This is a genomic window from Ruegeria sp. BB1, assembly GCF_056539465.1.
Genome location: NZ_JBQFVB010000002.1, coordinates 288,358 through 346,028, shown reverse-complemented (window position 1 = coordinate 346,028; position 57,671 = coordinate 288,358). Strand labels below are relative to the sequence as shown.

The 57,671-nt window shown below is 55.5% G+C and carries 45 protein-coding genes (2 of these 45 only partly in view); 33 read left to right on the top strand and 12 right to left on the bottom strand.

The window, feature by feature from the left end; translation table 11 throughout:
- The 3 genes in view from ACR0AL_RS09260 to ACR0AL_RS09250 are tightly spaced (at most 29 nt apart) and all read left to right on the top strand, a layout consistent with a single transcriptional unit that may run on beyond the window.
- Positions 1-785, top strand: the 3' portion of a protein-coding gene (locus ACR0AL_RS09260; RefSeq protein WP_170350120.1) for a lipid II:glycine glycyltransferase FemX. The gene continues 307 nt to the left of window position 1, outside the view; 785 of the gene's 1,092 nt are visible here — the last part of the coding sequence; its start codon lies beyond the left edge, outside the window; it ends in the stop codon at positions 783-785.
- Between the two features lie 29 nt (positions 786-814).
- Positions 815-1,456, top strand: coding sequence for a GNAT family N-acetyltransferase (locus ACR0AL_RS09255; protein ID WP_480662751.1), 642 nt, complete (start codon positions 815-817; stop codon positions 1,454-1,456).
- Positions 1,453-2,613 carry a DegT/DnrJ/EryC1/StrS family aminotransferase gene (locus ACR0AL_RS09250; protein WP_480662749.1) on the top strand — a complete coding sequence of 387 codons (1,161 nt, stop codon included), beginning with the start codon at positions 1,453-1,455 and terminating at the stop codon, positions 2,611-2,613. Before ACR0AL_RS09255 ends, ACR0AL_RS09250 begins: the two co-directional genes overlap by 4 nt.
- A gap of 44 nt (positions 2,614-2,657) precedes the next feature.
- Here the strand turns inward: ACR0AL_RS09250 and ACR0AL_RS09245 are convergent, their stop codons facing one another.
- Positions 2,658-4,202, bottom strand: coding sequence for an oligosaccharide flippase family protein (locus ACR0AL_RS09245; RefSeq protein ID WP_170350117.1), 1,545 nt, complete (start codon positions 4,200-4,202; stop codon positions 2,658-2,660).
- Positions 4,203-4,558: 356 nt separating this feature from the next.
- Between ACR0AL_RS09245 and ACR0AL_RS09240 the strand changes: the two genes are divergently transcribed.
- The 3 genes from ACR0AL_RS09240 (at position 4,559) to ACR0AL_RS09230 (ending at position 8,260) form a co-directional block, all read left to right on the top strand.
- Positions 4,559-5,821 carry a nucleotide sugar dehydrogenase gene (locus ACR0AL_RS09240; RefSeq protein WP_480662747.1) on the top strand — a complete coding sequence of 421 codons (1,263 nt, stop codon included), beginning with the start codon at positions 4,559-4,561 and terminating at the stop codon, positions 5,819-5,821.
- The gene (locus ACR0AL_RS09235; protein ID WP_170350143.1) at positions 5,814-7,064 is read left to right on the top strand and encodes a glycosyltransferase family 4 protein; all 1,251 of its coding nucleotides are present in this window, start codon (positions 5,814-5,816) and stop codon (positions 7,062-7,064) included. The genes ACR0AL_RS09240 and ACR0AL_RS09235 overlap by 8 nt, the downstream gene beginning before the upstream one ends.
- A gap of 143 nt (positions 7,065-7,207) precedes the next feature.
- Positions 7,208-8,260, top strand: coding sequence for an acyltransferase family protein (locus tag ACR0AL_RS09230; RefSeq protein ID WP_170350115.1), 1,053 nt, complete (start codon positions 7,208-7,210; stop codon positions 8,258-8,260).
- A gap of 935 nt (positions 8,261-9,195) precedes the next feature.
- Here ACR0AL_RS09230 and ACR0AL_RS09225 read toward each other — a convergent pair.
- The 4 genes from ACR0AL_RS09225 to ACR0AL_RS09210 all read right to left on the bottom strand — a co-directional run bounded on the left by ACR0AL_RS09225 (position 9,196) and on the right by ACR0AL_RS09210 (position 14,714).
- On the bottom strand, positions 9,196-10,785 hold the full coding sequence (locus ACR0AL_RS09225) for a hypothetical protein (protein ID WP_480647480.1): 1,590 nt from the start codon (positions 10,783-10,785) through the stop codon (positions 9,196-9,198).
- Positions 10,786-10,797: 12 nt separating this feature from the next.
- Complete coding sequence (locus tag ACR0AL_RS09220; protein ID WP_368039997.1) at positions 10,798-11,427, bottom strand: polysaccharide biosynthesis/export family protein; 630 nt, start codon at positions 11,425-11,427, stop codon at positions 10,798-10,800.
- Positions 11,428-11,525: 98 nt separating this feature from the next.
- Positions 11,526-13,943, bottom strand: a complete 2,418-nt coding sequence (locus tag ACR0AL_RS09215) for a tetratricopeptide repeat protein (protein WP_170350113.1) — start codon at positions 13,941-13,943, stop codon at positions 11,526-11,528.
- 87 nt (positions 13,944-14,030) lie between these two features.
- Positions 14,031-14,714 carry a sugar transferase gene (locus ACR0AL_RS09210; RefSeq protein WP_170350112.1) on the bottom strand — a complete coding sequence of 228 codons (684 nt, stop codon included), beginning with the start codon at positions 14,712-14,714 and terminating at the stop codon, positions 14,031-14,033.
- Between the two features lie 746 nt (positions 14,715-15,460).
- Between ACR0AL_RS09210 and ACR0AL_RS09205 the strand changes: the two genes are divergently transcribed.
- From ACR0AL_RS09205 to ACR0AL_RS09160, 10 genes are all read left to right on the top strand, one after another.
- Positions 15,461-16,237 (top strand): ExeA family protein, encoded by a 777-nt coding sequence (locus ACR0AL_RS09205; RefSeq protein WP_254438758.1) that lies wholly within the window; start codon positions 15,461-15,463, stop codon positions 16,235-16,237.
- A 1-nt stretch (position 16,238) separates the two neighbouring features.
- The gene (locus tag ACR0AL_RS09200) at positions 16,239-17,780 is read left to right on the top strand and encodes a GumC family protein (RefSeq protein WP_170376757.1); all 1,542 of its coding nucleotides are present in this window, start codon (positions 16,239-16,241) and stop codon (positions 17,778-17,780) included.
- A gap of 31 nt (positions 17,781-17,811) precedes the next feature.
- The gene (locus ACR0AL_RS09195; protein WP_480662745.1) at positions 17,812-18,636 is read left to right on the top strand and encodes a CpsD/CapB family tyrosine-protein kinase; all 825 of its coding nucleotides are present in this window, start codon (positions 17,812-17,814) and stop codon (positions 18,634-18,636) included.
- Complete coding sequence (locus tag ACR0AL_RS09190; protein WP_170350108.1) at positions 18,617-19,501, top strand: glycosyltransferase family 2 protein; 885 nt, start codon at positions 18,617-18,619, stop codon at positions 19,499-19,501. The genes ACR0AL_RS09195 and ACR0AL_RS09190 overlap by 20 nt, the downstream gene beginning before the upstream one ends.
- Positions 19,502-19,910: 409 nt before the next feature.
- Positions 19,911-20,915 carry a UDP-glucuronic acid decarboxylase family protein gene (locus tag ACR0AL_RS09185; RefSeq protein WP_437440774.1) on the top strand — a complete coding sequence of 335 codons (1,005 nt, stop codon included), beginning with the start codon at positions 19,911-19,913 and terminating at the stop codon, positions 20,913-20,915.
- A 77-nt stretch (positions 20,916-20,992) separates the two neighbouring features.
- Complete coding sequence (locus tag ACR0AL_RS09180; RefSeq protein WP_480647477.1) at positions 20,993-22,405, top strand: hypothetical protein; 1,413 nt, start codon at positions 20,993-20,995, stop codon at positions 22,403-22,405.
- The gene (locus ACR0AL_RS09175; RefSeq protein WP_170350106.1) at positions 22,405-23,427 is read left to right on the top strand and encodes a glycosyltransferase family 2 protein; all 1,023 of its coding nucleotides are present in this window, start codon (positions 22,405-22,407) and stop codon (positions 23,425-23,427) included. Before ACR0AL_RS09180 ends, ACR0AL_RS09175 begins: the two co-directional genes overlap by 1 nt.
- Positions 23,411-24,343, top strand: a complete 933-nt coding sequence (locus ACR0AL_RS09170) for a sulfotransferase domain-containing protein (protein WP_170350105.1) — start codon at positions 23,411-23,413, stop codon at positions 24,341-24,343. The genes ACR0AL_RS09175 and ACR0AL_RS09170 overlap by 17 nt, the downstream gene beginning before the upstream one ends.
- A gap of 199 nt (positions 24,344-24,542) precedes the next feature.
- On the top strand, positions 24,543-25,886 hold the full coding sequence (locus ACR0AL_RS09165; RefSeq protein ID WP_170350104.1) for a glycosyltransferase family 87 protein: 1,344 nt from the start codon (positions 24,543-24,545) through the stop codon (positions 25,884-25,886).
- Complete coding sequence (locus tag ACR0AL_RS09160) at positions 25,883-28,000, top strand: glycosyltransferase family 39 protein (protein ID WP_170350103.1); 2,118 nt, start codon at positions 25,883-25,885, stop codon at positions 27,998-28,000. Before ACR0AL_RS09165 ends, ACR0AL_RS09160 begins: the two co-directional genes overlap by 4 nt.
- 24 nt (positions 28,001-28,024) lie before the next feature.
- Here ACR0AL_RS09160 and ACR0AL_RS09155 read toward each other — a convergent pair whose 3' ends face one another.
- Positions 28,025-29,992: a hypothetical protein gene (locus tag ACR0AL_RS09155; RefSeq protein ID WP_480662744.1), complete on the bottom strand. Its 1,968-nt coding sequence runs from the start codon at positions 29,990-29,992 to the stop codon at positions 28,025-28,027.
- A gap of 79 nt (positions 29,993-30,071) precedes the next feature.
- Positions 30,072-31,565: an NAD(P)/FAD-dependent oxidoreductase gene (locus ACR0AL_RS09150; RefSeq protein WP_480662742.1), complete on the bottom strand. Its 1,494-nt coding sequence runs from the start codon at positions 31,563-31,565 to the stop codon at positions 30,072-30,074.
- 686 nt (positions 31,566-32,251) lie between these two features.
- On the opposite strand from ACR0AL_RS09150, the gene rfbF reads away from it, so the two are divergent.
- From rfbF to ACR0AL_RS09125, 5 genes are read left to right on the top strand one after another with little or no spacing between them, the layout of a single operon-like run.
- Positions 32,252-33,025: a glucose-1-phosphate cytidylyltransferase gene (gene rfbF, locus ACR0AL_RS09145; protein WP_170350100.1), complete on the top strand. Its 774-nt coding sequence runs from the start codon at positions 32,252-32,254 to the stop codon at positions 33,023-33,025.
- Positions 33,022-34,092 carry an NAD-dependent epimerase/dehydratase family protein gene (locus ACR0AL_RS09140; RefSeq protein ID WP_480662740.1) on the top strand — a complete coding sequence of 357 codons (1,071 nt, stop codon included), beginning with the start codon at positions 33,022-33,024 and terminating at the stop codon, positions 34,090-34,092. Before rfbF ends, ACR0AL_RS09140 begins: the two co-directional genes overlap by 4 nt.
- Positions 34,089-35,321: a class I SAM-dependent methyltransferase gene (locus ACR0AL_RS09135; RefSeq protein WP_170350098.1), complete on the top strand. Its 1,233-nt coding sequence runs from the start codon at positions 34,089-34,091 to the stop codon at positions 35,319-35,321. The genes ACR0AL_RS09140 and ACR0AL_RS09135 overlap by 4 nt, the downstream gene beginning before the upstream one ends.
- The gene (locus ACR0AL_RS09130; protein ID WP_480662738.1) at positions 35,321-36,199 is read left to right on the top strand and encodes an NAD-dependent epimerase/dehydratase family protein; all 879 of its coding nucleotides are present in this window, start codon (positions 35,321-35,323) and stop codon (positions 36,197-36,199) included. The genes ACR0AL_RS09135 and ACR0AL_RS09130 overlap by 1 nt, the downstream gene beginning before the upstream one ends.
- Positions 36,200-36,231: 32 nt before the next feature.
- Positions 36,232-36,597: a GtrA family protein gene (locus ACR0AL_RS09125; RefSeq protein ID WP_170350096.1), complete on the top strand. Its 366-nt coding sequence runs from the start codon at positions 36,232-36,234 to the stop codon at positions 36,595-36,597.
- 713 nt (positions 36,598-37,310) lie between these two features.
- Here the strand turns inward: ACR0AL_RS09125 and ACR0AL_RS09120 are convergent.
- The gene (locus tag ACR0AL_RS09120) at positions 37,311-38,294 is read right to left on the bottom strand and encodes a glycosyltransferase (protein WP_170350095.1); all 984 of its coding nucleotides are present in this window, start codon (positions 38,292-38,294) and stop codon (positions 37,311-37,313) included.
- A 214-nt stretch (positions 38,295-38,508) separates the two neighbouring features.
- On the opposite strand from ACR0AL_RS09120, the gene ACR0AL_RS09115 reads away from it, so the two are divergent.
- Together ACR0AL_RS09115 and ACR0AL_RS09110 are read left to right on the top strand one after the other, a co-directional pair.
- The gene (locus ACR0AL_RS09115) at positions 38,509-38,688 is read left to right on the top strand and encodes a hypothetical protein (RefSeq protein ID WP_170350094.1); all 180 of its coding nucleotides are present in this window, start codon (positions 38,509-38,511) and stop codon (positions 38,686-38,688) included.
- Positions 38,689-38,993: 305 nt separating this feature from the next.
- A complete protein-coding gene (locus ACR0AL_RS09110) occupies positions 38,994-40,499 on the top strand; it encodes a PepSY-associated TM helix domain-containing protein (RefSeq protein WP_480662736.1) in 1,506 nt (501 codons plus the stop codon).
- Between the two features lie 2 nt (positions 40,500-40,501).
- On the opposite strand, the gene ACR0AL_RS09105 is transcribed toward ACR0AL_RS09110, so the two are convergent.
- Positions 40,502-41,935, bottom strand: a complete 1,434-nt coding sequence (locus ACR0AL_RS09105) for an oligosaccharide flippase family protein (RefSeq protein ID WP_480662734.1) — start codon at positions 41,933-41,935, stop codon at positions 40,502-40,504.
- 595 nt (positions 41,936-42,530) lie between these two features.
- Between ACR0AL_RS09105 and ACR0AL_RS09100 the strand changes: the two genes are divergently transcribed.
- The 6 genes from ACR0AL_RS09100 to ACR0AL_RS09075 all read left to right on the top strand — a co-directional run bounded on the left by ACR0AL_RS09100 (position 42,531) and on the right by ACR0AL_RS09075 (position 49,220).
- On the top strand, positions 42,531-43,448 hold the full coding sequence (locus tag ACR0AL_RS09100; RefSeq protein WP_170350091.1) for a glycosyltransferase family 2 protein: 918 nt from the start codon (positions 42,531-42,533) through the stop codon (positions 43,446-43,448).
- A 13-nt stretch (positions 43,449-43,461) separates the two neighbouring features.
- Entirely contained in the window at positions 43,462-44,424 is a 963-nt protein-coding gene (locus ACR0AL_RS09095) for a lysylphosphatidylglycerol synthase transmembrane domain-containing protein (RefSeq protein WP_170411977.1), read from the top strand.
- Positions 44,421-45,860 carry a protoporphyrinogen/coproporphyrinogen oxidase gene (locus tag ACR0AL_RS09090; RefSeq protein ID WP_170411980.1) on the top strand — a complete coding sequence of 480 codons (1,440 nt, stop codon included), beginning with the start codon at positions 44,421-44,423 and terminating at the stop codon, positions 45,858-45,860. Before ACR0AL_RS09095 ends, ACR0AL_RS09090 begins: the two co-directional genes overlap by 4 nt.
- Before the next feature lie 3 nt (positions 45,861-45,863).
- Positions 45,864-46,607: a polysaccharide deacetylase family protein gene (locus ACR0AL_RS09085; RefSeq protein ID WP_170411983.1), complete on the top strand. Its 744-nt coding sequence runs from the start codon at positions 45,864-45,866 to the stop codon at positions 46,605-46,607.
- Between the two features lie 93 nt (positions 46,608-46,700).
- On the top strand, positions 46,701-47,672 hold the full coding sequence (locus ACR0AL_RS09080) for an NAD-dependent epimerase/dehydratase family protein (RefSeq protein ID WP_480662731.1): 972 nt from the start codon (positions 46,701-46,703) through the stop codon (positions 47,670-47,672).
- An 18-nt stretch (positions 47,673-47,690) separates the two neighbouring features.
- Complete coding sequence (locus ACR0AL_RS09075) at positions 47,691-49,220, top strand: GMC oxidoreductase (protein ID WP_170350086.1); 1,530 nt, start codon at positions 47,691-47,693, stop codon at positions 49,218-49,220.
- Positions 49,221-49,228: 8 nt separating this feature from the next.
- Here the strand turns inward: ACR0AL_RS09075 and ACR0AL_RS09070 are convergent, their stop codons facing one another.
- Complete coding sequence (locus ACR0AL_RS09070; RefSeq protein ID WP_170350085.1) at positions 49,229-50,509, bottom strand: glycosyltransferase family 4 protein; 1,281 nt, start codon at positions 50,507-50,509, stop codon at positions 49,229-49,231.
- A 261-nt stretch (positions 50,510-50,770) separates the two neighbouring features.
- Here ACR0AL_RS09070 and ACR0AL_RS09065 point away from each other — a divergent pair, with 261 nt between their 5' ends.
- The gene (locus ACR0AL_RS09065) at positions 50,771-51,871 is read left to right on the top strand and encodes a glycosyltransferase family 4 protein (protein ID WP_480662729.1); all 1,101 of its coding nucleotides are present in this window, start codon (positions 50,771-50,773) and stop codon (positions 51,869-51,871) included.
- 7 nt (positions 51,872-51,878) lie between these two features.
- Here ACR0AL_RS09065 and ACR0AL_RS09060 read toward each other — a convergent pair whose 3' ends face one another.
- Positions 51,879-52,799 carry a glycosyltransferase family 2 protein gene (locus ACR0AL_RS09060; RefSeq protein ID WP_480662727.1) on the bottom strand — a complete coding sequence of 307 codons (921 nt, stop codon included), beginning with the start codon at positions 52,797-52,799 and terminating at the stop codon, positions 51,879-51,881.
- Positions 52,796-53,851: a Gfo/Idh/MocA family protein gene (locus ACR0AL_RS09055; protein WP_170359863.1), complete on the bottom strand. Its 1,056-nt coding sequence runs from the start codon at positions 53,849-53,851 to the stop codon at positions 52,796-52,798. The genes ACR0AL_RS09060 and ACR0AL_RS09055 overlap by 4 nt, the downstream gene beginning before the upstream one ends.
- Positions 53,852-54,009: 158 nt before the next feature.
- Between ACR0AL_RS09055 and ACR0AL_RS09050 the strand changes: the two genes are divergently transcribed.
- The 3 genes from ACR0AL_RS09050 to ACR0AL_RS09040 form a co-directional block, all read left to right on the top strand.
- Complete coding sequence (locus tag ACR0AL_RS09050; protein ID WP_480662725.1) at positions 54,010-55,095, top strand: NAD-dependent epimerase/dehydratase family protein; 1,086 nt, start codon at positions 54,010-54,012, stop codon at positions 55,093-55,095.
- 44 nt (positions 55,096-55,139) lie between these two features.
- Positions 55,140-56,315 (top strand): glycosyltransferase family 4 protein, encoded by a 1,176-nt coding sequence (locus tag ACR0AL_RS09045; RefSeq protein ID WP_480662723.1) that lies wholly within the window; start codon positions 55,140-55,142, stop codon positions 56,313-56,315.
- A 221-nt stretch (positions 56,316-56,536) separates the two neighbouring features.
- Positions 56,537-57,671: the 5' portion of a nucleotide sugar dehydrogenase gene (locus ACR0AL_RS09040; protein WP_170350079.1), read on the top strand. Its footprint extends 236 nt past the window's final position; 1,135 of the gene's 1,371 nt are visible here — the first part of the coding sequence; it begins with the start codon at positions 56,537-56,539; its stop codon lies off the right edge, out of view.

The following is a 57,671-nucleotide window of genomic DNA, read 5'->3' as shown; positions in this document are numbered from 1 at the left end:
CTCGTTTTGCAAAGGTCGATGCCATCAAGGTCACGCCATATTGGCTGGATGATGACGCCGATCAGCTGCATCAGAGATTTACGCAAGCCGGGTTGGAGATAACCGATCCAGCGCCCCATCGTGATACCGGGCTGATTGGCCTCGACCGTTCTTTGGATGAGTTGCGCAGCTCGTTTTCAAGAAGTGCGCGTCGAAATCTGCGCAATATCGAGGCAACGGATGTCGAAATCCGTCACATCACGTCGCCTGATCAGATCGCGGTTTTTTTTGATTGCCTAAACGCGCTGGTGATCAAGCCCAACAACCTGACCCCGGTCACACGCCCCGAATACGAAGCCGGATTTCAGAATGTATATAACGACCCCGAGGCCGGGGTTCTGTTCACCGCTTATCACCAGGACACATTCTTGGGCGGGTTTTTGTTATATCGCAGTCGGATTACGGCCTTTGCCCGGCGTTTTGTGGCGGACCCCGCCGCGGCCAGCCTGATTGGTAATCTGCGCATTGCTCCATTGCTTTGGCTCAGGGGGATGAAGTGGGCGATGGAGCAGGGATGCAAAAACTTGGATGTCGAAGGGTATCTGCCCGATATCGACCGCAGCCATCCTGATTTCAGCGTTCTTGAATATAAAACCTATTTCAAGCCACGCCCGGTCAGACGCGTGGCAGAACATACATTGGTCACTCATCGTCTGTTCCACCGGGCAAATGTGGTTCCGTCACAGTTGAAACAGGTCGCACGGCGCGGTGTCAGGGCGGCGCAGGCCCTGACCAAATCGGGGTAGGGGCCACGGCGCTGCAGGAGGTGTGACGCGTGTTTGGATTAGGACAGAGAAAAAAGCTGATCCTGCTGCGTAGTGCGGCCCATCGCGGCGCCGGGGCTTTTCTGCATCAAGCTTGGGCAACCGTTGCAGATATCGGATTGCGTCGAAGAAATTTGGTGTTTCAGCTTGATGGGGATGACTTTCTGAAAAACCAGCCTGCGGATGATCCAACACTTGAAGTTAGCAGGGTTTCAGGCTGGCACGATCTGCCCGAGACCCTGCGGCGGCGACTGGAATCCGGCGAGGAAAACCTGGAATGGGGCGACAAGAGCTGGTTCGACAAAGATCGCTGGCTATGGGCGGCAACCCTCGACGGAGAGGTCTGTTGCCTTGCCTGGATTTTGGGTCCCGATGAAGATGAACACTTCTTCTGCGCGGTGCCGTCAGATGCAGAAATACTTTTTCAGATCGTTGTCCTGCCTGAATTCAGGGGGCGTAGCTTGCAGGTCAGGGTACATCGGACCATGATGGCCGAAAGGTTGCAGGCGGGAACGCGGCGCTTTTTTATCGCCTGTCACGAATACAATTACACGTCACGGAGAAACATAGAAAAACTTGGCTTCAGGTTGATCGGAATTCACAATGAATCGCGCTTTACGTCCCGCCAAAGCTGGAAGCCGCTGACAAGATGACGCGGAACCGAATTGCCGACGCCGTTGCGAACATGCCCATGAGGGCAGGCAGTTTTTGGAAGCAGGATGCGCAGGGTGGTATTCTCGCACTACTTGCGAACCGGAAGGTGCATTATGCATTTCAGACACGGGTCGCGATACATGCTGCGTGTGATGTGCTGGGGCTGCAGGACGGGGACGAAATTCTGGCACCGGCTTATAACTGCGGATCAGAGGTTGACCCGCTTGTGCAGGCCGGACTGAAGGTGCGGCTTTATCCGGTCGGTAAAGACCTGCGTACTGATCCCGCTCGGATCGAGCCACTGATTACGGCCCGAACGCGGGCAATCTATGTCACGCATTATTTTGGAATTATTCAGCCTGAACTGACCGCCCTGCGCGCGCTTTGCAACAACTATGGGCTGCGGATGATCGAAGATTGTGCGCTGAGCCTTCTGAGCGGAAAAAGCCCGGCAGAAGGGCGCACCGGCGATATCTCGGTTTTTTGCTTTCACAAATTCGTACCGGTGCCGGAAGGCGGGGCGTTGGTCGTGAACGCCCCCGATCTGACCGCGGCTGTGCCGTTTCCACGCCCGGCACCGGTAAAAGTGGTCGCGAAGATAGTGGCACGGTCAACCTTGGTAAATGTGCTGGGATCTACCCGGGCCCGAATCCTGAAACGTGCTTTGTCCGGCGGGTCTGGGATGACAGAACCGGACGATGTAACAACCGACGAGATGGACGATATTCCCGGGCACTATTACTTTGATCCAGATTTGCAGAGGCGCCGTATCAGCGTCGTTGCGTCTCGGCAGCTTCGTTCGTTTTCGGTGTCTGATACCATCAAAATCCGACGAGCCAACTGGCATCGATATCGCGAGCGTCTCGAAAAGGTACAGGGCGTTGAGATGTTGAAGTCGGAACTCGAAACCGAGACTTGCCCACTGATCATGCCGCTTGTGGTGAACGGGCGCGACCGGGCAGCGCGTGATTTGCAGGCGCGTGGTATCGGTGCCACGCCTTGGTGGGCTGGGTTCCATCGAAATCTGGATTGGACCGGTCAGGATGAGGCAATAGCGCTAAAGAACCAAGTTCTGTCCTTGCCGCTGCATCAATATCTTTCAGAGGATCATATCGATCACATTGTATCCGCTCTGCAAGAAGTGCTTTCGAGCTGAGGTGCGGGACATGTCCTGAGTAAGGCGAAGTCCAATGCAGAACCTTAATGCGCCGTGACGAGTCTGGATCTTATTTTGGCCACCAACTCCAATGTCATGCTTTCGACGCCTTTGGGTTTACCGCTTAGCTTCCAAAGCAGGAAATGCGTACCGATGTAGGTCAAGATCCCGACCAGAACCTTGATCGCAAATCGAAAGCGCAGCAATGGCAGGTCTTCCTCTGTTTCATAGGCCCAACCCACCGCGTCGCCGCTGCCAAAGGCGCTGCTGACGAACAGAACAACAGAAACCATCGCCAGAGTGGACACAAATGACCGCCAGGCAACAGTTATTGGCCCAAAAAACGTGCGGGTTCCATAACGTTTCGCAATCATCAGAGTTGTAAAGATTGTGACCAAGCTGGCGATGCCTGCTGCGATCAGCGCGCCTGAGAAACCGAATTCCACCCCTTCGCGCATCAGCAGGCAGACGAACACCAAAAGGAACGTGTTCCGGATAAACAGTATCCTGGTAGAGCCTTCAATATAGGCGGCGGACCGCACGTTTTCGTGCAGCGTTTCAAGCGCCTTGAGCGGGGCCAGAATCCATATGACCTGTACGATGCCCAACCACTGCCAGCCGATCACGACCACGACGATATGATTGGCCACTAATGCCATCCCAAGGGAAACCGGTAACACGATCGCAAGAAGCAATTCGTTCAGCCGATTAAACGCCTCATCTTGGCGGTCGGTGTTGCGCGATATATCTGCAAGCCCGGGATAAAGCACACGTTGCAACGGGGCGAACAGCTGTGTTGTGACAAGTGTACTCAACCTGTTCCCAAGCCGGAATACACCCGCATCGGCCAGCCCCAGGGTGGCACCGATGATAAGTTGCGGCATGTTGTTCGAGAAAAACAATGAGACTTGGGCGCCCGTGGTCCAGACCGAAAAGGACAAACAATCGCGCCAGCGTGCCAATGACAATCGTATGGTCATGGGGGCCATGCTGTAGGTCCAGATACTGCGCGTTATCAGCGCACAGACACTGGCGACGATAATTGACCAGAAATCACCCCAAAGCCACGCCAGACTGATTGCAATGATCGAATACACGATCCGGCTTATCGTTTCCTCGGCGGCGGCGAAGCTGAACCGTAGTTTGCGTTCAAAAAGGACGAAGCGGGGGCTTTTCAGAGCTATAATCAGTGAAAGGGCACAAAGAATGGGTGCCAGTTGGATCAGCTCGGGTATTTCGAGCAGGGCAAGCAATGGCTGGGTAACGTAGAAAAACAGCGCAGCAACGACGCCAAGGATTACCTGAAAGGTGAAAACGGTTTTGAGATGCTCAACAGTGACATCGTCCAGTCGGATCAGAACTGTTGCGATCTGCCGCTGCATCATTTCCAAAAAGGCCGTGGCGACCAGGAAATAGGCGGCGATACCGAAATCCTTTGGTGCAAGCAGCCGGGCGGTTACGATCAGTGTGATCAATCCAAGCGCTTGCCGAAACAGGCTGGAGGCAAGCAATGTGGTTGCCCCCACCGCAAGAGCGGACGTGCGGGCAGACGTGCTTTTATCCTCAACAGGATCGGACGGCTGCTTCAAACTGTTAACTTCCCAAACTCATAACAAACGACGCATATCTGCATTAATGTTTCCATATTCGCGATCCATTGTGAGGTCCTTAGACGTGTGAGATCGCGATTCTGGTGTTCTGATCAGACGACTGATAAGTGTCAGCATAGTGCTATTTTGTATGTGCCTCGCAACGGTTTTGTCTTATTTGTCAAATGATACTCGTATCTCGTACCCGTACGTTGAATTCTGTTTCAAAGTACATTCTCAATTGGTGTCATGAATTGGACACCAAATGCAGAAAGAAGCCAAGCACGACGGTTTACATGTCTTTTGTCGCGGCAGGATAGATAATTGGGTGCTGAGTTTTAGAGCGGTATTGCGGTATGAAAATTGCAATTTTCGGGCTGGGTTATGTGGGCTTCACGGCGGCGTGCTGTTTGACTCGCGAAGGGCACGCGGTAATCGGCATCGACGTGAACGCCGATAAGGTTGCTGAAATCAATGCTGGTCAGCCCCCGATTAAAGAACCCAAAGTGGCTGAACTGCTGACCGAAGCGCTTAGCAAGAACCTGATACATGCGGTGGTGGAAACACCGGATCTGTCTGATGCAGATTTGGCCATTGTCTGTGTTGGCACCCCTAGCGCGACTGACGGGTCGCATAACATGGATTTTGTGGCTGAGGTGACGCGCCAGATTGCCGAGACCGTGTCGCCCGATCGGGCGCGGCCACTGACGGTGGCGTATCGCTCTACCTTCCGGCCTGGCACGGTGCGCCAACTGATCGAGCCGATCTTTCGGAACGCTTTGGGGGAGCGGACGGGACAGGCCGTCGAAATCATCTACAACCCGGAATTCCTGCGCGAAGTGTCGGCGGTGGACGATTACTTCAACCCGCCCAAGATCGTCGTCGGCACAGCGGATGGAAATCGCTCTGACGTGATGGACGCCCTGCACGAAAACCTGGATGCCCCGGTGTTCTACACCGCCTTTGAAGAGGCCGAGATTACCAAATTCGTCGACAATACTTGGCACGCGACCAAGGTGGCATTCGCCAATGAGATCGGCCGAGTCTGCCACCGGATGGGAGTGTCGGCAAAAACCATGCATGAGATTTTTGTCTCGGACACCAAGCTCAACATCTCGGCTTATTACACGCGCCCCGGGGGTGCGTTCGGGGGGTCTTGCCTGCCCAAGGATGTCCGCGCGCTGCAACATATCGCCAGTGAGGTCGGTGCGCATACGCATCTGATCGATAGCCTGTTGCAGACCAATCAGGCACACAAGACCTATCAGGCGCAGGACATCATGGCCCGGTTGCCCGAAGGGGGCAGGGTGCTGATGGCGGGGCTGGCCTTCAAGGCCGGAACCGATGATTTGCGCGAAAGTCCCAATGTCGATATCGCCCGGCGGCTGCTGGACGCAGGCTATCAACTGTCGATCTATGATCCGGCCATCGAACCTGCTGATCTGCGGGGACAGAACCTGGGCTATGCCTTCACCCATTTGCCCAATGTGGGCAGCCTGCTGGTGAACCGAGCCACGGCCGAGGCCGGGCCCTGGGATCTGGTGATTGGATCGAACCGGATTATCAATGATCTGAACCTTGGCGATACAGAGGTGGTGCGGACCTATGAATATGACTAGCTCGCCGCCTGCCGTTCAACCGATCTCGTTTGAGGAACTGCGCCAGACCCAACCCCTGAAGGGGTTGAAAGTTCTGATCGTGGTCGAAAACCTGCCCGTGCCTTTCGACCGCCGGGTCTGGATGGAGGCGCGCACGCTGGCGGCCGCCGGCGCGCTGGTGTCGGTCATCTGCCCCACCGGCAAAGGCCATGAGGAACGCGTGTGGGAAGACGAGGGGATCAAGGTCTATCGCCACCCTCTGCCTTTGGATGCCAGCGGGGCACTGGGCTACCTGCTGGAATACGGCGCGGCGCTGTTCTGGGAAAGCTGGCTGGCGTTGCGGATCAAGCTGACGCGCGGTTTCCATGTCATACATGGCTGCAACCCGCCCGATCTGATCTTTCTGGTGGCGCTGCCGTTCAAACTGTTCGGGGTGCGCTATCTGTTTGACCACCACGACATCAACCCCGAGCTGTACGAGGCCAAATTCAACAAGCGGGGTTTCTTCTGGAAACTGATGAAGAAATTCGAGAGGCTGACCTTTGCCTCGGCGCGGGTGTCGATTGCCACCAACGAAAGCTATCGCAAGATCGCCATCGAACGTGGCGGCATGGCGCCCGAGGATGTCTTTGTGGTCCGCTCGGGCCCGGACCTGAGCCGTTTACAGCACCTGCCCCCGAACCCAGACTGGCGCAACGGGCGGAAGTATATGGTGGGCTATGTCGGCGTGATGGGTGATCAGGAGGGGATCGACCTACTGCTGGAGTCGGTGGCGCATCTGGTGCAGGTCCACGGGCGCGACGATGTCCAGTTCTGCCTTGTGGGCGGTGGCCCCAGCCTGGATAAGCTGCAACAGCAATGCGCTGATATGGGATTGTCGGATTATGTCACCTTCACCGGCCGCGCGCCGGATCATGACCTGTTCGAGGTGCTATCGACCGCGGATGTCTGCGTGAACCCGGACCGGGTGAACGAGATGAACGACAAATCCACCATGAACAAGATTCTGGAATACATGGCGTTCAAGAAGCCCATCGTTCAGTTTGATGTGACCGAAGGGCGCTTTTCCGCGCAGGAGGCATCGCTTTATGCAAAAGCCAACGATCCAGTGGATATGGCGGACAAGATCACTGAATTGCTGGCGGATGACGAACGTCGCGCCACCATGGGCCGGTATGGCCGTGCGCGGGTTGAGGCGGAAATGGCCTGGCCCCATCAGATACCCGCTCTGATCGCGGCGTATCAGCGTATTTGGAAAGGGTAGGGGCCGCCCTGGCTATTTAACGATTTTCAGGAAACAGTTCTCGCATGAGAAGGCATGCAAACAAGTGAATCCAGGCACTTTGCTTGACGTATTACCAATTCATGTCATAGTTTTTCTCCCTTTTCGGCAAATGGAATGTTGTATTGCTATATTCTATTCAAGCGCTCAGGGCGATTGCCGCGTCTGCCGTTGCATTGCGTCACAGTGTGTATTTTGTTGATATTTCAAGCACTGACGCTTTTCCGGTAAGCAACTACATTTCGGGCTTGGGTTCTGCCGGTGTTCATATCTTTTTTGTTGTCAGTGGCTTCATCATGATGTGGACCAACCAAGACAGCAGCAGCAACTGGCGTTCCTTTCTAAGAAAACGCTTTTCGCGCATCTACCCGTCCTACTGGTTAATTGCGGCGCTGAGCATTCCGGCAGCCCTCTATCTGGGTGCGCAACTGCCTGACACCGCAGAAAAATGGTTTGGCGCCTTTTTCCTGCTGCCAGAAGGTGCAAGCTCATTGATCTTTGTGGGTTGGACACTGGCCTACGAAGTTTACTTTTATCTGCTGTTTGCCTTGGCACTGGCACTTGGTTTGCCAGCGTTCTACCGGGTTCTGTGGTTGACCGTGTTTTTTGTAGCCAGCATCTTTGTGGGCGTCTTCTTGATCCCTCCCAGCATGGGGTTCATGGGGATTCCCAAATTGGTCACCAGTGTTTTACTTCTTGAATTTGCAGCCGGTGCTTGGATCGGGTGGATGGCAACACGTGGGTTAAAGGCGACCGTCAGCTCAGCAAGCGCCATGATCCTGATAGCTGCGGCTGGGTTTGGCCTAAGCCTTTGGTTGGGTTACAAACAATACCCTTCGGTAATTTTATGGGGTATCCCAAGTATATTGCTGGTCATTGGATGCATTTCGTTGGAGGCGCGTGGCGTTGGACAGCGATTTTTTCGTTGGCTCAGCCCGCTTGGGGATTCCTCTTACGCGCTGTATCTCATCCATGCGATTCTCATTCCGCTTCTAATGGCGTTCATCCCACAATTGGACGATTTGAGCCTTTTCGCGTTTCTCACCCTCTCATTTGCGATTTTTTTGATCAACATTCTGATCTCACATCTTTACTTCCTTTACGTAGAGCGGCGATTGGTGCGGTTATCTAATCAGTTACTCGCCGAGAAAACGAGTGCAAGGCACAGATCACAATAGCAGAGCAGACGGGCTCTATTTGCACGTAAGATAGTTTATTGGGCTGCTATGCGTTGATACAGCGTCCACGGTTTGGCTGCGGCCAATACCCTGAACTCATCGATCTTCTGCTGCAAAAGAATCCATCGCACAGATTACGACGGTATCCGCTATTGCTTCAGGCAAAACAGCTGAAGCTGAAGCTGCCGTGCGATCAGTATCCTCGCTGATCTTTCAAGTGTAGCCTGTAAATCGCCTAGTGATCCGGCCACCCGATTGGGCTGTTGTGTGGGGTTGCCAATTGTCGGCACTGGGGTTTCGTTGAAGATCATAAGAGAAGACAAGGGTATGCAATGGGGCCATAAGACTTGGGGTCTGTGGTACTCTCCAAAAAAAGCAACGACCCCACGAGCGTTGCGATCACGGATCGCCAGTAAGAGTGTTTTCAAAGACAGGATTGAAGCCAGAAGCGTTAGCAAAAAAGAAGGGGACGCGCACTTAGATGCCCGCCACCAAATAAGTTTGGGGGTGTGATCAGATCCAGCACTGCACGGAGTAATACGGCAAGCTTCATGCGACTATCGATTCGCAAACCCTATTAGAAGACCTCTTATCGCCCCCCCCCACAGGACAATGCCAAATCTCTGGTCTAGCGTGTGCCACGTAGAATCCGCCACCTGCAGTTACCGTATGCAGGAATAACAAGGCGGAAACGAAGCTAAAAGAAGCTAACCATGCGTCGAATCTATTTCCCTTGAATGCGATGGGCTGACGCGGGTGAACAAGTGGTCCGATCACTTGTCTTTGGCCCGGCGTTGTTGCCAGCAGGATTTAGGTGGCAAAGCACACCAATGTACTGCCGATCCAAAGACGGATCGGGTTACTCAAAATCCCGATGATCACGGCCACGCTCGGCCTGCGTCAAGGGACCGGTGAGCATTCAATTTTAATGCGGCTCAGGGTTTAAGAGTGAATCGCCGCCCAAGGGTCAAAAACGCCGTGCTTGAGCTGGCAGTAAAGTTATTTTGGTCATCCCTTTCGTATTGGTAGCCAATATTCATCGCCCAGTCCTTTGTGATTGCACGACTGTAAGAGGCGCTGATCGTGCCCCGGGTGCGTGGGTTTGATGGACCTGAACCTTCTGTTTGCTGATCAAGAACATCGACACTGAAAGAGAGCGCCGAAACAGGATTAATGAAATAGTCATATGTCAGAAAGGCTAATGTCTGGCGTGTTTCCAAGCTGTCGGTACTGGTACCAACCCGTCGTTGGATCGTTGCACCGATCCGGGAACTAAGCAGCCGGTACGAATAGTTGAGCTGGCCGATCGGGGTTATCTCGTCAAAAGGCCCCCGGGTGAAACCAATATCAAAATTCAACGTTCCGTTTGTTAGCTGGTAGTTGCGTCCGGCAGTTGCATTCAGCCTAGTGCCGTTCACGCCGAATGTTTGATTGATCCGTACGTCGGCGTTTCCATCTGACAGCGCCTTGTTCCAAGCAAAGTTCCAGACGAAGCTTTCAGTGGTGTTACTCGTATTTGTCGCACGTTGCGTATCGTCGACCTGGCTGTATCCGGCATCCAACGAGACGAATGTCGTGGAAGAGAGGTTATATGCTCCTCCCGCTGAAACAGTTGTAGTCTGCGTTTCAGTTCGCACGTTGTCTTCGGCCGTAAAATCTTCGTAACCGACGCTCAAATTTCCCTGTAAAACCGGAGAAATCTGGAACAACAGTGCTGAATCAAAAATATCTGATCTGTTTTCGATCAGACTCGGGTCGAATGTGTCCTTATAGCGGCGTTCGCGGTGGCTGTAGTCGAACTGGAATCCCACAGGGGCATTCAGACCCACGGCCCAGCTCAGGTTCGCAAGGGTGTTGATCTGATCTCCGGCGGTTCCGAGTACGTCGGCGGAATCAATGATGCCATCCAGGTTGGTGTCTGTCAGCGACCGGTTAAAGGCCAAATCCCGTTCGGTATAATCCAACAGCAGGTCAAGGCTGCTGTTCAATCGGGTACGCTGATAAGCCAATTGCGCGGATGGATCAGAAAACGATGATTCAGTCCCTATGATCGGTTCGTTGGCGATCCGGTATAAGCCCGATAAATCGATAGCCAAAGTGGAATCGTTTGCTTGCTTCAGGATATTCAGGGCAAGCTCGTTTTCCCACCAAGTAGTTGATCCGAGAGACGGATCTGTCAGTCTGAGATTGTTATCATGCCGCAGTGAGGACAGGTAATCTAGCGTGACAATCAAGTCAGACCCCGTACCGGCTGACTGGACAATTGTGGGTGGGCCAACCTGCCGGGCTGGGTTCTGCAGAGCCTGTTGTGCAATCAGCTGTTGGCTGGGCGTTTGCTGAACAACCGTTGATTGGGCGGTCGACTGCTGCAGCGGTGTCTGCGTTGCAGCAGTGGTCTGTGCCGTCGTCTGCTGTATCGGCGGTTGTGGGATTGGGCTTTGTTGACCAACTGCTGGCGTCAATGATGCAGCAAAAGCTACCCCGCACCCCAGCGAAGCGGACAGCCTGTTCCTAAATTTTCCCACCTGTATAAGCCCCTATTCGAACAAGCGGCGTGCTGGAACAACAACAACGTCTCCGGGTTTGAGCAAAGTATTTCCCTGGATGCCGCCGCCCGTGCCTTTGTAGTTGTAGGTGTATCTGTTCATCACGCCTGTTTTAGTGTCGGGCCGCCGCAATTCGATGCGTTTTCTGGCCGCGAAATTGGTCAAGCCGCCAGCCTGAGCCAAAATCTGAAGAATGGTCGTACCCTCTGTCGCAATATGTTTCCCAGGTGCGTTGACCTCACCCATTATGAAAACGTCGATCGTCGGACCGGTTGGGGCGAGCGCGCCCTGCAACGGGGGTGGTGCAAGCGATGCCACCGAAATAAATACAGTCGGCGGTGCATTGAAGTTGGAAGACAGCGCCGACGAGAGCGACGAGCTTAGCCCATTGGTGGATTGCCCGGCTGCGCGAAGCGAGCCAGCAAGCGGGAAGTTAATGGAGCCGTCCGGCAGAACCAATATGGTTCGGTTCAACGTGGGATCTTCCAGAACTTCGACCTGAAGCGCATCACCCGGTTGGATTTGATACGAGCCTTGCGCCCACGATGCTGATGCTGCGACCATGGCGAAGACTAGAGAAATCAATGCTCTTATAACTGTACGCATATATAAATCTTTCACTTTTCCCTCCCTTTTTACCTTTATGTTATTTTCAAAACAATCTGTTGGTTTTTTGACAGGGGCATGGTGCGGCAGAAATGCAGCGTTCCGTCCCCGCATTATTGTCCAGCGATATTTGCTGCGTTCAATTGCTTTATTTCATCCTCTAATGTTGGAGATACATTTATTGTAACCCCAGTTTCTTGTGCGGCCCTAAAGGCGTGCAACGCCGCTTGTGGCTGGTTAATTGCAGCATAGGTTTTGCCCAGATGGTAAAGTACCAAGGGTTGGTCCGGCAAAGCCCTGGCCGCTGGCTCAAGGTATATGAGCGCTTCTTGATAGCGGCCCAGCTGATAGGCAACCCAGCCATAAGTATCCTGAAATTCGGGTATTCTTGTCCCATGCAACCGTCGCGCCAGATGGGCCGCTTGTTGCAGGCTTTCGTCGTCGTTGCGGTGACTCGTCAGAAGGCTTGCCAATTTGTTGGCCACGATCTGAGACTGGTTGCTGAGAGGGTACAGCTTTTCATAGACCGCAATCGCCAAGTCTAGTTCCCGGGCGCGTTCGTGTTCTGTCGCCTGCAGCAATAAAAGATCTGGATTCTCCGGCAGAGTTGATAGCGCTTCATCCAATATGGCTTGGGCCTGTTCAAGCTGTTCACGCTGAATATGCAATGAAAACAAGCTGGCCCAGACACGGGCCGCGTCCGGGTGATCTTTGAGGATCGCGCGGTGAAGTTGCTCGGCTTCGTCGAGCTTACCTTCACCCGTCAGAACGCGAGCTTTCATAAAGCGCAGGTTCAGCGATCCCGGGTCTTCCGCCAGCAATTCATCAAGTCGGTTGGCGGCACCGGTCACGTCGCCCTGTATTAACATCTGCCGGATAAGCGCAATGTCGGCTGACAGGCCAAATTCAGGATCGTTTGCCAGTTCGTCCAAGAAAGCCGTCAGTTCATCCTTGCGTTGCTGGGTCGACAGCATTTGTGATCTGAGGTCGTCTAACCGTTGACGCGCGCTTGGGTCGTCCAGATTGCGGAGTTTGTTCAACACCACATCGAGTCGTTCCCAGTTTTGCAGGTTTAGGTACACATTGCCGAGAGCCAATAACAGTTCAGGGTTCTCGGGAAGCCGGTACAAAGCGTCGTTCAATACGCGTTCGGCAACTACTAGATTGTCCTCTTCAAGAAGGAACCGGGCATAGTTCAGTGTCTCTTTTTGTGCATTCCGGGACGCCTCTGTCGCGAGTGCCAACATTTTACCCATCACAACCCGATCATCGTTGCGCTCGTGGGCGCGCGCCATCAAGGTCATAAGCTGTGAATCCCGAGGTGTGACATCCAGCGTTTTGCGCAACAGCACGATTGTGTCGTTGATTTTATTTTCTTCTATCAACCACGCTGCCTTCAATTTTACAGCTTCAATGTGTGTTGGGTCTTCGACAAGGACGCGCTCAATCAAAGCTCGGCCTTCCTTGGTCTCGCCGACATCCAATAGCATCCGGGCGAATTCCACTTCGCTGTCGCGGGTTTGCGTGGTCCGCTTTGCGTTCGCAAGCAACTCCCGCATCTCGCCAAGTGCGGTTTGCGTGTCCCCGATCTGGAATTTTAGCACTGCCCGCGTGGTTTTGAATCGCGGCGTATCGATTGTGTCCAAAGCAATAATCTGATCCAACTCGGCAATCGCCAGGTCAGGGCCACGGTACTCTGCCAGAAACGCGATGAGTTTTTGCGTCGAAAGGGGGTCCTGCGCCTCCTGCTCTGATTGTTCCCGCAGAAGGCCTTCGGCGGCATCCAGTTTCTTATAGCTAATATAATGTTCGAAAAGACTTTGCTGAATGCTTGTGTCCTCGGGGAAGACCTGCTGCATCTGCATCAGCTGTTTTTCGATTTCCTCGGGCTTTTGCAGTTCCTGCAACGCGCCGAGCCGAATGGTATGCAACTTGGCCTGCTGCGGCGCAAAGCTTAGAGCAATATCGGTTTCGCTTAACACAGTTTCCCAATCCTGAGAGCGGACCAGATCGTCGATGACGATCTGTCGCGCGGACAACAGGTCGGGGCGGTCCTTTAGGAAATCATGGGCGATGGCGACGGTGAGTTCTGCCTCGGCTGTTTTCTTGGTGTTGACGGCCTCGGTATAGGTCAGCGAGTTGTTGAGGGATTTGATCTCGATGTCATCGGGGGCAAGTTCTTTTGCAACACCCGCATAGCGGCGCAGATCTTCCCAGTTCTCAGTTTCCAAAGCCATCTCAGCCAACGCGCGATGTCCTTCGAGGTTGTCCGGGTATTGCTCAACCAGTAACAGAAACTGGCTGTAAGCGATCGAGGTATTGCCGCGTTCACGTTCCAGCCGGGCATAGATCAGGCGGGCTTCTTTGTGTTTGCTATTCAGTTTGAAGACGTTTTTGAATTCGTACAGCGCGCTCTCGACATCATCCTTTTCAAGGAGGGCTAGACCAGCCTGAAAATGTGCCTCGGCCCGTTCTTCGGCTGTGTCACATGCGCTCAACACCAGAACTGCCGCCAAAAAAACAGCCGCCAATCTGTTGCCAAAGGATAAAAAAGTTACACGCAACGCTGTACTCCCGCAGAATCTACGAAAGGTACCCACCTTGTGGCGTGCCCTGCCTCAGCAGCCGGTGCCGCGCAAAACAACGGAAACCGTCCTGATCAGGATGGAAAGATCAGTGCCGAACGACATACTCTTCCAATACTCAGTATCATGAAATGCACGCTCGGCAAAAGTAGACTGGTTGCGTTTGGAAACCTGCCACGGCCCAGAGATGCCCGGCCGCATGGAATTGTAGAAATCGCCAGGATACAGTTTTTGCTGGTTCACCATCATAGGGCGGGGGCCGACCATGGACATCTCGCCTGTGAAAACGTTCCAGAACTGCGGTAGCTCATCCATCGAGGATTTGCGCAGAAACGACCCGAACTTGATGATGCGCGGATCATTGAGGAGCTTTTGATTGCGATCCCACTCTTCCCGTGCGCCCGGGTTGTTTGCCAGATGCTTTTTGAGAACTGTCTCGGCGTCATGCACCATGGTGCGCAGCTTGAGCATTTTGAAAATCTTGCCGTCTTTGCCGACCCGTTCCTGCCGATAAAAAGGCGTCACACCCTGGCAGGCCAGAAATACGGCCAAGAACAAAACCATGGGCACAACAAACGGCGCTGCAAGCAGCACAAAGACGATATCAAAGATGCGTTTTCCTACACTTCTGTAAATCCCTGGGTAGGTCGCCAGGGCAGGTGCAACAGAAATATTAGAGTAGCCAGTATCGGCTACGTCCTTCGAATGACTTGTCACTATTTAAACCCCCAGCACAAACAAAAAACCAAGAACCACTTACCCAACTCAGAAACTGACTACGCTCAACCTCGTCACATATTTAAGAAATATTGTTTTATTATATTGCAGAGCATTGCCGTTTACACACACGATACCAGCCTGCTCCACTCGCAAAGATTAACAAATTCTGGTCATCTTGCAAAACATTAATCATGACAGCTTTGTGCGCAGAACCTGAAAAGAGTGGGTATTTCAGGGTTGTTTGGAGCTGGGATGCGCCAGACCTGATTGAGGGTCTTGTGAGATTCTGTATCCAATACTGCAACAATTTGCATAAAACTTAGTTTTTGGTGCTTAATACTGCATTGTGCGGCGGGGCGGGAATTTTCTTTGTGAGGCTAGTCTTTGGTCTCTTTGCCGCTTTTCTGCACAGTCTTCTCAAGTGTTTGATGGGCATTACGACGGATACCACCAGGGATTGAGGTGGGCGAGCGCCAAATCACCAAGTGTGAAATTTAGTGCTGATTGCTAGTGTGATTTTGTGGCAGAGTAGTCCCCAGCTGCATTTGATTTATGTAATATGTGTATCGTGTAAGAGGTTTCTGGTGGTTCAGGGTATGAGTGTGGGTAATCTCCGGGGGGCCAGTACGAGGTTTGACAAGGCGGAAGGCAACCGTGGTGCAATGGCGTCCAGTGACGGGTTTTATTTAGAATTCTTCGGGCTGGACCGGCGCCCCTTTACGCTGCTTCCGGACCCTGGGTTTATGTATTGGTCACCGCTGCATAAACGCGGTTATTCGGTGCTGCAATTTGGGATCATGAGCTGCGCACCGATTACGCTGCTGACTGGTGAGATCGGGGCCGGCAAGACGACCCTGGTTCAGCAACTTCTGAGCGAAATGGAGCAGCAGATCACCGTCGGGCTGATCTCCAACGCACAGGGCGGGCGAGGAGAGTTGCTGCAATGGGTGCTTCATGCGCTGGGTTTGCCGATTAATAAAGACGCCACCTACGTGCAGCTGTTCAGGGCGCTGCAGGATTTTCTGGTCTCGGAATATGCCGCTGGGCGGCGGGTGGCTCTGATTTTCGATGAAGCGCAGAACCTGACAGTCGAAGGGCTTGAAGAAATCCGCATGCTGACCAACATCAATGCCAACACGGATGAGTTGATCCAGCTTGTTCTGGTCGGACAGCCCGAACTACGTGATTTGGTTCTGGACCCGAAAATGCGCCAGTTGACGCAAAGGGTGGCTGCAAGTTTCCATCTGGAGCGGATGGATGAAGCTTCGGTCGAAGCCTACATCCGGCACCGGATGAAGACGGCGGGTGGCTCAGGCGAGGAGTTCACGGATGACGCCTGCGCACTGATTTTTCAGCAGACCCGCGGCGTTCCGCGCCTGGTGAATCAGTTTTGCGATTTCGCCCTGATGTACGCTTGGACCAACGAAGCTGACAAAGTTGATGAAGATGTTGTCAATCAAGTGGTCGAAGATGGTGTATTCTTCGGGGGGAATTCACTAGAAAAGGAGGCAATAGTCTGAAATGGGCCCGGTTCGTTACTATTCTTCCATTTTTCTGAGGCGGCTCCCGTATTTCCTTGCTGTGTCTTTGGTTGTTTCGGTGGCTTCCGTCATCATAGCGATAACGTTGCCTCCGTCATACGAGGCTCAAATGCGGCTGATCGTTGAATCTCCTCAGATTTCTGGGCACCTGGCGTCCAGTACTGTCAATACTCCTGCTTTCGAACAGATGCAGATCGTTGAGCAGCGCCTGCTCACACGGCCGGTTCTTCTGGAAATAGCGCGAAAGCAGTTGGTTCTGGAAAACATAGACAATGCAAGCCCCGATCAAATTGTTGGTGTCATGCGCAACAACACGACGATTCAAATCAGCTCTGGTCAGGGCCAAGCCAACCTAATGACAATTTTCTTCAATGCGCGATCGGGTCAGATCGCTGCCGGGGTGTTGAATGAATACCTGACCGAGATTCAGAAGCTCGACGTGACCTATCGCAAGAACCGCGCGTCAGATACGCTTAGTTTTTTTGAAAAAGAAGTCGAGCGTCTTGGGAAGGAGCTTGATATACGCAGTTCCCGGATATTGGAATTCGAGAGAGAAAATTCCGACGCATTGCCAAGTAACCTTCAGTTCCGAACCGCGCAGCAAGCGGCATTGCAGACCAATCTAGAACAAACGGATCAGCAGATTTTCTCGCTTAAAAGCCAACGCGAGAAACTTTTGGAGATTTATGGTTCAACCGGCCAGATCGTGGGCGTAGCACAGCAAAACAGAACACCTGCGCAGGCGCAGCTGGATCAGTTGCTGAACGAACTCGACTCGAAGCTCGCGATCTATTCGGAAACCAATCCGCAGATAAGGCTTCTGCGTGCCAGAATTTCCAAATTGGAAGAAACTGTAGTTGCCGAACAGGCAGCCAACACAGCAGCGACTAACCCTCAGACGGGCAACTCGACGCTGGATCTACAACTGGCCCAGTTTGATTCTCAGATTTCGGCCCTTGAGGATCAAAGGATTTCAATTGTGGACCGCTTGGCCAAGCTGACGCTGACGATTGATCAGACCCCGGCCAACGCGATTGCGCTTGCAGAGCTGCAGCGGGATCATGACAACATCCAGGCCCAGTATAACAGTGTGGTCGATCGATTGGCGGCGGCATCGACCGGTGAACGGATTGAAGTGACAGCACAGGGTCAGCGCATATCGGTAATCGAATATCCTGTCGCGCCAGCTGCACCGACAAAACCCGACCGCATGATGGTAGCGGCAGGGGGAACTGCCTTTGGCATTTCGCTTGGCCTGGCTTTGGTTGTTCTGCTGGAACTTCTCAACCGTACGGTGCGTCGTCCAGAGGATTTGATCAACAAGCTCGAAGTTTGGCCGATCGCAACCATTCCCTATTTGCCCTCACGAGGAGAGATGATTAGGCGCCGGATTGGCTGGAGCATGGTTGTCCTGGCTATTCTGATTGGTGTGCCCGCGGCAGTTTGGGCCTTTCATACGTATTATTTGCCACTGGATTTGATTGCAGAACAAGTGATCGAAAAGTTGGAGGTCTATTGGTGACTTTTGTATCTACAAGATTGGACAGGGTGTGATGGATCGTCTTCAAGAGGCAATTCGCAAAGCTCGCAATGAACGCGAAAGCCGCCAAGCGGAACCTATTCTGCAACCCGGGGCTCCGCAGCCTGTTCCAACTGATGACAGCCAAGATGCCTGGAGTTCTCTGCCCGAGTTGCAGATTGATCAGAACTTGATCGCTCGTAATCGTCTGATTGCCTATCACGGCGGGCCTGAAGCTGCCCCCTACGATATGTTGCGGACAAAGATGATTCAGCAACTTCAGTCCAACGGCTGGCGGCGCATCGCCCTGACATCCCCGTACAGCGGATGTGGTAAAAGCACGGCGGCCGCAAATCTTGCCTTTAGTCTGAGCCGACAGAAGGACCTGCGTACAATCGTCATTGATTTTGATATGCGACGCAGAGGGTTGGCCGAAATCCTGCGGCAGACCGGCAATCACAGCATGTCCGATGTCATTAAAGGAAACATTTCGTTTGAACAGCATGCGCTGCGCCATGGTGAAAATGTAATCTTTGGATTGAACTATTCGTCAACACGCAATCCAGCCGAGATTCTGCAAAGCCGGGCCATGATCGAAACACTGGAACAAATCGAAGCAGAGTACCAGCCGGATATCATGCTGTTCGATACTCCGCCGCTGATGGCCAGCGACGACAGCCACGGGTTCCTGAAGAACGTTGACTGTGCCCTGCTATTGGGTGCCGCCGAAGAAACCAGCGTGGACCATGTTGACCTGGCCGAACAGCAACTGGCAGAGCTGACGAAGGTCATGGGCATCGTGCTGAACAAATGTCGCTATATCAGCGAGGCTTTCGGCTATGAGTACGGCTCGTACTGATCCGGCTCCGACGGATGCGGTCATTATTCCCCATTACAACGACCCTGATAGACTGGAACGATGCCTGCGGGCGTTGATGGAGAACGACACCACCGAAACAGAAATCGTGGTTGTAGACAACGCGTCTCCGGTCTCGTTGGACGAGGTGAAGCTGGCCTTTCCTGATGTGCGGTTCATCACTGAAACCCAGAAGGGCGCGGCGCATGCACGAAACAAGGGTATTGCCGCAACCACAGCGCCAAGGTTGTTTTTCATAGATGCCGATTGCGTTCCAGCGCCTGACTGGCTGACGGTCGGCCGCGCAATCGCCAACCGGGCTGACCTTGTCGGGGGCCGAGTTGACGTGTTTGACGAAACCCCACCACCGCGCAGCGGGGCCGAGGCGTTCGAGGCCGTTTTTGCATTCAATTTCCGCAGATATATCGAGGTTCAGGGGTTTTCCGGTGCTGGCAATCTGCTGACGCGCCGCGACGTGTTCGACGCGATCGGCGGGTTTATAAACGGTATATCGGAAGATCAGGAATGGACCATGCGTGCTGTCGCGCGAGGTTATAGTCTGGTGTACGAGGATCGGTTTCGTGTCAAACATCCGTCAAGACAAGATTGGTTCGCGCTCAGGACGAAATGGCGACGCATGACGCAGGAAGCGTATCAGTTGAACGGAACCGGAGGCAAAGCACGCCTGAGATGGGCAATTCGCGGATTGGCAATGCCTGCCAGTGCCATGGTACATACGCCAAAGGTTCTGGCCAGCAGCAGACTGAATTCAACCGGTGAAACCTTGCGAGCTATTGCCACTCTTATCCGGCTCAGGTGTACACGAATGGTCTGGATGCTGCGCCAGGCCGCCGGTGGCTCCATCTGAACGAGGTCCGGTAAGTAAGCACGGCTTAAATTTACCATAACATTGATTCCACGTCTTGAAACATGCGTTACACCCGCATTTGGTCCCCGCTTGGCTCCAAAAGGCTTAACGTTATTTTTTTGACGTACTCGGAACAGTCTCGGTCTGAGCGCACAATTGTTTAGCCCAGCTTTGGTAACTGGTTCTGAAACATGGCTCATACAACCGGAAACCACAAAAACCGCAGAGCGCGCATATTTATCCTTCGTCCCCCTCTAAATTTCGTGTAGCCTCAACCGCGATGTACATACTGAGTGCAGGCGCTCAAATTTGCAGCCGAATTATTTGTTTTATTCGTTTGTAGTGCCTGATCGTTTTAGAAAACCGACGCGAAGCAATACCGGTCGGATTATAACTGCAGAGAGCGCTGATGAACGCGTCTGATTTTGATCCCAACGACATGCATCTAACCGCCAAGCGGATTCTGGTTACGGGTGGCGCAGGCTTTCTCGGCTCGCACCTGTGCGAGGCCCTGCTGAAACAAGGGCACGAGGTTTTGTGTGTCGACAATTTTTTCACGGGTCGGCGCGGAAACCTGCACCACCTGCTACAAAACCCCCGCTTCGAGGTCATGCGCCATGACGTGACCTTTCCGCTGTATGTTGAAGTGGATGAGATTTACAATCTGGCCTGCCCGGCCTCTCCGTTCCATTACCAGCACGATCCGGTCCAGACGACCAAGACGGCTGTGCATGGTGCGATCAATATGCTGGGACTGGCCAAGCGGGTCGGTGCTCGAATTCTGCAGGCTTCGACGTCCGAGATTTACGGCGATCCGCAAATTCACCCGCAAACCGAGGATTACGTCGGCCACGTCAATCCGATCGGACCGCGTTCATGTTATGATGAGGGCAAACGCTGTGCCGAGACGTTGTTCTTTGACTATTACCGCCAGCACAACCTGCCGATCAAAGTGGCGCGGATCTTCAACACCTACGGGCCGAACATGCATCCCGATGATGGGCGTGTCGTATCCAATTTTATCATGCAAGCCCTGAACGGAGAGCCTATCACCATTTACGGTGACGGCAGTCAGACCCGGTCCTTCTGCTATGTATCCGATCTGATTGACGGGCTGATTAAGCTGATGGAATCCTCTGATGATGTGACCGGGCCGATTAACCTGGGCAATCCGGTGGAATTGAGCATTCGTGAGCTGGCCGAGTCAGTGATCCGCCAGACCGGCTCGAACTCTGAGCTGGTGCAGCGCCCGTTGCCGCCAGACGACCCAATCCAACGCCAGCCGGATATCACGCGAGCCCAGGAACAGCTGGGGTGGTCACCTCACGTACCGCTGGAAGAAGGGCTGGAAGCAACAATCGCCTATTTCCGGCGCATAGCTGTGGCGGCGGAGAGCGCTGTAGAACGGATATGAACGTATCGGTTTCCTCTGATAGGCCATCTTGGCGAATTGGAGGATTTCTGCTGCTTGCCGCGGCGGTGCTTGCCTGTTTGTCCGTGCTTTTGATAAATGGCGGGCCTCTCTACTACTTCGACACCGGCAGTTATATTCGACAGGGCAACGTGGCGCTGAACAGTTTGCTGCCAACAATAAGCGAGAGCGGCAGCGCAGGTGGAAGTAGCGCTGCGGATCAGGACAATACCGCAACCGGATCCCGGTCACTGATCTATGGCATTGTCATGGCCCTCTTTTTTCGCGCGGGCGCCCTTATTGCCGTTCCAATCTTTCATATGGCTGGCATATTTCTGGTTGTTTGGCTTCTGGCACGGACGACAAACCGCACTCTGGAAGAGGCCCGCAGCACATCTTTGCTGACCACAGTGCCGCTTCTGGTTGCGGCTCTTTCCTCATTGCCGTTTTACATCGCCTATATGATGCCGGACATATTTGCGCCGGTTTTGCTGATCGTAATCGCTGCGCTGACGGCGGTCGGTCGCACAATGCGAGGCTGGGAACTTTTTGTGATGTCAGGTCTGGCTGTGTTTTCCGTCATTTCACACCCGTCACATTTGGCAATCGCTGGGCTTATGGTGCCTTTTGTGATCCTGGCCGCCCTATTCATGAAAGCACGGGGGCGATGGCGGGCAGTGATATTGCTTGTGATCGTGCTTGCGATTGCAGTGGCCGAGCGCAAAGCCTTTCAGATCGCGGTGGAAACCAAAACAAACAAAGAAGTCGTCTATACACCCCACATCACCGCGCGGCTGATTGTAGATGGGCCGGGCATGGACTACCTGAACGACGCCTGCCCCGACACAAACATACCGACATGCGCCCTGCACGAGGCCCTTTCATGGTCTGATGATCCCTATCGGTTGACTGTGTCGCATATCATTTTCGAGCGCTCGCCCAAGCTTGGATCATTCCGGCTTATGTCAGCAGAAGACCAGAAGAAGGTTGCACGTTCCCAGCGTGACTTCGCCAAGGCTGTGTTTCTTTCCCGTCCCATTGCCACATCTTGGGCCCTGGCCAAGAATGGTTATCGCCAAATTTTGCGTGACAGCGTTTGGATGACAATCCCGACAGAGCAGGCGCTTGACAACGCTCGCCATCTTGCACGGTTAGACGACTCTCAACTGCATCTGATTCAAGGCGGCCTGCTGTCCAAGGATCGCGGTTGGCTTACGCCGGTTAATGCGCTGCACGGCTTTATCTATGCCGTTTCGTTTGCTGTTATCGTGGTCTTTTTGCTGACCCCGCGCAGCGTGCCGCGCGATATCAAGCTATTTGCCCTATTCATCCTGATAGGAATTGCGGTCAATGCGCTGGTTTGTGGTGGGGTGTCACAGCCAGCGGACCGATATGGCGCTCGCGTGATGTGGTTGCTTCCGTTCACTGCAGCCTTTCTTCTTATCATAAGGTGGCCCCCTGCCCTGCGCGCCGCCACCAAAAGGGATTTGTGATGTCGGATCATTCATTGTCCATTAGTGTCGTTATGCCCGCCTACAATGCCGAGCATATGTTGCCCCGCGTTCTGACCCCGCTGATTGAATTGCTGAATGTCGGACAGGTGCAGCAGGTTCTGGTTGTGGATGACCAGTCCCCAGACGGAACGGCCGCGCTTGCACACGAGATGGGGGCGACGGTCCTGACAACACCGGTCAATGGTGGGCCGGGCGCAGCCCGCAACCTGGCTGCGCAGCACGCCACGGGCGATATACTATGGTTCGTCGATTCCGACGTCATCGCCTGGCCTGACGGCCCGGAACATATCCGCCGCGCCATGTCCGAAGATAATGTCGCTGCCGTTTTCGGCTCGTATGATGATGCACCGGACGGGCAGTCCTGGTTTTCGCGCTATAAAAACCTTTTGCACCGTTATCACCACCAACGCGCACGGCGCGAGGCCCAAACTTTCTGGGCTGGGTGCGGTGCCATCCGGCGCGACGTTTTCCTTGAGGTCGGCGGGTTCGACGTCAAAACCTATGAGGTCCCGTCGATTGAAGATATCGAGCTGGGGTATCGGATTGCCAATGCTGGCTACCGCATCCTTGTCGAGCCGCAGTTGCAGGGCAAACATCTGAAGGTCTGGACCATGCGCAACAGCCTGACCACTGACATCTATTGCCGCGCCCTGCCCTGGGCCCGGCTGATGATTTCACGCGAAGGGCTGACAGACGATCTGAACACCTCGATGGCCGAACGGGTTCGGGCCGCGATTGCTGGTCTGCTGTTGTTGTCGGTTCTGGCCCTGCCCTTCTGGCCGGGTGCATGGGCCCTGCCTTTGCTTTTGCTAGTGGCGGCTTTGGTCGCCAATTTCGATCTGGTGCGCACGATGGCCGGGCATGGTGGGGCATGGTTTGCCTTTAAATGCCTACTGTATCACCAAGTGTATTACGTCTATTCGGCCACGATCTATGTCTGGTGCCTGTTCGAGTATCACGTTCTGGGGCAAAAGCAGAAACTCCATGTCACCCGAAACTGAAATTTCGGGCCCTGCGGCACGGATGCCGGATTTCCTAATCCTTGGCGCCGCGCGGGCCGGTACAACGGCGCTGTACAGCCATCTGCGGCAAAACCCGAGTATCTTCATGCCGTCCGCCAAAGAGCCCAATTTCTTTGCTTTCGAGGGCGAAGCCTTGAATTTCTCTGGGCCGGGCGCGGACTATGTCAACAACTCGGTCACGCAGATCGCCGACTATCATGCCCTGTTTTCCGATGCGCCAGTGGAGGCGGTCTGCGGAGAAGCATCCCCGCTATATCTTTATGCACCCAAGGCGCCTGAACGCATTCATCGCCGTATTCCCCGGGTGCGTATGGTGGTTATTCTGCGAAATCCAATAGATCAGGCCTTGTCCCATTACCTTTATGCGGTAAAGCAACGGATCGAACCGCTCGAGGATTTTTCCGCTGCATTGGACGCCGAAAACGAACGGCTTGCCGCAGGTTGGCAACCCCTGTTTGGGTATTCACGCTTTCCGCTCTATGCACAGCAATTATCGCGCTATTTCAAGCTTTTCGACCGCAGCCAATTCCTGATCCGAACCTACGAAGAATTTCAGGACGATCCGAAAGACGTCATCGACAGCATCACTGCATTCATCGGGGCCGATACAAGCTTCCAATCTGACCTGTCATCGCGGGTAAATGCCGGCGGCGTGCCGCGCAGCCGTCTGTTTCAGGATTTCCTGATGAAACCCAACCCGATCACCGGAATGATCGCCCGTGTCATGTCACAGGAACTGCGCTGGAAAATCAGGGATCGCCTGTCCCAATTCAACCTCAAACGCGAGGTGGAAATGCCAGACCGCGCACGCGCGATCCTGCGTGAAAGGTTGCTGCCGGAAATCGAAGATTTGGAACATCTGTTGGACCGCGATCTAAGCTCCTGGCGAGCCTGATCGCACTTCTGGCAACAATTCCCCCAAATCCAGCAGAATGTGCATGCCGTACTTGTCGTTTTGCATTTCTGCCAAGGTGCAACCACCAATACTTTGATTTTGAGCAGCATGCTTTAGAATAGCCCTGTGTTTTATGGGCTGTTGTCCGGTCGATCGCAATTAGTACCGGGCGACGGTGATTTAGTGGTGACAGTTTTTTATGGACGACATTGACAGAGCAACAGCTTCGTCGCGAATGACACCGGACAGCAATGCGCGACGATTGTTCATCAGCCCCGTTATTGCACGGCGCGTTACCCTTTGTCTTTCGCTGCTTATGTTTGCCTTGGCGTTGGCTTATCTGCTGCTGAAGATCACGCAACTGTCTGCCCTTCCCGCAGGGTATGATTTCCGGTTCATCTGGGTGGCGGGTGACATGTGGCACGGTGGCATAAACCCCTACGGCCCGACGTTTTTGGCGCATGGCGAAGCAAATATTGAGGTCGGACATGTCCCGGTTCTGTGGCCTTACCCACCGACTTGGTGGATTTTTGCCGCGCCTTTGGGGGCGCTGGATTTGAACACTTCGAGTGTCGTCTGGAATATCTTCGGTCTGGTGATCGTCATCGCAATTTGCGGCATGTTGACCAGCGCTTTTACCACCGCATTTCCGGGGCGCGCCCAGATGATCGGCGAGTTCACGGGAGGTCAGGTTTTTTTCCCGCTTTTCAGTGTGGTGTTCTTTCTTTTAGCGATCCTCGAAGCTACCGCGATCCTGTTTTCCGTTGGTCAGACGACTCTGATCGCAGGGCTTGGCATTGCCGTTATGCTGTGGAGCCGCGTCGGCGGACGCCTCTTTTTCGAAGCCATCGGTTTGACGCTGGTACTGCTCAAACCGCAGATCGGAGCGCCTTTTGTGGTCCTATACCTGTTGTTTGATGCGCACTCTCGGAAAGTGGTTTTGATGGCCGTGCTTCTTTCCGCCCTGCTGACAGTGCCGCCGCTTTTGGTCGCTCCAAGTACCATTTTGGATTTCTTTCAAAATCTGGCTGCTTATGACGGTTTTACAATTGCCAACCTTCCACAATCCATGACGGGTCTGCGGCTGATCATTTGGGAGGTTACGGATCGTGATATCGGTAGCTCTGTGGCCACGATCATCACGCTCGTGATCATTGTGGTGCTGTGTCATGGCCCTACCCGGCTGACGCGCGCCTGCGACGCCAACAAACATAGCTGGCAGATCTTCGGATTGGCCTGCGCAGCTATCGTCGCGCTGGCGCCGCTGCATATATATGATTTTGTGCTGTTGGCCTCCCCGCTGACGCTGCTGTTCAGGGGGCGGATCGTCAGCACTCTGTTCGCCGGGCTTGGCGCATTGCTGATCTGGCGATCGGAAAACCTTGTCGATATCTGGGCCTTCCATGTGGACGGGGTCGAGATCTTTCCAAGCTCGCGTTTGGCAACCATTGGCGCCTTGCTGTTTTTAATAGCGGTCGTTGATACAGTTCTGCAGCTGAACAGACAGAAGGCCAGCGCTTCAAACCAGTCTTCGCGCGCATGACTGTTTTTCTAAAATCATCGCCTGCGCCGTCTCGTCCGTGGCGCATTGCGCTTGCTGGGTTTGCCGGGCTGGTCGCAGTGCTGATACTTGTTTTTTCAGTACAGAGTGCCTTGCCCGGCATCCGCGATCTGGCGCAATGGTGGATGCTGATGGTCGCGCTAGCGCTGACCCTCTTTTCCGTTTTTGTTTTGTGGGATCTGACGCTATCGGGTTTGATGCTGCTGCTTTTGTTTGTGGGCGGGGCATCGCAGCTTTATGTGACCCAACCGCTTTGGTACCCGGCGCTACGCCTCCCGCCCAGAACGACCATCGAAATGGCGATGTATGCCATAATTTTCGGACAGGGCGCCCTTTCGGCTTTTGTGTTGTTTAGAAATTCTAGTGACAGCAAACTCTCTCAGGTTATCAGCGATTTGGGCGTAAAACGCACTGCTCTGTTCCTTTTGCTCAGCGGTGCGTTCACCATACCGATCCTCGACCATCTTCGCCAAAACGAAATCGACGTCTATTTCATTCAGCTTGCGGCGGGGCTGATCCTTGTGGTCATCAACCTGGTGACGGTGATCGCATTGGCTGCCACCTTGCCCAGAGGGGTTACTCTGCCCGCGGGATGGCGATGGGCAGGCTGCATGGCCACTGTTTTTCTGATTGCGACATTGGTGCTGGAATGGTTGGCCTTTGAACGGGTGCCGCATGTTCAGGATGAGCTTGCCTATATGTTTCAGGCCAAGACCTATGCGAGTGGCGCCCTTTATGTGCCGGCACTGCCGGAAGGTCCCCGCGCAGCTTTTGAGTTTTATCTGCTAGATCATCATAACGGGCGCTGGATATCGGTCTTCACGCCCGGATGGCCTGCATTTCTGGCGGTGGGAGTTTTTTTTGGAGTGCCCTGGTTGGTGAACCCAATTCTGGGCACTGCGTCCATCTTTCTGGCGCAGGGGGTGATGCAACGGTTAACAAATGCCCGTACGGCCAGCATCAGCACTCTGATCCTGGCGACCTCCCCCTGGTTCATCGCGATGTCGGCGTCACTGATGTCCCATACATTCGCCCTGTTTCTTGTCTTGCTGGCCTGGCTTTTGATCCTTCGCGCCGAAGAAGGTGAATTGAAACGGGCCGTTCTACTGGTGTTTGTGGCCGGCTTGGCACTGGGTTGGTTGTTCCTGACCCGCAACCTTGACGGCCTGTTGCTTGGAATTCTGACGGGTCTGTTTCTGTTGTGGCGCGGAGGTGCCTTACGCCATCCCCTGACTGTACTCAGCTACAGTGTGGGATGCGTGGCAACCGGAAGCCTTATCTTTTTCTATAATTACTACTTCACTGGCGACCCGCTGTTGACAACATTATCAGACTATTATCAACGAACCTGGGTTGATGGATCCAACGCCTTTGGGTTTGGCCAAAACATAGGCTCCCCAGAAGGCTGGGGCCACATGGAACTGCGCCCGCATGAACATTCCCCGTTTGAAGGTCTGGTCAACACGCTGACCAATATCAGCGCGCTTCATACCGATTTCATGGGTTGGGGGATCGGGTCGCTCGTATTTGTCTGGATCTTGCTGATCTATGGCCGCATCAACGCCACGGACCGGATGATGCTTGCGATCATTATCGTCGTAGCGGGTGCACACGCCCTTTATTGGTTCGTAGCCAGCTTCTACGTGGGCCCACGATATTGGTTCATGATGATCGCTCCCCTGGTGTTCCTGAGTGCCAGAGGAGTTCTGGAAACTGGCATCCGATTGGAAACCATTGGCCTTTCGTCAGCTTCGGACAAACTTAACGCCGTGCTTCTTATTCTGTGTTTGTTTTCAGTGACAGTATTTTTGTCCTACCGAGGCGTCACAAGATATCACGAGCATCGTACCTATGATGACCACTATCGCTATCTGTCGCTGCCTGACACGGAAGGTCTTGTCCAACCGCTGGTCTTAATCAATCCGAAAAGCCAAATTGCTTCGGCACTGTTCTTCAATGATCCTTCGTTTCCCTTGGACGAGCCGGTTTTCGCAAAGGATCTGGGAGGCACAGCGAATGACGCCGTGACTAAGGCTTTTCCGGGACGCCCCGCCCTGTATTACGACGAGCGCGAAGAGACGTTTTCTCGGAAATAGACATTTCGCATGGGGCCGATTTGGTTATCTTAGGCCCAATAGCTTTGCAATATCCCAGACCTGACGTGGAGAGGTTTGTGCTCCGCGACCGAAGATTGTTTCCCGAGGCACTTTGTAAATGGGTGCAATGCTCACCGGGACGTCTGCATTGCTAAAATCTTCTTCATAGGTGGGCAAATGATCAGTCACCAAAACCCTACCTTCCACGGCTTCGCCCAATCGAATTTCATCGGGCGCCAAAGCCTCAGTTTCCAAACGGACAAAGTAAGTAGGCGTGACATTGGCTGGAACCGGCATCTGTGCGTACACATAGACCGAGACAGTTCCCGCTAAGTATTGGTCCTGCAATTCGACATCTGACCAACCAGGGGGAAAGGCCTTCCTTATCAGAGCTGGCGTAATCCGGATCTCCTCAAGGTCAAAAAACGGGTCAGCGTCGATTTCAATCGCGATACGCTGCCCCAAATCGCGGGTCACTGTAAATGGGCGCAAAGTCGTAGGCCAACTCAGCCAAGTACTGACAGCAAGCCCTGCCAACGCCATCACAAAGGCTGAGGCCGGCGCTGCCTGAACCGGGCGCAACCGCCAGAAGACAATCAGCGGCAACAGAACAGCCGGTGCAAAATGGTGCGGCAGAATACGATAAGCCTGAACATAGAAGAACAGAACGTACCCTACAGTCATGAGTGTCAGCGTTCTGGAAAACGTATCCTGCCAGCGCCAGGCCAAAAGCGCTAGTCCAGGCAAAAGCCCGCCGGGCAGAAGCCAGAACAGAAACCGCTGCGTATCGAATATAGTCACATAGCGCAGACGACGCAGAATTGACCCCGTGCTGAATTCACCGGATACCCCCGTCACACCCGTTTTTGCCAGTATGGCCAAAGAGAAAGAACCTAGGATCACAATCGCCAGGGCTATCAACACTCCTACGATCACCTGCTTAATGGGTTGAAACCAGTTCAAAAGCAGGTGCGCCAATAGAAAGAACCCTATCAGCAGAATACCGTTTGGTGCGGAGCAAAGAGCTAGCGTTGACACAACCGCCATCCAGCCGAGTTTTTGGTCGCGGAAGAACAAGATGTAACCCAAAACTCCCAGTATAATGGGCGGTTCGCGCGTCATTGGCATGGCAATGTCTGCAAAATATGGATTGTAGGATGGATTAAACGCCATCACGAAGGAAAACAGAAGCAAGGCTGCGCCCAGTCCGAAAACAGACCAGACATCGGTGCGGTTGTTTGGCGAACGGATAAATGCCAGCATCACTCCGAACAAAATCGACACGCCAGGCAGATAAGCAAATCGAAGGGCCGCTTCGGACGACCCAAACACCCGAAGGAAGCTGGTTTGCAGAAATACCTCAGTCATCATTTTCGGATTTGGGTAACCGGTCATTGAACCAGCATCCAAAGGCCAAAACGGCAGTCCCCGAGAAATGAACAGGATAGCGCTCAGTAAGCTATGCGCCCCATCGTCATTGAGAGCTTCCCAATAGAATTTGGGCGACAACAACAGCAAAACAATCAAGGGAAGCAGAACCATACCGGCCACATCCCATCCCCGGCCCCGGAAGATGTCCTGCGCAGGCCGTCTGATGGTTAAGCCAGCCCCGGGCAGGCAAAGCAGAACGACCAACACGATGAAAGCTGTTCCTGTCATCGGGATACCGCTGACAGCCTGCACAATCGCCGCAATCGTAGGTACGCCAAAAAGGGAAAGCGTAAAACCTTTCAACAGAAAATGTTCAAAACGGTCTTCGGGTCGAGCAATACCCAGCGCTAAAAGCAGACCGGGGGTGACAATTAGTATCGACGCCGACAATGCCACCAGAGGCGCCCAGACATACAAAAAAAACGCATCCTTGGCGATAAAATAGGGGGACGGCCCCTCTGCGAATGCAACTTTTGCTGCAATCTGACCTGCTATGTTTTGTCCCATCCAGACGATGCCGACCAGAATTGCCAGCAAACCAAGATAAAAAAATTGCTTCATAGTTCTGGTCATTCAATCATTTCGAACTCTAAGAATTGTTGGTCCAAAAAGTCCGGCACAAACCAAGCGGGCTCGAAGCTCATCCGCTCATTCGAGTGCGGTTTCCTTTCTCAAACGCGGTTTCAGACCCTTTATTTCGAGGCTTTGACTCGAATTCTTCGTGGTAGGACCGTTCGACATTAACATCCCAAACGTCGTTTTCCTCGCCCAAAATATTGCGCGCGGCATACATGGCGGACAACATCGAATGATCCTGATTGTTGTAACGATGCAGGCCGTTGCGGCCGACGGTCTGAAAATTCTCAAACGTCTTCAGCCAATCACTGACAATATCCAGCGCTTCTTTGTAGTCGCCATCATAAACCGGATAGGCCTTGGGTTGCCGGATCACTGTAAAATCGATGACATCGCTTGCCTTGGCCAAACCCAACTGTTCCAGTTCCTGACCGGCCAATTCTTTGAGGTCCGCGTCTGAGGACGACCACAGCCCGTCACCCTTCTGGCAGAAATACTCCATTCCGATGGACGAAGTGTCCTGGTTGGGCAGCATTTCCTTGGACCAGGCGCGGAAATTCTGGATGCGCCCGACCTTTACCTTGGGACTATGGATGTAGATCCAGTTGTCCGGGAAAGGATCGGCGTGATCGAGCATCAAAGTCACAATCAGGAAATCGCGGTATCTCAGGCGATCGGCGGCCTCGACAACCTCTGGCGGCGGCGGCGGATCAAATGCATGGATCAGATCGCGCACGGCCATCGAGTTGATGAACTCTTCGCCCTCTACCCGTTCGGTCGTTTTGTCGCCGTTTTCGTCCCAATGACGCACATCAATCGACGTCACGCGGTTGCCGTCGCGATTGACCTGCACCACTTCGGAATGTGTCTCAACACTGCCGCCCCTTTCCCGGATCAGATCGCGGGTTTTTTCCCACATCATACCGGGGCCAAGGCGGGGATACTGAAACTCTTCAATCAAGCTGGCGGTGTCATTGGCACCGGAAATCGCATTCCAGACTGCCTTGGGCAAAGACAGGTTCTTGATCCGCTGCGCAGCCCAGTCTGCCCGAATTTCTGACGGCGGAATTCCCCAGACCTTTTTGGTGTAGCTGTGGAAGAAATGTAAATATAACCGCCCGCCAAAGCGGTTGATGACCCATTCTTCAAAGGTATCTTCTTGTTTTTTAGGCCGGATTTTCCATTTTACGAAGCTGCCGATGATCTTATAGGTCTCATAGGGGCCTATATTGCCAAGGGCGTTGAAGATACGCAGCGGGTAATCATAAAACTTGCCGCGATAGAAAATGCGGCTCAGGCGTTGCACGGTGATGAAATCATCTCCCATCACCTCGTGCCACATATCTTCGACCTCGCGCACCTTGGTAAAAAACCGATGCCCTCCGATATCAAAACGGTAACCATTGAAAGTTTCAGTGCGCGAAATGCCGCCAACCATGTCCGAGGCCTCAAAGACCTGTGGAACATGTGTGTCACTAAGTTTCTGAAGCTCATGGGCTGCAGTCAACCCGGCAGGCCCGCCACCGATAATTACGACAGGAACGGTATCTTTTTGCAAATGACTAACACCCGTATACTCGAAAAAAACTGACTACAAACTACTAGAGGTTATCACCATTTCATAACAAATTCCTAATGACTGGTCCAAATAATATGCCCAGGCCTTTCACGTACCCAATCCGTATTCGGCAAAATGCAATCTGTGCTGCCATGACTTTGGGCTGCCGATCCCACAGGCAGGCACTGCGCCAGATCGCGTGCATTAACAGCAGACCTCTCGGAAAAATGCTGCCCGATGTCGGGATGGACGTCGCAAAAAAAGTTTCGACGCCACCAGCCAACAGGTTGAGTTACATGAACTATTTCGTCAGGCCCTGATCGGCACATGAATTTCTTTCGCCTGTGCTGGGAAAACTTTAGGTCTGGTCGCAATTAAGCGCGCCATCCTACGGCATCAAAAGAACAGCCCGAACGAAGAAAAGGACAAGAGTGGTGTTGTCGCAACTTCGCTTCCGTCCAAAATTCCGAATCAACAATACACCCCGTTTTCCTTCATTGTGTGCTTTTGAGGGTCAGTTGTGCTGCGATGGCCAAGTGCCGAACCTGACTATCCACTGAATCTTGACACGGGCAACGTGCTCCCGCCTACTGCATGTAGGTGTTTATTGAGAACAAGGTCCTCGCTGGCTGACGTTCGTAGTTAACGATTGATGGCTGACCCCTTATTGGAGAGGGAGCAATTTTATGAAGTGCGTTATTCTGGCTGGTGGTTTCGGAACAAGGCTCAGCGAAGAGACCGTCAGGATACCAAAGCCTATGGTCGAGATCGGAGACAAACCGATCATCTGGCATATCATGAAGATCTACGCTGCCCACGGGGTCACGGATTTCATCGTCTGTCTTGGCTACAAGGGTTATGTGATCAAGGAGTACTTTGCGAATTTCTTTCTGCACAGTTCGGACGTCACCATTGATCTGGCTAATGGCGGCCTTGAAATCGCGAACAGCAGATCGGAACCCTGGCGCGTGACGCTGGTCAATACCGGTCAGGACAGCCAGACCGGCGGGCGGCTTCGCCGGGTCATGCATCTGCTCAAGGATGAAGAGGCCTTTTGCATGACCTACGGGGACGGGGTCGGAAATGTCGATATTAGCGCACTGATCGCGTTCCACAAAAACCACGGCAGACGCGCAACGCTGACTGCGGTGGTCCCACCGGGACGCTTTGGGGCATTGGAACTGGACGGCGACCGGATCGACCGCTTCGCCGAAAAGCCGGGGGGCGATGGCGGGTTTATCAACGGCGGGTTCTTCGTATTGAATCCATCGGTCGGTGAATTGCTGCATGGAGATAGTGAGATTTGGGAGCGCGCCCCGCTTGAGTCCTTGGCTGCAGACGGTGATCTGATGGCGTTCCGCCACAGAGGGTTCTGGCAACCGATGGATACACTCCGCGATCGCCGCCAGCTTGAAGAGCGTTGGCAGGAAAACAACGCCCCATGGAAGGTCTGGGAATGAATCTGAGGTCTTCTCCGAAAATCATCCTGCTGGGCAATCTTGGCTATATCGGTCCGATTGTTGCTGCCACTTTGCGGAAATCCTGGCCCAACGCCAACCTGATCGGGGTCGATCCCGGGTTTTTCTCGGACCGGTTGACCACACATAATGCATGGCCCGAACGGTTTCTGAACCAACAGATCATTGCTGATATCCGCGACATCGATTCCTCGTTGTTCCAAGGGGCCGATGCAGTTGTTGCGTTGGCGGCGGTTTCAAATGACCCGATGGGTGCGCGGTTTGAAACCGTCACCACGGAAATCAATCAGGACGCCATTGTACAGACCGCACATCTGGCTGCCGAAGCCGGGGTATCGCGGTTTGTCTTTGCCTCCAGCTGTTCCGTATATGGATTTGCCGAGGGCGATGCGCGGTCCGAGGATGCACCATTGAATCCACTGACAGCCTATGCCCGCAGCAAAATCGGAACCGAGCGGGCGCTAGAGGCCATGAACACGCCAGGAATGCTGCGCACTGCGCTGCGCTTTGCCACCGCTTGCGGGCCATCGCCCCGGCTGCGGCTTGATCTAGTGTTAAACGATTTTGCCGCTTGCGCCGTCACTGCAGGTAAGATCACTGTGCTGAGTGACGGCAGCCCATGGCGGCCGCTCATCGACGTGCGTGACATGGCCCGAGCCATCGAATGGGCAATCAACCGGACCGAAGATGCCGGTGGCCAATGGTTGGCAGTCAATGCCGGATCGGATGCGTGGAACTATCAGATCCGCGATCTCGCGCAGGCCGTGGCTGAAGCCGTGCCAGGGGCCAGCTATTCAATCAATCCCGATGCTGCCCCTGACAGCCGTTCGTATAAGGTCGACTTTTCGCTGTATAAGCAATTGGCGCCCGAACATCAGCCCGTCCAGACGCTTAGGGGTACGATCGCCGATCTGCTGCACTTGTTGAATGAAATCCATTTTAAAGACCCCGATTTCAGGTCCTCACCGCTGATGCGACTGAAAGCGCTGGAAGAACATATCCACAATGGCGTGCTGAGCGAGGACCTGCGCTGGAGGATGCCGCAATGACACAACCTATTTGCAGACACTGTGCCGCACCGCTGAGCCAAACATTGGTCGATCTCGGGCTGTCGCCACTGGCCAATTCCTATGTACCGCCCGAACGCGCGAACACAGCCTGCCCGCGTTACCCGCTGCATGCCTGGGTTTGCAACGATTGCTATTTGGTTCAGGTCGAAGATGCGGTGCCCGCTGACGAAATTTTCAATGCCGATTACGCGTATTTCTCCAGCTATTCAGACAGTTGGCTGGCTCACGCCAAAGCATATGTCGACAACATGGTCGACCGCCTTCATCTGGGCCCGGATGATCTGGTAATCGAAATCGCCTCGAATGATGGGTACCTGCTGCAATATTTTGTCGAAAAGGGTATTCCGGTGCTGGGCATCGAACCCTCGGGTAGCGTAGCAGCCGCCGCCGAAGAAAAAGGCGTGCGCACGCTTGTCGATTATTTCGGCGAAACACTGGCCCAGAAGGTCGCCGCAGCCGAGAAACCGCCGGCACTGATCGCCTCGGCTAATGTTCTGGCCCACGTGCCTGACATCAACGATTTCGTCGCCGGAATCGCCACTTTGCTAACTGGTGACGCGGTCTATACTGTCGAATTTCCGCATCTTCTGAACCTGATCAACGAAGTGCAGTTCGACACGATTTATCACGAACATTATTCCTATCTGTCGCTGTTGGCGGTCGAAAAGATTTTTGCCAAAGCCGGTCTGCGCGTGTTCGATGTCGAAGAACTGCCCACTCATGGCGGCTCGTTGCGGGTATTTGCCTGTCTTGAAGGGGCCAGCCACCCAGAAGGACCGGGCCTTGCCAAGGTCCGCGCTGACGAAGCGGCGGCGCAATTCGACCGCCCCGAGGGCTATATGAACTTTACTGGCCAGGTCGAGGCGGTACGCGACGGGCTGCTTGCCTTCCTGCGCGAAGTCGCGGCCCGCGGTGATACCATCGCCGCGTATGGGGCGGCTGCCAAGGGCAATACATTGCTGAACTATGCAGAGATCGGGCCCGATCTGATTTCATATTGTGTGGATCGCAACCCGGCCAAGCAGAACACGCTATTGCCCGGCAGTCACATTCCTGTTCACGGGGTCGAGGCGCTGCGCGAGACACCACCCAATTATGTTTTGATCCTGCCCTGGAACATCCGGGACGAAGTCATCGATCAGCTGGCCGATCTCAAGGCCCGCGGCACCCGGTTCGCAACGGCCGTGCCAGAGGTCAGGATCAGCTGATGGCACGGGTTATGCTGACCGGAGCGACCAGTTTGATCGGTCGTGCGACAGCATCGGCTTTGGCAGAGGCGGGCCATGAAGTCGTGACACTGGGCCGGAATCCGGCCAGCAACCTCATCTGCAATCTACTGAACCCCATCGCCACAACAACAGCCATTGAAACAGCCCAAGCCAGCCATCTCGTCCATCTGGCTTGGCATGACGGGCCGCGCGATCGCTGGACTTCGCCGGCCAATTTGGACTGGATGGCGGCCACGCTGCATCTGGTGCGGGAATTTGCGCGCATAGGCGGCCAACGCGCGGTCTGCGCAGGAAGCTGTGCCGAATATGACTGGTCTGAGCCGACTCTCACAGAAACAAGCCCCTTGCGACCTCGCACGCTTTATGGGGCAGCCAAGGCCGGGACCGGTCTGGCGCTGTGCAATGGGCAAGATGCGCTTGGCCTCTCGCTGGCCTGGGCCCGCATCTTTTTCGTTTACGGGCCGGGCGAGCCACCGGGGCGGCTGCTTGGGGATCTGATTTCAAACCTTCGTGCGGGTCAGCCAGTGAAGTGTACCGACGGGCTGCAAAAGCGTGACTTCCTGCATGTCGACGATTTGGCCCGCGCGTTGTCGCGCCTGCTGGACACCGATGTGGTTGGCGCGGTCAATGTAGCCAGCGGTACCGCAATCGCGGTTCGGGACCTGATTGCAGAGGTCGCAACCCAGATGCATCATCCCGATCTGATCCAACTGGGCGCAATTGCGCGTGCGCCAGACGACCCAGACCAGTTGGCGGCCGACGTGACCCGGTTGCGCGACAAGGTCGGTTTCGTACCAAAACATGACATGATTTCGGGTGTGGCAAATGTTCTTCGGGCCGAGGGGACGGCACTGTGAAAAAATTGCTTGTCCCCCGAAGGAATTCCTTCATGCGCTTTGTGTTGGTCGGAATATTGAACACAGCGTTTGGATACATACTTTTTGCAGTACTCAGCCTATCCGGCCTACCGCCTCAGGTCGCGCTGGTAATCTCGTTTTCTGTTGGGGTTTTATGGAATTTCATAACCCATGCCCGGCTTGTTTTCGACTCCAAGGGCCTGAACCGATTGCCGCACTATATTCTGTCCTACGTGATGGTTTACGCTTTTAATGCTCTGTCGTTGGAAGGCTTGCTGTCACTTGGTTTGCAGCCGATCATAGCGCAGGGGCTGATTGTGTTGCCTGCGGCCGTTCTGGCATTCATAGCCATTTCTCGAGCGCTGACAGATCGCTTTCCTTGGCAACAGAAAGCCTGACAAATCCGCCCTGCGCCAGAGTTCCCAGCCTATAGCGAACGCTCCTTGTGAGCGCACCTAGGCCTAGTTGGCATCCCTCAGATAGATAAACTTCACGTCCGGCGAAGGTTTCGATCACAGCCGCGTTCTGCTTAGCCACAAATCTCGCAGGAAAATCGGTTTATCCAATGATCAATGAAGCAAAGGATAGGCCCTATGCTGTGTTGTGCGGACACAAGTACCAGCGCACTTCCAATATCTTCGGCCTGCGCCATCCACCTTATGTCGCAAGAATAATTGACATAATTCTCGTATTTCGAGACCCTACGCCAGCGGGCGAAACTGACAACTGAAATTGCGCCCAAAAACAGAAAAACATTACCAAGTTAGACTTTGTCAAACCGTTGCACCAGAGCAATGTCCCACAGCGTCAACCCCGAGCCTGTTCGGAGCAAGCACCACAGGCCAGCTGGAACCATGAAAACCGTCGCGGAATACGCTATCAAGAATGCGCCGACAGCCAGAATCCAAAAAAGAGGTTGCCGTAAGCAAGACAATCAAATCGGCACGTTCCAGACTGACGGAACGCAGCAGAATGTCATGGGTCAGCCAAACCGATGCCGTAGTCATAGCGGTATAACAGATACGCATCTTGGCTAGCGTGGCATTCGTAATCGCAGGCCCGCAACTCAAAGCGCGGCCCCAGCTCAGAAGACCAACCCGGAATGGACCCCTTATGCTCGATCTACATCATTGAGCATTGCTGGGTCCCTGGCAGGGCCTTCGATGTTGATACGTTCCTGTTCGGTAACAATAGGACCACCTCGGACCTGGTTGTGTATTGAAGTGATGTATTCTCCCAGCATACCGATAAACAGCATCTGTACACCCGAAAGAAAAAACAACGCCACGATAATAGTCGTGGTTCCGCGCGGTGCTTGATCCGGGTCGACGAAATAAAGCAGCGTAGAAATGATCGAGAACAGGATACAACTGATCGCGATCACCAGCCCGCTGAGCGTACAGAACCGCATTGGTGCCCGTGTAAATGAGAAGATCGCATTCAGCGCCTGATCGGTCAGTGCCATCAGGCTGTGTTTGGACATTCCTCTTTTCCGAGCCTTCCAAACGTATGGAAGGATAACCCTGCGGAAGCCGCAGCTTGCAATGATACCACGGATATAAGGGTAGTGATCGTTATGAGACAGCACGGCCTTCAAAACCTTGCGATCGATCAACTGAAACTCTCCTACCGAAGGTTCCAACCATACATCTGATAACCTATTGACAACAGAATAAAAAATTCCACGCGCGCTGCGCATGAGGAACCCTTCTTCTCGGGTACTGCGCGCGCCGGCCACCACGTCATAGCCACTTTCCCAAAGCTCGACAAATTCGGGGATCATTTCGGGCGGATCCTGTAGATCGACCGGCAGCATGACAACGATACCGTCGCCGCTGGCGTAACGCAGACCGTTGAACGTTGACCTAAACACCCCGAAATTGCGGGCGTTCACAACGACCTTCACATCTTGATCTTTTTCGGCAATTTCCCGCAAAATTTCCACGGTTCGGTCACTTGAAGCATTGTCGATGAAAATGTGCTCTCGCTTGTAGCCAGGCAAATCCTTATCGAAAATCGCTTTAACGGTTTTGTAGCAATCCGCCACATTGCTTTCTTCATTAAAGCACGGTGAGATAATAGAAATGGTTTTCATATCATATCTTTGCTTGACAACTACAAACACCGGTTACCGACCGCCGGTTCGGTCACAATTATATCATCGTGCGCCCTTGCAGATTCGCGCAACAGGCAATCAGCGAAAATGTTTTAGAATGCAGTGTGTTTAGCGCCACAGCCCTAATTCCAACTCCTGGACCCAAGAAGGGGTAGATCCGGAAATCACGCATCCCTTTTCTTGGCCCAATTAGATGCTCGACTGTGAACTACGCTGGCACACACGCAAGGTTCAGGCCTGGCGCATCCCGAACACGACAGAGACCGACTTCTTCGTCGATGTGATGAAAGAAGCAATCCACCACTTCGGCCCTCCTGAGATCATGAACACCGATCAGGGCAGCCAGCCCCCCAAGTCGTGGTCCACCGGCTGAGAAAAGACGATACGCAACCCGATCAGCAGGCGCAGTTAGTGGTTTAAACTTGGCGTCGACCTGACCAATAATTGTAGAGCAACTCGACTAGCCCAGGCCATAGCAGATCACCTTGCTTTGGGACGCGGTCACGGTACTTCGTGGGTCCGGCCGAAGTTGCTGGGTTTTCAATAGAATACTATGTATCTCTGTTGATCAATGTCGCCAATGCTGGCGCTTTATAACGTGATATCAGAAGCTTGTATGCTGTTCAGAGCAGACCTATTGATCTATTATGATCGGGACTCATTGGAGTTTGACCTCATATGGCTCGTAAAATTCGTAACCGATTATTCAGGCTTCACACTTGGATTGGATTATATCTTTCCGCCTTTTTCACCTTCATGTTTCTGACAGGCACATTGCTTGTGGCCGGGTTGGAGATTGAATCCATAGGTCGGCCCGCGATCTGGACGACCCTAGAAGAAGACAAGCGCACAGCAAGTTTTGGCCAAATCTATGACGGGATCAAATCCGCCCATCCTGAAGGCGATGTTTTCGTGATCCTCAAGCAGCCAACCTCGTGGTTCGTGGACCGCACATACGGGCGCACAGGGTGGGGTGAGAACATCAATTACTGGACAAATCCCACTACGGGCACCGTCATTCATGAGACAAGGGACATAGGGTTCAACACCATTCTTGGTGGGCTTCACGATACGTTTCTGATCGATAAAAGAATTGTGTTCATTCTCATTAGTGCGATGTCCATCCCATTACTTTTCCAGATGGTCAGCGGGCTGATCACCTACCGGCGTTTCTGGAAAGGATTTTTCAGATGGCCCAGCAGCTCGGGCGGCTTCAGATCATGGGCAGGCGGCGCCCATCGGCTAGCAGCTCTTTGGGCGGCACCGCTGGTCTTTTTGATTGCTATAACAAGCTTCTTTTTTCTGCTGGGTGGGCTTGGGATTGAGGGGGGAAAACTAAAGTTCCAACCCCCTGCACCGCGTGAAGCCGCGCTGCCGGACGGGTTTGACGGGTCCGTCATCGATGCAGCCGAAGCACACGCTCGGGCTGCGCTTCCAGGCTTTCAACCGGTCAACCTGGCAATCCCCGGTGGAAAGGCTGGCAGTCTGCGTTTCTTTGGGCTGCATCAGGATTTTTCGTATCTACGCGGAGAGATCACCGTAGCTGTTGATCCCCTCACATTAGAGGTTCTCAACATCTACACACCAGCTGACTTCAGGGGGCTTGCGCGCCTGAACCATTTGATGGAGCTGCTTCATTACGGAGTTTGGGGTGGAGCATATTCAATGGTGCTGTGGATTATTCTGGGGCTCGTGGCCACAGCTCTCGCTTTTACCGGCTCGCTTGTTTATGCTGCCCGTCTGGCACCGACTGTCTCAACCGGCAGTTCTAACCTGCGTTTCTGGCGTAGGATGGGGCCACTGCGTTGGGTATACCTGCTGGTGCTGCTGGCCACTCTTTTCGCCGTATCATGGCGCTTGCACTCGGATGCCTATATACCGTCCCGCGTGCATCCGGTTGATGCCAAAGGCACTGTGGCACAGCTGGTCCTGCATGAACCGTTACGGCGCGGTACCCTGATCGAGATTGAATTGCGGATCGGCGCACCGGATGTCAGTGCGGCTTTGGTCGAAGTTAACGGAACTGCAGCACAGTCGGTTAATCTGGTCCGAGACGGAGACAAGGCTTTGGGCCGTTTTAGATTTGAGCCCCTCGAGACAGAAAACGAGGTCATCGCCTACTTGAAGAAACCCGATGGTACGGAACAGAAAGTCATCTTCCGAATGGGCAGCCCTATCTGGTGATCTCAGACCCGAGCGGCCAAATCCTTCAGCACCGCAAACCGGTCACGCATCGTTACAAATGCAAGGCAGGTGTAGATCGCCACACCTGTCACGACACCCACAATCAGACGCAAGATGTTTGCCTGATCCCCCAAAACCGCCTGACATCCCGCGACCCCCGCTGCCATGATCCCCGCCGAGACCAAAGGCAGGATATGCAGTGATGCCAATCTGGAAACAGGCTGGCCTGAGATCGCTGCCAGGTTGGCGAATTTGAACGGCCACATGATCAGAAAGACAGTGGTAAAGGCAGCGGTGACGAACGGCACGCCATACGGGGCGGCAACTGTGACCGCAATGGCTGCAAGGACCACCTCGATCCACGACAGCACGGCCAACCTACCGGGTTGGCCGGACGCCAGGCAAAATGTTTGCTGTACCCTTTCAGTGCAGAGATACATTCCGAACACGGACATCAGACTTAGAACCGGGGCTGCGGGGCTCCATTTCTCACCAAACAAAAGCACCAGTACCGGCTCGGACAGAACCGCCAATCCGGCAAAGGTCGGAAAAGTCACAAGCCCGGTCAGGCGCATGACGTCCAATAGCATCTCAGACGCGCGCCCTCCGCCGCGCGTTACCGCCGCAAAAGCGGGCTGCGAGACCATGCGCAGTGGCGTGATGGTCAGAAATGAGGCCGTTTCCACGACCCGCCAGGCAATCGCATAATACCCGGCTGCAACCGGGCCCAGCATCGCGCCGATCAAAACCGCAGGTGACTGTACCGCCGCCAGTTCAGCCGCGCGCAGCCCGATGACCCGGTGACTGAAATGAAGAACCTGCCGCATCTGGTGACCCGACACGTGAAAGGTGGGTCTCCACGATACCGCACCCCAGGCCATAAGGATATTCGTGGCGGTCATCGCCACCCGCTGACCAACCAGGCTCCAGACTCCGTATCCCGCAAGGGCCATACCGATGCCGATAACCCCGCCAACTATTGCGCCAAGCACTGCGCGCAAGGCGAGAACCCGAAACCGCATCTCTCGCCGCAATAGCGCCACTGGCACCGCCGTGAGCGATATCATCAGCACCGTTGGCGACAAACCGATCAGCAATTGACCCGCGATCGCTTCGTCATAAAAGGTCGATACCGGCCCCGCGCTCAGAATGATCAACGCGGTCAGGCAAGCGCCCAGAAACCCCAAAAGCCAAAAGACCGAATTCAGCCGTTCAGGTGTCAGCGTGTCCTGAGTCAGCAAAATCTCGGATATGGTTTCGCGTACCAGAAACTCGGAAAACAAAACAAAGGCAGCAGCCATTGCCAACAGGCCGAAGGCCTCGGCCCCAAGCAACCGCGCCAGAATGGCTATTATAATGATATTGAATGCCTGTTCTGCCCAGACGCCGAAGGACATCCAAGCAACGCCGCTGGTGAAACGTCGTCCCCGCGACATCAAAACCCTTCCCACTGACTTATTGCCACGCGAAACCGCGGGCATTCTGAATCAAAGCGTAACGGTTTGGAAACACTGCTGTCGAGATCACCCGTCGCTTCTTGGAGATGCGGCCAGCCTGCTTCCATTCTCAAAACCCCTCGGACAAAAGTCGTGGACACTGGGCATATCCTGCCAACGTCTCAACATTCCGCCAAGGACGCATGTGTTGCATTGCATGAGTTTCCAAGCATTATGAGATCAAAGCGCCGCATAGCTTTGCATAGGTTCCTATTTGGAAACACTCCAGACATTATGCCCCTCATCAAAAATGACCGAATATCAGAGCAAACTTACACCGAGGCCTAAGGGCTCATCGGGGTATAATTGAAACCATCACTGGCTTTTTTACGTTACTGGGTAAGCGCATGCATAGGTGAATTCCGGCAACCAGACCCCGGAAAGACCGAAATTTGTCAAAATTATTGTCTATATCCAGCCTGTCTGTGTTTGAATACAATAAGCAGCGATGGGAATTGAGCCCGTTGCGCTCTGAACGGCATGAATGCCAAGCGGGGCAGAATATACATTAAGTACGCAAAGGGATTTCATTTTCATGAACAAGGTTGCCGAGCAGATCACCCCGGACAACATCCCAACCGGTGCGCCGGATACTTCTGGCATGAGCCTGAGCGTGGTCATCCCTGCCTATAACGAAGAAAACGCCGTCCGTGGCACTGTTGAAGATGTGCGGGCCCATCTCGAACCGCTGGGTATTCCGTACGAGATCATCGTGGTCGACGATGCCAGCCAGGACAACACCCGCGCCGAGGCCGAGGCCAGCGGTGCCACCGTCACCTTCAACGACGTCAATTCCGGATACGGCGCCAGTCTCAAACGCGGGGTGCGGATGGCACAGTATGAATATGTGGCCATCCTTGATGCTGACAGCACCTATCCGGCGCGTTACCTGCCGGGCATGCTGGCCATGTGCCGCGATCAGGACATGGTGGTGGGCGATCGGGGCGCCGCAATGAAGAACGTGCCGCTGCTGCGGCGGCCGGCCAAGAAGTTCCTGTTCGCCTTTGCCTCATTCCTGGCCGAGCGCAAGATCAACGACCTCAATTCCGGGCTGCGTGTGTTCCGCAAATCCGAGCTGATCCCGTTCCTGCCACTGCTGCCACAGAATTTCTCGTTCACCACCACGATCACACTGTGCATGACCTCGAATGGCAAGCGGATGATCTATACGCCGATCGAATACGGTAAGCGGGTGGGTAAATCGAAAATCCGACCGATCGATTTTCTGAACTTCATCATCCTGATCCTGCGCATCAGCACGTTGTTTAACCCGCTGCGGGTGTTCATCCCGCTGGGTCTGGCGTTTTTCACTTTGGGCACGGTTAAGTTCATTATCGACATGTTCTACTGGAACCTCAGTGAAACGGCGGTGTTCTCATTCCTGGCGGCGATCATGATCTGGTCGTTGGGGTTGATTGCCGACATGATTTCGCGGCTGCATCTCAGACCTTGATATGAGCGGCGGCATGCTTTCCGATCCAACTCAACGGCGCTGGCTGATCCGGCTGGCTGGGTCGGCTTTGGTGCTGGCGATCCTGTTCTGGATCCTTCCGGCCGAGGCCATCGTGGCGGCATTCAAGGCAATCCCGATCTGGGTGTTCCTGAGCGTACTGGTCCTGTTCCTGTTGGCCCATGTGGGTGCGGCGATGAAATGGTGGCTGTTGTTGGGTCGGGGGCTTCCGGCCCTGCTGGCGATCTGGGCGCATTTTGCCGGTCTGGCCGCTAATCTGTGTCTGCCCGGCGCGATTGGCGGCGATACAGTGCGCGCCGGGATGGCGCAGGCGGCGATGAAAGACGGGGCACGGGTCGTCGCGGGCGCAACCGTGGATCGGCTGATCGACATGGTGGCCTTGTTGACCTTATCCTGCCTTGGGCTTGTCCTGACATGGGAACGGGCCGAGGGCGGACATATGATCTGGCCTGTAGCGCTGGTCCTGCTTGCGGCGCTGGCGGGTATGGTCGCATTGCCGCGCCTGCTGCCCCTGCCCTGGCGCTATGTCCCGTCTCTGCCTGGTAAGGGCTTTGCGCATCGTCTGGCCGATGCGCTGACCGGGTTGGGCCGCAAGCCCGGCACGCTGGCGGCGGCCTTTATCGCGTCGGTTTTGATCCAGTTGTTGTTGGTCATGCTGGCCTGGTGGCTGGCCATCGCGGCGGGTGTCGATGTGGCAGCCGGACCGTGGATATTTGCCTGGCCGCTGGCCAAGATTATCGCAGTTCTGCCGGTGTCGTTGAACGGGCTGGGCCTGCGCGAGGCCACGCTGGCGGGCTTTCTGGCCGCCTTTGGTGCCAGCGCCCCTGCCGTCGTGGCAGCCGGGCTGGTCTGGCAGGTTGTTCTGTTTACAGCGGGCGGGTTTGGCGCGCTGGTTCTGACAATGTCCGGGATGCGGTTTAGCGCTCCGGCGAATTCCCAAAAGGAAGAGTGCAAGTGACGGATGTTTCCCGACCAACAGGCGAGGATAAGCCTGAAATCATCATACTCGGTGCCGGACCCGCTGGTCTGGCCGCAGCATACGCCCTGACCGGGCAGGCAAAGGTGACCGTGATCGAACGCGCACCCATTGCAGGCGGCAATTCGGCGTCGTTCCCGGTCGAAGGCGTGATTTGCGATTATGGCTCGCACCGGTTTCACCCTGCGGCAGAGCCTGAGGTGTTGCAGGATGTGAAAACGCTGTTGGGTGACGATCTGCTGCTGCGCCCGCGCCATGGGCGTATCCGGCTGGGCGGCAAATGGATTCACTTCCCGCTGAAACTGACCGACGCGCTTATGCGCCTGCCCAAGCCCTTTGCCGCGTCGCTGATCGGGGACATGGTGCTGAAACCCTTTCGCAAGAAAAGCACGGGCCCCGAGACATTCTCGACCGTGCTTTATGACGGGTTGGGGCCAACGATTTCGGACAATTTCTATTTCCCCTACGTGCGCAAACTCTGGGGGCTGGATCCGGAAAAGCTGGCCGTCAAGCTGGCCGAGCGCCGGGTCGGCAGCGGATCGGTCGGCAAGATCCTGATGAAGATGCTGCGCCTGGTGCCTGGGCTGCGCAGCGAAACCGCCGGGCGATTTTTCTATCCGCGCAAAGGGTTCGGACAAATCTCGGACGCGATGCTGGAAAGCGCGCGCACAAATGGTGCCACCTTCATGTTCAACACCGAGATCACCGGGATCGACCGGGACGGCGACCGTATCACCGGGTTGACGATCCGCGAGGGCGACAGCGAGCGGCATGTGACCGGCGATCTGATCCTGTCGACCATTCCGCTGACCGGGTTGACGCGCCTGATCGACGCCCCTCCGCCGGAAGTGGTCGATGCCGCCCGCGCCATCCGGTTTAGGGGCATGATCCTGCTGTATCTGGTGCTGGAGACAGACCAGTTCACCGAGTTCGACGCGCATTACTTTCCGGAATTGTCGATCCCGATCAGCCGGATGTCAGAACCCAAGAACTATAACGCCAGTGGCGCGCCGAAGGGCGTGACCGTGCTGTGCGCCGAACTGCCCTGCGACCCGGATGAAAAGTGGTGGTCCATGTCCGACGAAGAACTGGGGCAGGAGTTCACCAAATGGTTGGACCAGCTGGGCCTGCCGGTCACCGTGCCGGTGCGCCGCTGTGAATCCCGACGGCTGAGCCACGCCTATCCGGTTTACGACGTGGGGTATGAGGCGCGGTTTGATACGGTTGATCAGTGGCTCTCAAATCTGGACGGATTGCTCGTATTTGGACGTCAGGGATTGTTCGCCCATGACAACACCCACCACGCCTTTGCCATGGCCTATGGCGCGGCGGATTGCATCAACGGCACAGGTCAGGTCGACCGCGCGAAATGGAATAAATATCGCGAGGTCTTTGCTACTCATGTGGTGGAAGACTGACCCATGACCGCCTGGCAGGCCGATATCCTGATGTATCATTCGATCTCGGATGCGCCTGGACCGACCTCAATCGCGCCCGAGGTGTTCAAGGCCCAGATGCAGGCGCTGGCGGCATCCGGCCTGCCGGTGGTCACGCCCGATGCGCTGGCCAACCCGCCCGGCCCCCGCGTGGTCATCATCAGTTTCGATGACGGGTTCGAAGATTTCGCCGATACCGCCTGGCCCATTCTGCGCGATCATGGCTTCTGCCCCATCGTCTATCTGCCCTCGGGCCTGATGGGCGGGATGGACCACTGGGTCGGAGGCAACATCCCGCCCCGCCCCCTGATGGGTTGGGACAGGATCGAAGCCCTGGCAGGGGAAGGGGTCTGTTTTGGCGCGCATAGTGTCAATCATCCCGATCTCACCACGCTGGATACGCTCATGCTGGAAGAGGAAGTAAGTGGCTCCGGTCAGGACATTGCCGCGCGGCTGGGCCAGCCTGTCCGGCATTTCGCACCGCCTTACGGCGCGTCGAATAGCAGCGTACTCAGACAGATCGCTCAGCATTACGACACTTCGGTCGGCACCAGGCTGGGCGTGGCCAAGGCGGGGGACGATATCCACGATCTGCCCCGGCTCGAGATGTTTTACTTTACCGACATCGCCCGTTGGAAAGCGCATTTGGAAGGGCGCGGCAAAGCCTATCTGACGGCGCGCAAGACAATGCGGGGGGTGCGCGCGGCAATACGCGGGCAACCGTGGTGAACAGATATTTTCCGCCTGCGGCTATAGCCGGATACGCAGCGCGGGTTGTACGATCCGGTAAATTGGTTTTCAACAAGTAACAGGTACGAACAAATGCATATTCTGGTTACCGGTGGCGCCGGGTTTATTGGCTCTCATCTGACGGAACGGCTGATCCGGGATGGCCACACGGTCACGGTCTTTGATGATCTTTCGACCGGACGGCTGGCAAATCTGACCTCAGTTGCAGACCACCCGAATTTCACATTCACCGAAGGCTCAATTCTGGATCGCCAGATGGTCACCGATCTGGTTCGTCCGGCTGACGTCGTTTTTCATCTGGCCGCCGCCGTTGGCGTCAAACTGATCATGGATGAGCCCAGCCGATCGATCCTAACCAATGTAGCGGGTACCGAGAATGTTCTGGATGCGGCGCTGCCAAACAAGACCTATACATTTGTCGCCTCTACATCCGAGGTTTACGGCAAAAGCGCGAAGTTTCCGTTTCAGGAAGACGACGATCTGACCATTGGGGCCACGCGCAACCTGCGCTGGTCCTACGCCTGTGCCAAAACGCTGGATGAGTTTCTGGCGCTGGCCCATGCGCGCGAATCCGGTCTGCCGGTCACGGTTCTGCGGTTTTTTAACACCACCGGGCCGCGGCAGACGGGCCGCTATGGCATGGTGTTGCCGAATTTCGTGAAAGCCGCGCTGGAGGGTGCGCCCCTGATGGTGCATGGCAGCGGCGAGCAGTCGCGTTGCTTCGGTCATGTGGCCGATGTCGTCAAGGCATTGGGGTTGCTGATGAACGCACCACAGGCAAAAGGCGAGGTGTTCAATATCGGCTCGAACGAAGAAGTCACAATCCGCGCTTTGGCTGAAAAGGTCATTGAACTCACCGGGTCCAACTCGGAAATCCGCTATGTTCCCTATGACGCGGTATATCCAGAAGGGTTCGAGGATATGCAGCGCCGGCTGCCCGATGTGTCAAAGCTGGAGCGCGTCACTGGATTCCGCCCGATGCGCACGCTGCAGCAGACTATCGAAGATATCATCACTGAAATGCAGGCCCCGGTTTCCGCATGAGCCGTCAGGTTCCCATCTGTGACTGATCTGGTGATCGGCTCCGGGCCGTCCGGCGTGTCTGTGGCCATGGCTTTGCTGAACCGGGGGCGTCAGGTTCTGATGCTGGACCCGGGCGGCAGGCTGGAGGCCCCAGCGCAAGACCGCCGTGACAAACTTGCGGCTTCGGATCCCGACACCTGGTCTGTTGATGACCAAAAAAAATGGCAGGCCCCGCAATTCGACACACCGCCCGGGCAGGTGCGCCGGTTCGGGTCGGATTTTGCCATGGTGCCGGGCGCCAAGACACTGGTGTCGCCCGAACGGATCGGGTTGCGGGCCTCACATGCGGTGGGCGGGCTGTCCAATCTCTGGGGTTCGGCGGTTCTGCCCAACCGCGCCGAGGACATCGCGGACTGGCCGATTGGAATTGACGATCTGGCTCCGCATTACCGCGCCGTCGCCGAATTTCTTCCCGTAAGCGGCCAGCAGGATGCATTGCAGACCCTGTTCCCCGCCCTTTCGATGCAGGACCGGGTGCCGCTGACCCCGTCCCCACAGGCGCAGCAGTTGTTGCAGCGTCTGGAGCATCAGAAAACCAGCCTGTCAGAACTGGGCGCCCATGCCGGACTGGCGCGTCTGGCCGTTGACCCCGGATGCCAATATTGCGGCCAGTGCCTACATGGATGCCCTTGGGGCTACATCTATTCAGCCCAGAAAACGCTGACTGAGTTGCGCCGTAACCCGGCCTTTCAATATCGCGCTGGCCTCGCCCGCCGGTTCGAAGAACAGGCCGACCACGTCACCTTGACGCTGGAGGATGGCGAGGCCTTGCAAGCCAGTCGCATTTTTGTGGCCGCCGGGGTTCTGGAAACGGCGCGGCTGTTTTTGACGTCGTCGCCGGATCCGTCTACCAGTTTGCAACTACAGGACAGCCAGCATTTCTTTCTGCCCAACCTGCACCGCTGGCGCACACCGCGCCGCCCGGATCAAAGGCCCTATCACACCCTGCCGCAGATGTTCATCGAACTGGATGATCCGAACATCTCACCCCATCTGGTCCATGCGCAGGTCTATACCTGGAACGAATTTTATGCCCATGACCTGATCAACAGCCACGGCTCCAAACTGCCGGGATCGGGCGTTCTGTGGCGGATGCTGGCGCGGCGGCTGATCGTGGCGCAGGCGTTTCTGCATTCGGCCCATTCCGCCCGGATCGACCTGACGCTGGCCACTGACAGGCGGCTGGTCCCGACGGTGCAGACCAATGAGGCAACCGAAATGGTGATGGGGTGGGTGACGTCCCGATTGGCACAGGTGCTGAAACGTGCCGGCCTCATACCGCTGGCGTTTGCCCGCCGTCCGGGTGAGGTGGGGTCCAGCTTTCACGTCGGCGGCTCGGTCCCTATGGCCAAGGCCCCCGGCGCGGGGCAATCCGACATCCTGGGGCGGCCGCATGGATTATCACGGGTGCATCTTGTCGATGCCTCGAGCCTGCCCAGCATCCCGGCCACAACCATCACCTTCTCGGTCATGGCCAATGCCCATCGCATCGGAACGCTGACCCCCTAGCGCTCAATTCATGCAAGTGATGCTGCACGCGCTCCGTTCTCGAACGCACCGGACTCCAGAGCCGCAGAAAGCGCCCGATCACCTTTTCCATGCGCCGCACGCGCCAGCGCCGCACCATAGGCTTCAAGCACAGAGGTCTCATGCCAAATGTCCAGAAAGGCATTGCGCGCCGCAGTTCCCTGCACCCCGCGCTGGTCCGGCTGGTGCTGCAATTCACGCATCGCCGCGATCAAATCATCCTCGGTTTCAAACAGCGACCCACCTCCGGCCCGCTCCACGATCTCGGGGAATGGGCCCAACCGACGGGCAATCACCGGCGTGCCCAGACGGAAGCTTTCAATCAGGATGATGCCGAACGTCTCATAGCAAACCGACGGAACGATTAACCCGATCGCACCGCGGTAATAGGCGTTAAGCTCCTCAAGGGTTTTGCGGCCCAGGAATTTAATCCGGTCATTGCCTGCGGCTTGGCTCTTTAACTCATCCGCATAGTCACCGTCGCCCAGGATCAGCAGATCGGCATCCGAATAGCGGTCAAAGGCCGGAAACACATCTTGCAACCCTTTAATCTTTTCCAGACGTCCGACGAACAGGAAATAGGGGCGCTCATGGGCCGCTGGTTCTGGCAGGGCGCTCTGATCGAGATCGGGCAGGAAATAGGGCAGCACCTGCATGTCTTGCCGCAGACCGAATTCGCGATGTTTGGCGCGGCTGAATTCGCTTTTTGCAATGATCAGATCCATATGATCCAGCGCCCGGTCCAGCGCGCCGGTATAGCGCCACAGCTGCGGCGGACGTTTGTGATTCAGCACGCAGCGTAGGCATTGGCGCGCGTCGCACAGCTCGCGCCCGTACCGCCACAGAACATGGGTGGGGCAGACCAGCCAATGCTCGTGCGCCTCATAAACTTTTAGCCCCTCACCCATCGGCAACAGGCCGGGTCCTCCGATCAGGGATGTATTGTTGTGCCAGATGATATCCGGTTTCCGTTCGGCCAGTATCTCGCGGATGCGGGCTGCGTGTACAACAGGTCGGCCCAGCTGCTGGGTCAGCAGGTTCGACATCATACCATTGCGGCTGCGCAGCCCGATCCGCCGCACCCCATCGGGGTCGCCCTCGGCCTGCGGCTTGCCGCCCAAGATCAAATAGCTGTCTTCGTCATGCACCACCGTCACATCGTGACCGCGCGCCACAAGCGCCCGGGCCATGCGCTGAATCCCTATGGCGTCACCGCCAAAGGAATAGGGCGGGTAAAATGTGGTGAACATCAGAATGCGCAGCGACTGCATGTGAATTGTACCAAACAACCAATAACTTTCAGGTATGAAACACGATCCCTGCGACAATCGAAAGGATCAAGCCATATGGACACTCAGATAGCCACCGGTGTTGCGGACATGCTGCAAACATACGCAGGCTGTCACGGGCCATGACCACAGCATGTGCAAATGCTGTGCGCATGCTATGATCGGGGAATAGTTCAGAAAATTGGCTCGATCCCGCTTCAGATGCAGACCTCTTCCTCTTCAGACCCCCTTCATGTTGTCGAAATGGGCACCCAGTTCGGTATGGGCGGCATCACCCGGCATATCCTAGGGCTGAGTGAGTGGCTGCAGACACACGATCATCGCGTCACGCTGGCTGGCACCGCCGACATCTGGGCCGGGCCTGATCAGCAGCCGGATTTCCTCGACCTGCCCACCCGCTATGTCGCTGGCGATGGCGGCAACATCGCCAACCGGTTGCGCCATACGGCAGTCGCGGCCTGGCGGTTGCGGCGCTGGCTGGCGAACCATCCGGTCGATCTGATCCACTGCCATGAATCCGCCCCTGCGCTGGTTGCAAATCTGGCCCGCACCGGGCGGCGCATCCCCGTCGCCGTCACCTATCACGGGTCCGAGCCCGAGCGGATCGCCGCATTCGGAGGGATTGCCGCGAAATGCGATCTGGTGATCACGCCCAGTCACCGCTCGGCCGAGGATCTGGCCACCATCGGCAAGGTACCACAGGACAAGCTGAAAGTTATCGGTCTGGGCGTCACACCCCCGCCGCAGGACAGTGCAGAGGACATTGCCAACCTGCGCGCTGAGTTGCTTGGGGATGGTGACCGGGTGATCGTCACACTGGCCCGTCTGCTGCCGCAAAAGGGGATCGACATTCTGATCGACTGCGTCGCGCGGATGAAAGACATCCATCCTGGCTATCGTTTCATCGTTGCAGGTGACGGACCGGATGAGGCGCAACTGCGTGCGCTGGCGCAGGAAAAGGGCCTCAGCAAACACTTGCGTTTTGTTGGTCGCACGGACAAGCCAATCCGACACCTGCGCGCGGCAGACCTGTTCCTGCTGACCTCACGATGGGAGGCCCTGCCTTTCACCATCGCCGAGGCGTTTCAGGCCGGAACCCCGGCGGTGGCCACCGCCTGTTCCGGGGTGGTCGAGCTGATTGATGACAGCGTAGGCGCGGTTGTACCCATCGGCGATATCGATGCGATCTGCGCAGCCGTAGCGGATGTTCTGTCAGACGAAGACCGCCGCCGAACCTTTGCGGAAAATGCCCTGAAACGCAGTCGCGAGGATCGGTTCGACCCGGATTGGGTGCATCGCCAGTTCGAAAAGACCTATTACGATCTGGCAGGTCGCCAGAAGTGACCGCCGATCAGGGGCGTTTGGTGATGTAGCCCCAGACCTCGCCCAGCGTCCACGCCGTCGACAGTAGCATGACATAAGGCAGCGTCTTGAGGTACCGCATCCCCCGGCCCTTACTGGCTTGCAGCTTATAGTGACGCACCCAAAGCAGTGGCGGAATCAGTGGCCCCGCAGTGATCAGCATCAGGCGCTTTGCGTTACTTTGATTGCGTACCCGGATTTCACCGAACAGGCGGCCCCAATCGAACCGCTCGGGCAGCAATTCCCGAAAGGTTGCCTTGGGACGGTGGTGATGCACGACCACTTCGTTCGACAGCCACAGCTCCTCGCCCTGTTCGATCAGGTGCCAATGAACGATCGGCTCGTGATAACGGTCTTTCCACAGGTGCTGGGTCTCATCCAAGGCTTTGCGGCTATAAGTCAGGTTCACGTCTGACACCCAATCTGCCGGACCGGTTTCAAACGGCCGCCCGTAGCGGCCAAAATCGGTGACGTAAAAGGCCCAGTTCAGCGGGCTGACCGGCTCCATGCATTCAATCGCGCCGCCAATCACGTTCTTTCCGGTTTCCGCATACAGCCGCACGATGGTGCGCGCCCAATCGGATTGCGGCAGGCCGCGATCTTCGAGAATACCTATGATATCGCCCGTGGCCGCGGCCAGCCCGGCCGAGCGGCGACGATCGTAAAGCTCGTGCTTGCCTGCCTCCGACGTGATCGGGCGGATGGGGTCGATCACCCCGAGGTCCAGAAATCGCACCTCGGGGTAATCTTCGGCATATTGGGCCACATCGGCGACGCTGGCGTCATAGGGAATGATCACATCCAGCGGCGGCGGATCATCGAAACTGCGCACGGCTTCCAGAAAATCCCGCACATAGCTGCCGCCTTGCACGATGGTCAAAACGATGGAAAGGGTCGGATCGCTGCTCATTGGATTGTCATGTCCCCCAGATTGTCCAGTTCAACCGGCTGACCGCTGCGCGTGCTTTCCGGCACAGCCGCGGCGATTTCGACCGCGCGCAGGCCCGCATGACCGTCGGCGCAGTTCAGGCCGGTTTCACCGCGGGTCAGGCGGATGAAATCGGCCAGTTCGTCGCCAAAGGACAGGATCGCGGTCGATTTCCAGGATTTCAATTTCTCGCGCACCATGATTTCCGGATAAAACTTACGCACCCGTTTGGGCGCCCCACCGGGCTTGTCCATGGTGATGACAAGGTTCTGCATCGGCGCATAGGCCCCGCGCACCATACCGCGCGAGCCGTACACCTCGATCACGCTTTGATAGCCTTTCCAATCGTTCCAGCAGGCCTGATAGATCGCCGGAATACCATCGGGGTTCTTGAAGATTGCCACAGCGTTGTCCTCGGACCCCGGCACGTTCCAGACCGTGTTGGTGGCCACTCCATAAACGCTGGTAATCTCGCCCAGAATGAAACGCGCCATGTCGGTCATATGAATACCCACATCCCACAACGCACCGCCGCCGGAAAATTCGGCCTGATATTCCCAATCATGGGTGAAATGGCCCAACCCGTCATGGCCGCCATATACGCGGACATGGTCGATCTCTCCGATCTCACCCGAGGATGCGACCTCTTTCACATGCGCGAACGACGGGTAGTAGCGCATATTGAACCCGGCCCCTAAAGCCTTGCCCGCCTTTTTCGCGGCATCGACGATGCGCCTTGCCCCTTCCACGGTCGGGGACAGCGGCTTTTCGGTCAGCACATGCAGGCCTTCGGCAAAGGCCCGCAGGCAGAGCGGTTCACGTATATGTGCCGGGGTCGAGATCACCACCGCATCCATCGACGTGGCAAAAAACCGGTCGAGATCGGTAAAGGCAGGCGCGCCATCCGCCACAGCCACAGCGCGATGAAACTCCAAGTCCAGAACCGCCGCCAATTCAGCATCAGGAGACTCAAGAATGTTCTGAACCCGCATTTGGCCGATCTTTCCGGCCGCCCCGATCACACCGATCTTCATTCAATTCCTCATTAACAATCACGGGTGCGCAACAGGGCTACACCCGGCATCTTTAACAACAATTCACCTATAAGCGGAGTAGCACAGACGCTGCCTCCACGCTAGGTTTCTGAAGGATGACATTTGCCGACAAAACGAGATCAAAGAGGATTTGAAGTGTGAGCATCACCGGATTGGACCGCCTGAATGGCAAATCGGTCTTCGTGACCGGGGCAACCGGTTTTGTTGGTAAACGGCTTGTTCCGGCCTTGCTGGATGCGGGTGCCAAGGTCACCGTTCTGCTGCGCAGTCGCCATGGCGCGCACGCACTTGCGGCAATGGGCGCAAAGGTTGTGACAGGATCGCTTGGGGATGGGGCCGCCATGGAAAACGCGCTACGCGATCAGGACGTACTGTTTCATCTGGCCTATGACATGCGCGCACCTGCAGCCGAAAACCTTGATACCTTCGACACCCTCAGACAGGCCGCTGACGCCGCCGGGGTCGGGCGGATCATCCATATCAGCTCGATCGTCGTCTATGACGGCTGGCCGCAGGAGGATCTGACTGAGGATAGCCCGTTATCCCAAGCCGGAGGCACACCGTACCGGCAGGCCAAAATGGCGATGGAACAGGCTCTGATACAGGGAAATTGTCCGATTGCGATCCTGCAACCCACGTTGGTTTATGGCCCGGGCAGCATGCTCTGGACGGACCGGTTGGCCGACTGGATGGCCGCAGGCAGTGTGGTGCTGCCCGAACCCGAGGGGCTGTGCAACGCAGTGTTCGTCGACGATCTGGTTCAGGCCATGCTGCGCGCCGCAGTGCTGGTGGGGCTTGGGCAAGAACGGTTCATCATTTCAGGCGCGCGTCCTTTTTCATGGTCCTCTCTGCTGACCGGCTATGCCAACATCATCGGTCGGGGCAGCATTCATTATGTTCCGCTGGCCGATCTCGCAGAACGGTTGCCACCCGAGGAACCCGGCACAATCCCGGACACACCGCCGCTGGCTGCCCGGATCAGCGCCGCTGCCCGAGGCTGGATCGGTCGCGAGAGGTTTGAGGGGATAGTGCAAATGGTGAAACAACGGTTGCCGCAACAGGGCGAGGTTTACCCGGACCGTTATATGTTGGAACTGTTCTCGACCAAGGGGCATTGCCAGATCGACCATGCGCGGGCCAGACTAGGTTATGCACCGGAATACGACCTCGACTCTGGGTTGGAGGCCACGCAGGATTATCTGCGCAACAGGTATGGAAAATAGTTTAATTGCAACCAGTTACTGCATGTTATCAGGGACCAAGACCTTTGACCCACATCGCCATTGACGCAACACCCTGGGATAACGAACGAGGCTTTGGCCGGTTCACCCGGAATCTGGTCGCTGCTCTGGCCGCCCGCGATACCGGCTTTCGATATACGCTCCTGTTTGATCAGGAACCGACACGACCCGTGCCGGAAGGTGTCGAAACCCGCATTGCAGGCTCTGAATTTTCGATGTCCGAGGCCTCATCGGGAGCCAAAGCCCGGGGCGGAGCCGATTTGCTGACAATGGCCAAGGCGGCCCGACGCATCGACTGCGACGTGTTCTTTTACCCGGCGGTTTATTCCTATTTTCCGCTGCCGGCCCGGCGCCCCACAGTAGTCTGCTATCACGACACGATACCCGAACGCTTTCCCGACCTGATCTTTCCAAAACGTCTGAACTTCCGACTGTGGCAGGCCAAATGCTGGCTGGCCAAGGTGCAGGCGACGCGGGTGATGACGATTTCGGACGCTTCGGCAAATGACCTGACGCGTATTCTGCGCATTCCCCGCGCGCGAATTGACACGATCACGGAAGGGGCCGAGGACATCTTTCAGCCTATTCACGACAATCGGGTTTTGGTGAAAGCCCGAGAGACCTATGGAATCCCACCTGACGCACCGCTTTTAGTTTATCTGGGCGGGTTCAACCGACATAAAAACGTGCTGCGCCTAATTGAGGCCATGCCTCAGATCCTTCAGAAAGCGCCAAAAACGCGGCTGGCTATTGTCGGGCGCACCACCGGGGCGCGGTTCTGGGACAATGTCGAAGACCTCAAGGCCAGTGCTGCCGCTGATGCCACCCGGTCCGAACGCATCCTATTCACCGGCGAGATTGATGACCCCGAACTTGCCGCTCTGCTCAATTCGGCCGATGCGCTGGTCTTTCCCTCGCTTTGGGAGGGGTTCGGTCTGCCCGCGCTCGAGGCGATGTCATGCGGCACGCCCGTTCTGTCCTCGGATCGCGGCAGTCTGCCCGAGGTGGTGGGTGATGGCGGGCTTTATTTCGACCCCCTATCCAGCCAGGCCCTTGCGGATCAAACCATCCGCTTACTGACAGAACCCGGACTACGAAGTGACCTGTCGCAAAAAGCCATGGCGCAAGCCTCAAACTTTAGCTGGGACAAAGGTGCAGAACTGGCCGAGGCATCGTTTCGAACGGCGCTAAGCCCGAAGTAAAGAAATTTTTCCCAGGCGCGCCTTTTTCAAACTTCCCGCAACAATTCTGTGTCCGTCCAAGAATTGAACCCTTATTGGAAACGCGGTACGGCAGTCTGGAACCAGGCTGACAAATTTGTTGGATTCGCACCCCCTTCCTCCTATCCGTGGAAAAGGTTAGAATTTCCGACAGCCATACCGTGAATTGATTTCAGTCTGACTTTGTAAGATCAGGGTAAATTATGAACTACGAAACCTCGCACCATCAGTCCCTCGGGCAGCTTATCGCGGCGCGCGACGCGCGGGTCGCGGTGGTGGGGTTGGGCTACGTCGGCCTGCCGCTGGCGCTGACCGCCTATGATGAGGGGTTCGACACGACCGGTGTTGACCTCAACCCCGATCGGGTGGCGCGGATCAATCAGGGCGATCAGGTCATCTCGTATCTGGCGTCGGATCGGATCGCGCAGGCTGTGGACAGTGGGCGTTTCCGCGCCACGCAGGACCCTGCCGCACTGGCCGAGGCCGATATCGTGCTGATCTGCGTTCCGACCCCGCTGACCGATGCGCAGGACCCGGACATGCGCTTTGTTGCTGCCGCAGCCCAAACCATCGCGCAGCATCTGCGCCCCGGTCAGATGGTGGTACTGGAAAGCAGCGTCTGGCCCGGAGCCACGACAACTCTGGTCCAGCCCATTCTTGAGGCCGGCGGTCTGCGTGCAGGTTCTGATTTCTTTCTGGCCTTCTCGCCGGAACGCGAAGACCCCGGCAATGACAAGTTCGACACGCACAGTATTCCCAAAGTGGTAGGTGCCGACGATCCGCTGTCGCGGCAACTGGTCGAGGATTTCTATCGCGCCATCGTCACCAGCGCGGTGCCGGTCAGCTCGGCCGCCACAGCCGAAGCGGTGAAACTGGTCGAAAACAGCTTTCGCACCGTCAACATCGCCTTGGTCAACGAGTTGAAAACTGCGCTTGAGGCGATGGATGTGGACGTCTGGGAGGTAATCGAGGCAGCGGCCACCAAGCCTTTTGGCTTTATGCCCTTCTATCCCGGCCCCGGCATTGGCGGGGCCTGCATTCCGGTGTCCCCCGCCTATCTGGCGTGGCGCGCCGCAGATGCGGGGTCGGATACGCCGATCATCAACCTGGCACGCTCCAGCAACGACGCCGTCCCGCAGATGCTGGCTGCGCGCATGGCTGCAGAGCTGACGGCACGCAACGGCTCGGCGCTGGCGGAAACCGGGCAGCCGCTGACCGGGCAGAATATTTTGCTGATGGGCATCGCCTATAAGCGCGATGTCGAAGACACCCGCCGCAGCCCGGCGTTGGTGCTGCTGGATGAGTTGGAGAAGCTGGGGGCCGAGGTGGATTATCACG

Coding starts and splice junctions, on each gene's coding strand:
- ACR0AL_RS09250 (WP_480662749.1), top strand. CDS start 1,453: ATGACGCGGAACCGAATTGCCGACGCCGTTGCGAACATGCCCATGAGG.
- ACR0AL_RS09240 (WP_480662747.1), top strand. CDS start 4,559: ATGAAAATTGCAATTTTCGGGCTGGGTTATGTGGGCTTCACGGCGGCG.
- ACR0AL_RS09235 (WP_170350143.1), top strand. CDS start 5,814: ATGACTAGCTCGCCGCCTGCCGTTCAACCGATCTCGTTTGAGGAACTG.
- ACR0AL_RS09205 (WP_254438758.1), top strand. CDS start 15,461: ATGTATTGGTCACCGCTGCATAAACGCGGTTATTCGGTGCTGCAATTT.
- ACR0AL_RS09200 (WP_170376757.1), top strand. CDS start 16,239: ATGGGCCCGGTTCGTTACTATTCTTCCATTTTTCTGAGGCGGCTCCCG.
- ACR0AL_RS09195 (WP_480662745.1), top strand. CDS start 17,812: ATGGATCGTCTTCAAGAGGCAATTCGCAAAGCTCGCAATGAACGCGAA.
- ACR0AL_RS09190 (WP_170350108.1), top strand. CDS start 18,617: ATGAGTACGGCTCGTACTGATCCGGCTCCGACGGATGCGGTCATTATT.
- ACR0AL_RS09185 (WP_437440774.1), top strand. CDS start 19,911: ATGAACGCGTCTGATTTTGATCCCAACGACATGCATCTAACCGCCAAG.
- ACR0AL_RS09175 (WP_170350106.1), top strand. CDS start 22,405: ATGTCGGATCATTCATTGTCCATTAGTGTCGTTATGCCCGCCTACAAT.
- ACR0AL_RS09170 (WP_170350105.1), top strand. CDS start 23,411: ATGTCACCCGAAACTGAAATTTCGGGCCCTGCGGCACGGATGCCGGAT.
- ACR0AL_RS09165 (WP_170350104.1), top strand. CDS start 24,543: ATGGACGACATTGACAGAGCAACAGCTTCGTCGCGAATGACACCGGAC.
- ACR0AL_RS09160 (WP_170350103.1), top strand. CDS start 25,883: ATGACTGTTTTTCTAAAATCATCGCCTGCGCCGTCTCGTCCGTGGCGC.
- ACR0AL_RS09155 (WP_480662744.1), bottom strand. CDS start 29,992: ATGAAGCAATTTTTTTATCTTGGTTTGCTGGCAATTCTGGTCGGCATC.
- rfbF (WP_170350100.1), top strand. CDS start 32,252: ATGAAGTGCGTTATTCTGGCTGGTGGTTTCGGAACAAGGCTCAGCGAA.
- ACR0AL_RS09140 (WP_480662740.1), top strand. CDS start 33,022: ATGAATCTGAGGTCTTCTCCGAAAATCATCCTGCTGGGCAATCTTGGC.
- ACR0AL_RS09135 (WP_170350098.1), top strand. CDS start 34,089: ATGACACAACCTATTTGCAGACACTGTGCCGCACCGCTGAGCCAAACA.
- ACR0AL_RS09130 (WP_480662738.1), top strand. CDS start 35,321: ATGGCACGGGTTATGCTGACCGGAGCGACCAGTTTGATCGGTCGTGCG.
- ACR0AL_RS09125 (WP_170350096.1), top strand. CDS start 36,232: ATGCGCTTTGTGTTGGTCGGAATATTGAACACAGCGTTTGGATACATA.
- ACR0AL_RS09120 (WP_170350095.1), bottom strand. CDS start 38,294: ATGAAAACCATTTCTATTATCTCACCGTGCTTTAATGAAGAAAGCAAT.
- ACR0AL_RS09115 (WP_170350094.1), top strand. CDS start 38,509: ATGCTCGACTGTGAACTACGCTGGCACACACGCAAGGTTCAGGCCTGG.
- ACR0AL_RS09110 (WP_480662736.1), top strand. CDS start 38,994: ATGGCTCGTAAAATTCGTAACCGATTATTCAGGCTTCACACTTGGATT.
- ACR0AL_RS09105 (WP_480662734.1), bottom strand. CDS start 41,935: ATGTCGCGGGGACGACGTTTCACCAGCGGCGTTGCTTGGATGTCCTTC.
- ACR0AL_RS09100 (WP_170350091.1), top strand. CDS start 42,531: ATGAACAAGGTTGCCGAGCAGATCACCCCGGACAACATCCCAACCGGT.
- ACR0AL_RS09095 (WP_170411977.1), top strand. CDS start 43,462: ATGCTTTCCGATCCAACTCAACGGCGCTGGCTGATCCGGCTGGCTGGG.
- ACR0AL_RS09085 (WP_170411983.1), top strand. CDS start 45,864: ATGACCGCCTGGCAGGCCGATATCCTGATGTATCATTCGATCTCGGAT.
- ACR0AL_RS09080 (WP_480662731.1), top strand. CDS start 46,701: ATGCATATTCTGGTTACCGGTGGCGCCGGGTTTATTGGCTCTCATCTG.
- ACR0AL_RS09070 (WP_170350085.1), bottom strand. CDS start 50,509: ATGCAGTCGCTGCGCATTCTGATGTTCACCACATTTTACCCGCCCTAT.
- ACR0AL_RS09065 (WP_480662729.1), top strand. CDS start 50,771: ATGGGCACCCAGTTCGGTATGGGCGGCATCACCCGGCATATCCTAGGG.
- ACR0AL_RS09060 (WP_480662727.1), bottom strand. CDS start 52,799: ATGAGCAGCGATCCGACCCTTTCCATCGTTTTGACCATCGTGCAAGGC.
- ACR0AL_RS09055 (WP_170359863.1), bottom strand. CDS start 53,851: ATGAAGATCGGTGTGATCGGGGCGGCCGGAAAGATCGGCCAAATGCGG.